The following is a 54,832-nucleotide window of genomic DNA, read 5'->3' as shown; positions in this document are numbered from 1 at the left end:
CCGTCAAGAACATCCGCAACGGCGAGCGGGATGTCGTGCTCGTCGGCGGCGCAGAGCGGATGACCAACCTCGGGACCGCGGGCGCGACGGAGGCGCTCGCCATCGCGGCCGACGACCTCTGGGAGGTCAAGGCGGGGATGACGTTCCCCGGCGCCTACGCGCTGATGGCGAACGCGTACTTCAGCGAGTACGGGGGCGAGCGCGAGGACCTCGCCGCCATCGCGGTGAAGAACCACGAGAACGCCGTCCCGAACGAGAAGGCACAGTACCAGCGCGAGATCACGACCGAGGACGTCATCGAGGCGCCGATGGTCGCCGAACCGCTCGGACTGTACGACTCCTGCCCCATCTCCGACGGCGCGAGCGCGCTCGTGCTCACCTCGGAGGCGTACGCCGAGGAGCACGACCTCGACGCGTCCGTCGCCGTGACGGGGACCGGACAGGGTGGCGACCTGGTGGCGCTGCACGACCGCGACTACCTCGCGCGTTCGCCCGCAGCCGACGAGGCGGCCGCCGAGGCGTACGCGGACGCCGGCATCGTCGCCGACGACGTGGACGTCGCGGAGGTCCACGACTGCTTCACCATCGCGGAGGTGCTCGCGATGGAGTCGCTCGGCCTGTTCGAGGTCGGCGAGGGCATCTCGGCGGCCCGCGAGGGGAGGACGACCCGCGAGGGCGAGCTGCCGGTGAACCTCTCCGGTGGTCTGAAGGCGAAGGGACACCCGGTCGGCGCGACCGGTGCGTCCCAGCTCGCGGAGATGGCCTCGCTGCTCCGGGGCGACCACCCCAACAGCGAGTACGTGGAGGGAGCGACGACCGGCGTGACCCACAACGCGGGTGGGACGGTCGCGAGTGCCGTGGTTCACGTGCTGGAGGTGGCACGATGAGCGACGACGAGACCTACGACGCGGGATACGACGACTGGCTCGACGCGGTCGAGGACGGCGAGGCGTACTACCTCGAGGGGCCGGACGGCGACGGCTGGCTGCCCCCGCGACGTGTCGACCCCGCGACGGGCTCGCGCGAGCTGACCGAGAAGCGGCTGCCGGAGACGGGCGAGGTGGAGACGTTCACCGTCGTCCACGTGCCGACGCCCGCTTTCGAGCAGGACGCGCCGTTCGCGACGGCCATCGCGCGGTTCGGGCCGGCGCGCATCACCGGCATCGTCGAGGCCGACCCCGGCGACGTCGAGGTCGGGATGACCGTCGCTGTGGGTGTGATGGAGACGGAGACGACCGGCGACCGCGCCGTCGTCTTCAGACCGCAGTAGCGGCGTTCAGTTCTCCGAGCCGGTGTCCTCGACGTCGATCTCGACGGCGTCGGTGTCGTGTTCGGCCTCGACGGCGACGTTCGGGTCCGGTTCGTGTCCCGCCGCGCGCTCGCGTTCGAGGCTCTGCCGGCGCTCCTCGGCGAACACCTCGCCGCTGATCTCGGGGAGGTCGTCCTCGATGGCCTCGACGAACTTGTCCGGATGCTCGTCGTGGGGGAGCAGTCGCGCGTAGTCGACGACGACCAGCTTCGCGCCGGTCGCGTCGGCCAGCCGGCGTCCCTCCGAGAGCGGCGTGGTGTCGGTCTCGCGGCCCCAGACGAGCGTCACCGGGATGTCGAGGTCGGCGAGCGTGGACTCGAGGTCCGTGTCGGGGTCGAGGTAGCCGCTGATGAACGACGCCGGCGCGAAGCGGGCACCGGGCTGGTGGGTGGTCTGCCACTGGTAGGACTGCTTCGAGCGACTGTAGCCCGTCATGTCGTAGTAGCCGTGGTCGGCGCTGAAGTTCTCCAGCGAGGGGTTGGAGGCGATGCCGTTGAAGATGGCCTCGCCGAGCAGCGGCGACCGGACGGCGCGCTTGAGCAGTGGCCGCTTGCCGCCGGGCATCGAGGAGTCGGTCGGGCAGACGAGCACGAGCCGAGAGACGTCGGTCCGGCCGGCCGCGGTGGCGGCGTACGCACCCGACAGCGAGGAGGCGATGATCTCGGGGCTGTCGGTGACGTCCTCGACGAAGTCGGTCACGAAGTCCTCGTACAGCTCGCCGGTGTAGTCGATGGGCGGCCGGTCGGAGCGGCCGAATCCGGGAAGGTCGACGGCGACGACGTGGTAGGCCTTCGAGAGCGGCTCGAAGATCTCGTGCCACTCCTGGCTGGAGCCCGCGGCGTTGACGCCGTGGACGAACAGCAGGTCGGGGGCGTCCGGGTCACCGGCCTCGGTGTACGCCACGTCCATCCCCCGCCAGCGGTAGGTCCGCTGCTCGCCCTCGAGTGCGGGTTCCAGTGGCTCGGCACGGCGCGACAGTAGCTCGTTGGTCGCTGCCACGGCACCGACGGCGATGCCTGCCGACGCGAGTGCCCTCTTGAGGTTCATACGTGAACTTCGGCGCGCTGTAACTTAATCTTGCCGACAGTTGGAATTTTCCACCCGTTCCGCCGGAAGTCGGAGGGTCTTACCCCCTGGGGTGCGAACGGCGGGCCATGACGACGGTACTCGCCGCCGACGGGCTCTGCAAGACGTACGGGGAGACGACGGCGCTGGACGGCGTCTCGCTGTCGGTCGACGCCGGCGAGGTGTTCGCGCTCATCGGACCGAACGGCGCCGGGAAGACGACGCTCGTCCGGTCGCTGACCGGCACCGTCGACCCCGACGAGGGGGCGGTGGAGCTGCTCGGGTCCTCCCCCCGGGACGCTGACGAGTCGCGCCTCGGTGTGCTCCCGCAGTCGTTCTCGCCGCCGGGCCGGCTCACCGCGCGCGAGGTCGTCGCCTACTACGCCGGGCTCTACGACGACGCCCGCGACGTCGACGAGGTCGTGGCCGAGGTCGGCGTCACCGACGCCGCCGACACATGGTACGAGAACTGCTCGGGCGGCCAGCAGCGCCGGACCTGTCTGGGAGCGACGCTCGTCAACGACCCCGACGTACTGTTCCTCGACGAGCCGACGACGGGCATCGACCCGGCCGGCCGGCGCACGCTCTGGGACCGCATCGAGGAGCTCGCCGCTGGCGGGACGACGGTGTTCCTGACGACCCACGACATGAGCGAGGCCGAGCGCCTCGCCGACCGGGTGGGCCTGCTCGCCGACGGGGACCTCGTCGCGGTCGGCACACCGGGCGAGCTCGTCCGCGAGCACGGCGGCGACCGGCGGCTCACCGTCACGGTCGACGGCGACGTCCGTGCAGCAGCCGACGCGCTCGGCCGGGAGACGCGCGTGGACGGCGACCGCGTCGTCGCCGAGGGCGTCGAACCCGACGAGATCGGCGGCGTCGTCGACGCGCTCGACCGTGCCAGCGTCGACTACACGGCACTGGCGTGGGCGGAGCCGTCGCTGGAGGACGTCTATCTGGCGCTCGCGGGGGAGCGGTACGCGCCGAGAAGCGGGGAGCCGGTGCCGGCGTCGGAGCCGGCGACGGACGACTGAACGAGCGTCTGCCGGCGATGGCGCGGCGGAAGACGGGGCGCCCTCAGCCCTCGACGCCGCCGAAGGAGAGCCCGTCCTCGATGTACCGCTGTGCGAGCAGGTAGACGAGCATGATCGGCAGCGCGAAGGTGAGCGCGAACGCCGAGAACTTCGGCCACGGCGTCGAGTACTCGCTGACGAGCAGGTAGAGCCCGACCGGCAGCGTGTACTGGTCCGTCGTCAGCACCGTCTGGGCGACGACGAACTCCGTCCAGCCAGCGAGGAAGGTGAAGATGAACACCGTCGCGAGCCCCGCCTTCGACAGCGGGAGGATGACCTCCCAGACGACCCGGAGCGTCGACGCGCCGTCGACGTAGGCTGCCTCCTCGTAGGACTTCGGGATACCGTCCATGTAGGTCTTCAGCAGCCACGTGTTGAACGGCACGGCGGTCGCGGCGTAGTAGCACGCCAGCGCGAACTTGTCCGCGGTCAGCCCGTACTGCACGAACAGCGCGTACAGCGCGATGAGGCTCGCGATGCCGATGCCGCCACCGACCTGCGTGAACAGCACGTAGCCGTACAGCAGCTTCCCGCGCCCGATGAACTCGCGACGCGACAGCGCGTAGGCGCCGGGGACGATCATGCACATCGAGAGGATGACCGTCGGGACGGCCACGGTGACGCTGTTCCAGAGGTACTTCTGGAAGCGGCTGGGGTACTCGACGCCGTGGGCGCTGGCGTCGAGCACGACGAGCTCCGGCGTCTGTAGGAACACCTCCGAACCGGTTCCCGGGATGGCGAGCGTGATGCGGTAGCTCGGCAGGATGAGGTCGCCGACGACCCAGACGAACGTCTGGAACGTCGGGTCCGTCGGGAGCAGGTCGATCCCCGTGGTGGCGAAGAACGACCCGCTCCCGCCCGAGAGTGCGAGCTTCAGCACCCAGTAGATGGGGAACAGCAGCAGCGAGACGACCAGCAGCGCCCCGAGCGTCGAGACGGCGGTCCAGGCGACGTCGCGCGGCCGTACGTCGCCCGTCCGGAGGCCGACGAGGGTGTACCGCAGTTCCTCGGCGGCGCGCTTCGGTGCCGTCGCGACGGTCTTCACGTCGCCGCCGACGCTCCGGGCGACCGAACGGAGGAGGCTCATCGCTCGTCCACCCCCTCGGCCAGCTTGCCCTTCTTCACGTTCAGCCACATGAACGCGCCGATGAACAGGAGTGTCAACATCATGATGGACGCCGCACGCCCGTACGCCGGCGGCGTCTGGCCGAACGCCTCGGTGTAGCCGTAGTGGATGAGCAGCGAGTTCGCCGACCCCGGGCCACCGTCGTTGAAGATGAAGGGGATGAGGAACTGCTGGAACGAGGCCGCCGAGGTGAGGATGCCACCGAACAGCACCGGCCGCCTGATTGCGGGCAGCGTGACGTGCCGGAACCGGTGGAAGTAGCCCGCACCGTCGACCCGCGCGGCGTCGTGCAGCTCCTCGGGCACGTCCTGCAGCGCGCTGACGGTGATGATGACGATGAACGGGTACGCCAGCCACACCTCGGTGACGTTGTAGGTGAAGAAGGCGAGCCAGCGCTCGGTCATCCAGTTCGCCTTCTCGAGGCCGAGCTCGAGCAGTATCTTGTTCGAGAGGCTGTACCGGGCGTTGTCGAAGATCTTCGACCAGACCGTGATGGAGAACACGGCGGGCAGGCCCATCGGCAGGATGACGAGCGAGCGCAGGAACCGCTGGCCGCGCACGCGCTCGCCGGTGAGCACGAGCGCGACGGCGATGCCGAACGCGAGCTTGAGCACGACGCTCGTCGCCACGAACAGCCAGGTCACGCCCATCGAGTTCCAGAAGCTCGGGTCAGCGAGGATGGAGACGTAGTTCTCCAGCCCGATGAACTGCTCGTTCCCGCTGTGGATGCTCGCCGGCGGTGCGTTCGTCGCCTTCGTGAACGACAGGTACAGCAGGTACAGCACCGGGTAGAACATGAACGCCGAGAACAGGAACAGCCCCGGCAGCACCAGGAACAGCCCGACGTTGTCGCGAACCCAGGGGGTAACGCTGGACTCGCGTGCGCGCTGTGCGAGGTCGGTGGCGGTGGACATCGCGTATCAGCTGTTCCAGTTGTCGCGGACCTCGTCCGCGGCGGTCGCGAGCGCGCCCTCGGGCTCGGCCTGGCCGTTGTAGACCCGCGTGATGGCGTCGCCGACCGGTCCCCAGACGCCCTGCATCTTCGGGTTCGTGGGCATCGCGTAGCCCTGCTGGACGGCCGCGGCGTAGCCGCCGACGGTGTCCGGCAGGTCGTCGCTGTCGGCCAGCTCCCGGTGGACCGGGATGTACGAGTGCTCCTCGGCGAGGGTCCGGAGCACGTCGGTGTTCGTGGTGTACCACTCTGCGAACTCGCGGCTGGCGGTCGCGTTCGCGTCGGAGCCGTTGCCCATCTTCTTCGAGAAGAACAGGAGCTTCACGCCAGTGTACGGCGAGGGTTCGCTCCCGTCGGCGGTGGGCAGCGGTGCGACGCCCGTGTCGATGCCGGCGTCGGCCGCGCTGCCGAGGAACCACGGGCCGTTGATCGCGAACGGCGCGCGGCCCTGCTTGAACACGTCGGCCTGTGCGCCGTAGTCCGGCGAGTCCGGCATGTACGGCGCGAAGTTGTCCATGTAGTACTGGAGGCCCTCGACGGTCTCGCTGTTCTCCAGCCCGAGCTCGTCGTTGCCGTCGTCGTAGTAGAACCCGCCGAACGCGTGGACCCACGCGCTGACGAAGTAGGGGTCGACGGGGTAGCTGAGCCCGTAGGTCCCCTCGCTGGGAGCGTGGTGCTCGTCCATGATGGCCTGCATCTCGGAGACGGTCTCCGGCGGCTCGTCGACCAGCTCGGTGTTGTAGACGAGCCCGACGGTCTCGGCGGCGTAGGGCAGGCCGACGGTCGCGCCGTCGAACTGCGCCGCCTGCGCGGCGACGTCGGTGAAGTACTCGGAGAGGTCGAGCCGGACCGAGTCGCTCTCGTCTACGACCCAGCCGTTCTGGTAGTACTTCCCGGCCCAGTCGTGGGCGTGGTCGAACGAGTGCGGCCCCTGGCCCGCCGGGATGGCGGTCTCGGTCCGCGTGCCGAGCTCGGCGACCTCGTCGGCGCTGACGGACTGGTCGTACTCGTCGTTGAACCGGCTCACCTGGTCCTGCAGGCTCCGGCGCTCCGCCTCGCGGCGGGCGTGCCAGAGCGTCGCAGAGCCCCCCGAGTTCTCGGGTTCGAGCATCGGCAGGCCCTCCTGCTCGTTCGAGCCGTCGTCGTTCTCGCCGTCCGAGGTGGCCGTCTCGGTCGACTGGTCCGGCTCCGTCGTGTTCGATTCGCTCGATTCCTGGACGCCGAGACACCCCGCAACGCTCCCGAGCGCCGCTGTGGCCGCCATCTTCGCAAGCAGCTTCCTCCTGTGCTGACTCATGCCTGAATCTATGATGAAATATGTGTTCGTGTATTTAGTTCTTCGGGTGTGACTGTGTATCACCCGAGCGTTCGGTCCCCTCGCGGCCGCTGTCGACCACCGAGACGGTCCGCTGGCGTGCCGCGAATCCGCGGTCAGGCAGCGGTGCGTCCCACGAGCCGTCGGTCGCGGCGACGACGGTCACCGGGTTCCGGCCGTCGGAGAGCGACAGCGACACCGAGAACGAACCGTCGCCCGGCTCGACGCGCCGGGTCCCGTCCGGCGTTCGAACGAGGACCACCTCCGCGTCGGTCGTCCCCGATATCGTCACCTCGCCGGCGTCGACGACGCTGTCCGGCCACGACACCGAGAGCGGCGGGGGGTCGGGTGGCCCACCGTCCGCCCGCTCAGCGTCGCCCGTGCCGTCCGCCCCGTCGACGTACCGGTCCGCGACGAAGGCCGGCGTCTCCACGGGCGCTCCGGCGTCGAGCGAGTGCGCGAGCCGGACGTACTGCGCCATGCTCCACGCCAGCGGCGTCGCGCTCGCCGTGCCCTCGCCGAACTCCCAGCCGTACTCGGTCGGCTCGGGCCGGTCCCACACCTGCTCGGGGATCATCCGCCCGTCGTTGGCGAAGTCGGCCATCGCGCGAAGCAGCGCGTCGGGCGCGAGCGGCCCTGACTCCGTCCCGGCGAGCAGCTCGTACTCCGCGCGCTCGCCCGTCAGGAGCGGCCAGAGTCGGCCCTTCCCCTCGTGGGTGAGCGACCATGGAGCCCCCGCCCCGGCGTTGCTCTCGGGGCCGAGTTCGCCGTAGCCGTCACCGTTGTAGCGGTACCAGGCCGGGCCGTTGGGGGTGTCGACGCGGATGATATCGTCGACCACGGCGAGCGAGTTCTCCACCACCGGGTCGTCGGGCGGTGTCACGCCGAGCCGGACGAGCTCGAGGAAGCCGGCGTCGACGACCCCGCGTTCGTCGAACGTCGCGCCGCCGTTGGCGAGCGAGCGGACCGCGCCGTCGTCCGGGTCGGCGTCGTCGGTCACGCGCAGGAAGTACGGCGTCGGGCCCAGCTCGTCGGTGCCGGTCGTGGTGGCACACCAGTCGGTCACCGAGCGGGCCCAGTGGTCCGCGACGCCGAGGTAGACCAGCGCGTCCTCGTCCTGACCGGTCGCCTGTGCGAGCCGCGCGGCCGAGACCAGCCCCGCGACCGCGGCCGCGATGGTGCTCGGGGAGTAGCCGTCCTCCTCCTCCCAGCGCTCCTGCTCGGTGCGCGGGCCGCCGTGGACGAGGTACTCCGCCAGCGCGCGGATCTCGTCGTAGCCGTAGCTCGCCTCGTCGAAGCCGTAGCCGTGCCGGGCGTCGAGCTGCGCGGCCATCACGAGCGGGAAGGCGATCTCGTCCAGCTGCTCGCCGCCCCAGCGTGTGCGCCCGTCGAGGAACGTGTTCTGGGGGAGGAACCCCTCGCCGTCGTGCTGGTAGTCGAAGACGTACTCCAGGTGGTCGACCGCGCTGTCGACGTCGCCCATGGCGTCGAACGCGGTGAACACCTGGTAGAGGTCGCGCGCCCAGACGAAGTTGTAGCCGTGGTCGCTGGACTCGCGGGCGCTCACCGCCGAGCCCCAGGGGACCGACGGGCTGGCGATGCCCGCGCCGGTGAACGTCTTGTCCTCGACGGCCTTCAGCACCATCGCGGCGGAGCGGTACTGGTCCGCCAGCTCGCCGTGGTCGGCGACGGACGCCGGCAGGTCGACCGGTGCGAGGTACTCCCGCCACGAGCCGACGTAGCCGGCGTGGGCCGTCTCGAACCCGTCTTCGAGTGCGTCACGTGCGGTCCCGAGTGCCGCGTCGGCGTCGCCGTCCGTGGCGAACCCCAGCGCGACGGTCCGCGAGGCCGACTCGGCTCCGGATGCGAGCCGACCGACGAGCGTGAGCACGCCCTCGGCCGCGGTCGCGTTCGGCGGGAGCGCTCCCGTCTCGCGGAAGTCCTGCATCCCCGGCGCAGCCGATTCGGCGACCGCGGTCGCGTCGAACCCGCGGTCGGCGGCGAGGGCGAGCGCGACGACGACCGGTTCCCCGTCCGCATCCAGCGTGACGATGCCGTCCGCGCCGGTGTCGGTCGCGGTCAGGTCGGCACCTTCCTCCGTCCGCGCTCGCCGGGCACCCGCGGTGTGCTCGGCGCGACCCGACGGTGTCGGCGTGGCGACGACGTAGCAGTCGAGCGGCGCGTCGGCCTCGAAGGAAACGTCGAGCAGCAGTGCGTCGCGGGCCGGGTCGGCGACGTGCTCGACGGTGAGCGTCCAGTCGTACGCCTCGCCGGTCTCCGTCACGGTCTGGCGGAACGTCAGGGCGTCGGACGCTGTCGGTTCGACGGTCCGGTCGAGCGAGTCCATCTCGCCGGGCGGCGAGTGGGTGCGTGCGACGTAGCCCCCGCCGTCCGTGACGACGAAGCTCACGTGCCGCGCGTCGAGCGTGTCGATGCGCGGGAACCGGGGCTCGGTCAGCGCACCGTCGGTCAGCGTGAACCAGACCCGCGACGGGTCAGCAGCGTGGTGGTCCGCGACCGTGCCGACGCCCTGCTTCGCACCGGTCGTCCAGTGCGGCTGCCCCGGCTGGCGGTCCGTCTCCCCGTCGCCGCGGTCCTCGCCGCCGTCGGTCCGGGTCCGGCGTTCGTCCATCGGTGCCTCGGTCGTCAGCGCCCCGTCGTCTTCATCGGTTCGGCCCCCGCAGCCGGCGAGCCCGGCGACACAGCCCGTCCCGAGCGCCGAGAGCAGTGACCGCCGGTCGCGTCCGTCGTCTGTCCGTCGACTCATGCTGTGTGACCCAACCCCACGCTCGAAAAAGATTACGAAATAGTCAATCACAGATTCACAGATTTGGGAAAGAGTTATGTGTTGGCACGCACCCACACAGTGTAATGGCCAGTCTTCGCATCGACAACCTGCGAAAGGAGTACGACAAGGGCTCCATCGTCGCAGTCGACGGGCTCTCGCTCGACATCGCGGACGGCGAGTTCGTCACGGTCGTCGGCCCCTCGGGCTGCGGGAAGACGACGACGCTCCGGATGATCGCCGGGCTCGAACACGCCACCGCCGGCAGCATCCACATCGGCGACGACGACGTGACCGACCAGTCCGCCCGGGACCGCGACGTGGCGATGGTGTTCCAGAACTACGCGCTCTACCCGCACAAGACCGTCGCCCAGAACATGGGGTTCGGGCTCCGGATGAGCACCGACCTCTCGACGGCGGAGCGCCGGGAGAAGGTCCAGTGGGCCGCCGAGATGATGGACATCGAGGAGCTCCTGGAGAAGAAGCCGGGCGAGCTCTCCGGCGGGCAGAAACAGCGGGTCGCGCTCGGCCGGGCGATCGTCCGCGAGCCCGCAGTCTTCCTGTTCGACGAGCCGCTGTCGAACCTCGACGCCAAGCTCCGGACGACGATGCGCACCGAGATACAGCGGCTCCAGAACGAGCTCGACATCACCGCCGTCTACGTCACCCACGACCAGGAGGAGGCGATGACGATGGGCGACCGCATGGTCATCCTGCGCGACGGCCGCCTCCAGCAGGCGGGTGCCCCCAAGCACGTCTACGAGAACCCGGCGAACGAGTTCGTCGGCGGCTTCGTCGGCTCGCCGAGCATGAACTTCGTCGAGGTCACCCGTCGCTCGACCGACGGCACGACGACGCTCGCCAGCGACGGCTTCGCCTACCCGCTGTCCGGGCGGATGGCCGACGAGCTGCCCGACGACGACGAGTTCGTCCTCGGCGTCCGTCCGGAGGACGTGACGCCCGCGACCGGGAGTACGGCCGCGAGCCTCACCGCGACGGTCGAGGTCGTCGAGCCCGTCGGCAGCGACAACTACATCTACCTCGACGTGGCCGACCAGTTCATCGCGCGGGTCGACTCGACGGTCGAACCGGGCCCCGGGGAGTCGATGGCCGTCGCCTTCGACGAGTCGTCGCTCCACCTCTTCGACACCGAAACGGGTGAGGCGGTCGCCGTCGGGGGACGCCGCGCCGAAGCACACACCGTCTAGAACCACCTCGATCACCGCTTCTGCAGTCGGTTTCCTGTCGCGGAGTCCGTCTCCCCGGCCTCAGTCGTCCTCACCGACGGCGGTCGGTACCGGCCGAACGTCCTCGCGTGCGGCGGCCGCGAGCCGGATGGCGTGCGGCCAGCCCAGCGGCGTCGCGCTGTCGGGCGTGCCGTCGTCGAACACCTGCTCCGGCAGGTAGCCCCCGGCCGTACAGAGACTCCCGCCGGGCGTCAGCTCCGCGAGCAACGCTGTCGACGTGGACAGGAACCGCTCCCCGCCCGCACGGTCCGCTGCGTCGAACAGCGCCGCGAGTTCGGCCGCCGCGTGGGCGCCCCACGCCGTCGCGACGGTCCAGACCTTCGGGTCGTCCTGTTCGCGGGCCCGCCAGTCGTCGCCCTCGTAGCGGACGAGGCCGTAGACCTCGTCGGTCCGCCGGCTGAGCCCCGCGAGGGTGTTGTCGGTGTGGCTGGCGAGCCGGTCGAGCCGGTCGTCGGTGACGACGCCGATGTCGGCGGCCGCCCGGTGGGCCTCGACCAGCGCGAACGAACTGGAGTCGAAGCGCGCGTCGAGTTCGCCGTCGACCAGTCGCAGGCCGTACGCCTCCCGCTCGTGGCTCCAGAGCGCGTCGAGCCCGTCGAACACATCGCGGGTCCGTCGTTCGGCGCGGTTGGCGAGGTCGCCGACTGGTGCACGGGCCACCGACGCGTACGCCTGGAGGTACGTCGCTGCGGTGTGGGTGAACCGGCCGGTCATGTCCTCCCAGGCGTTCTGGCAGGCGACCGGGAGCCCGTCGTCGCCCAGCCAGTCGTCGAGCGACGCCACACCGGCTGCGAGGGCGTCGTCGAGCGCGTCGATGGCGGGTGCGTCGGCCGTCGCGAGGCTCTCGTCGGCCAGCTGTCGGCGGTAGGCCGCGAGGAACGCGACGACGCTGGCGGTCTGGTCGGCCTGGTAGTCGTCGCCGCCACCCTCGATGGGTGCGTTGGCCCAGCCGGGAGCGAGCGAGCCGTCCGACGGCCAGACGCGGTGCGGCCAGCTCCCGTCCTCGAGCTGCGTGTCGAGGTAGAAGCGCGCGCTTCGGTGGTGATCCGCGTCGAGTCCGAGGTCGAGCCCATCGTCGGCCTCGAGCAGGTAGCGGGCGATCTCTGCGTCGTCGCGGAACCAGGTGTAGCCGTAGCCGCCGGAGTTGGCGTAGTTCGGGTCGAAGTCGGGGCCGGCGACCCGGCCGCCGCCCGGCGCGGTGAGCAGCCGGAGCGCCCGCAGGTCGGCGGCGACGGTCTCCGGGTGCCCCGTCGTCGGCGCCGCGAGCTGGTCGCGAGCGATGCTGGCGAGCCCGTCGGCGTCGTGTTCGGTCGCGAGCGCGGTCACCCGGTCGATGGCCGTCTCGCGCTCGATCTCGCCGTCGGTGAGCAGGCTCGCGACGGTCGCCTCGCCGTCGACCAGCGGGACGACGACGAGGACGTTCCCGCCGAGCTGTCCGGACTCGTACGGCTCGTCGTCGCCGACCTCGGGGACGGCCGGTGCGTGCTCGGCGAGCAGCTCGTCGAAGTCCGCCGGTCGGCGCCCCTCGACGCGGTCGAAACCGGTGTCGGCGGCGAGGAAGTCGTGCTCGGTGCGGTGGTACGCCTCGACGACGTCCCGGCCGCGGTGGACGAGCTGGCCGACCTGCGTCTCTCGGCCGTCGGGGACGAACGAGGCGTAGCAGACGAGCGCATCTGCGGGGCCCTCGGCGTCCACGTGGGTGACGTGGCCGGTGCCCACCGTCAGGTCGTGCCGGTGGAGGCGGACATCGCCGTCGTCGAACGTCGTCTCGACCAGCGCGGTGTGTTCGTCGTAGCGCTGTTCACTGGCGTCGAAGGCATCGAGCCAGCGGGTCTCGCCGTCGACACGGAGGCCGAACCGCGCCCTGGCGAGGCCGCCCAGCGTCGAGAGCGGCGCGGAGAAGTCGGCGAGCCGACCGTCGCGGCCGACGTAGACGAGTCGGCCGTCGATGCCGGAGAACCGGCCGTCCGTGGTCCGGCGTTCGCCGGGGAACCTGGTCGGGCGGTCCCGGCTCCGCCTGTAGTCGAGTATCGAGGCACGCAGATTCATTGCTTCGTCGTTGCCGCCCCGAATCATAAAACTTGTTGTAATAGTATTTCATAGATTCAGAGCGGTGCGGGTGACCGGACCCGTGCCAAGCCACCACCACTGTTGACACCGGCACCGCAGACACATCCACCGCAGACACATCCACCGTAGACACATCCACCGCAGACACCACCACTGCCGACTCCCGCATCGCCGGCTCCAACGCTGCCCGGACCCAGACGCCGACACGTACGTACCGCGACCGCGGTTCTCGAAAGCGGTAAGGGCCGGAGTGCCGTGGTGTCGAGACACACCCGGGAGACACCATGGAGGACACCTCACTGACCGACCGGCTGGAGCGACTCGGCCTCTCCGAGAAGGAGATCGACACGTACCTCGCCATCCTCGACCACGGCGAGGCGAAGGCGAGCACCATCGCGGACGACGCGGGCGTCTCGAAGCGCTACGTCTACAGCGTCAGCGAGAAGCTGGCCGACCGGGGGTTCGTCGAGGTGAACGACCACGCGGTCCCGACGCTCATCCAGGCCCACCCGCCCGAGGAGGTCGTCCAGCGTCTCACGGCCGAGCTCGAGTCGCTCGGGCCGGACCTCTCCGCCCGCTGGAACCGCGTCACCGAGCAGGAGCGCGAGTTCGAGATCCTGAAGGCGCGCGCGACGGTCATCAAGCGCCTCCGGCAGTTCCTCGCGACGGCAGAGGACGAGGTGACGCTCTCCATCCCCGCGAAGCTGCTCCCGGAGATCGAGGACGAGCTCCGCGAGACGGTCGAGCGCGACGTGCTCGTCTTCCTCATGCTCACCGGCGAGGAGTCCGCCAGCGTCGACCTGGACCGCGAGACGCCGGTCGCCAGCGTGGTCCGTGTCTGGGCGGAGCGCGCTCCGGTGCTGTTCACCGTGGACACCCGGCTCGGGCTGTTCGCCCCCTACGAGCTCCTCGCACGGTCGAACACGGGCACGCAGGCGGTCACCATCGCACAGGAGCAGCTCGTCCCGATCCTCGTCGGCTCGTTCTTCGGGAACTACTGGCCGATGGCCGAAGAGGCCGTCGTCGCCTCCCCGCCGCCGCTCCCGCAGACGTTCCAGAGCTTCCGGCACGCCGTCTTCGCGGCGACGCGTCACCGCAACCAGGACGTGGAGGTCGTCGCGACCGTCGAGGCCCGGCCGGTCCACGACGGCGAGTTCCGCAGCATGACGGGGCGCGTCGTCGAGGTCCGGCAGTCACTCGTCGACCCGGTCCGCAGCACCTTCGCCGTCGAGAACGCGCTCGTCCTCGACGTCGACGGCGAGCAAGTCTCGGTCGGTGGTCCCGGCGCGTTCATCGAGGAGTACGAGGCCCGCTCGGTGACCCTCGACCCGCTGGAGTAGCGCGGCCGAACCCTCCTCCAGACCGGACCGAAACCGGTGGGCCTTAGCGCCCCCGGGACCGACCTCCGTCCATGACGATGGCGAGACGCGTCCGGTCCGAGTTCGTCGCGGCCTGGCACTCGTTCCTGCGCCGGCGGGTCGCGGTCTTCTTCACGTTCTTCTTCCCGGTCCTGCTGGTCGGCATCTTCGGTGCGCTGGTCCAGACCAACCCCACCGGCGGCGGCCTGTTCGCCGAGGACCCTGCCTACTACGTCCCGGGGTACCTCGCGGTCGTGGTGCTCCAGACGCCGCTCTCTCGGATGGGGTCGGAGGTCGCCCGCCACCGCGAGGGCAGCCGGTTCGAGAAGCTGGCGACGACGCCGCTCTCGCGTGCCGAGTGGCTGCTCGCGCACACGCTCGTCAACACGGTCATCATCGCCATCGCGGGCTTCGCCCTGCTCGCGCTGACGGTCGTCCTGACGGGGGCGAGCATCACCTTCTCGCCGCTGCTCCTGCTGTACGTCCCCATCGGCGTGGTCTGCTTCTGCGGCGTCGGTGCGCTCCTCGGTGCCTTCGCGGACTCGCATGACGGCGCCATCACGGCGGCGAACGCCATCGGTCTCCCGCTGCTGTTCCTCTCCGAGACCTTCGTGCCGCCGTCGATGCTCCCCGAGTGGTTCCATCCCCTCGTCGCGCTCTCGCCGCTGACGTACTTCGCACAGGGGCTGCGGCAGGCGATCTGGGCCGGTGCGGAGTCGGGCACCGTCATCCTGGGGCTGAATGCCGTCGAGTCGCTGGCGGTGCTCGCGGTGCTCGCGGTCGGCTTCTTCGCGCTCGGCGCCCGGGCGATCCCGGTGACCGACTGAGATTCAGAGGAAGTCGGAGAGCGTCTTCTCGCTCGACTCGCGCTTCTCGACGGCGAACTCCGACAGCTCGACGAACTCGAGGCCGTCGTCCCGCAGCGTGCGCGTCACCCGGTCGCTGGCCGAGGGTGCGACGAGGATTCCTCTGACATCGGGATTCGACCCCCTGTACAGCTCCATATACCGCTTCAGCTGGTCGACGTTGTTCAGCGTCGCCTGCCGGCGCTTGACCTCGACGACCACGGGCCGCCCCTCGGCGTCCTTCCCGAAGAAGTCGATGTAGCCGTAGACGCTCTCGCGCTCGTGTTCGACCACGCGGAAGCCCTCCTCGATGGCCATCTCGGGGTTGCGCTCGATGTACTCGTGCATCTCGGCCTCGGTCCCGCGCTCCTGGTAGGTGGCAGGGTCGTCGGCGTCGAACCGGGTCAGCAGGTACGGCTCGTGGAGGTACACCCGCAGGTACTCGTTCGGGTTCGAGCGCCGCGCGTACAGCAGCGGCGCGCCCTCGTCCTCCTCGACATTGATGGTCGCCCCGGCGGGCATCCAGTTCACTGGCTGGTGGCCCGACGGCCGGTGGACCAGCAGCGTCCCGTCGGGCTTGGCGACGACGAGCCGGTCGCCGGGTCCGAGGTAGCCGCCGCTGCGCCCGTCGTACTCCACCTCGCACTCCGCGAGACAGGTGACCATCGCACCGTCGCGCTGGCCCTCGCGGACGACCCGCTCGATGGTCGCCGCGTCCGGGGCGTCGTATCGTTCTGTCAGCACTGCCAACCGGTACCGAGACGGTCGCCAAAAGTCGGTCGGTTGTACGTCGATGCCCGGGACTGCTCGCGGGACGGCTCAGAACACGCCGAACACGGGGTCGAAGAACGGCTCGACGAGCGGCGCGATGCCGGCGACGTCGAAGACGACGAGCAGGTAGTAGAGCGCGATGGGGAGCATGATGGCGCCCGACAGGCGGTTGATTGCGCTGCTCCGTCGGGCGAGCCATCGGGTCGCGCGCTCGCCGCTGGACTGCGAGAGGATGCCGAAGAGGAGCAGGGGCAGTCCCATGCCGAAGCCGAAGGAGAGGAACCCCACGAAACCGGCGGCTGGCGTGGCGAACAGCCCCGATGCTCGCGCGAAGAAGAGCGCGAGGAGGCCCGGGTTGCACGGGAGCACGATGGCCCCGAAGAAGAACCCGTAGGCGAACGCGGTGACGACCGGGTGGCGGGACTGCGGCGGCTCCGTCGTGGGCAGCCAGCTGGCGACGTCGCGGTCGAGCAGGAGCGCGACGCTGACGACGGCGAGGACGGCGAAGGCGACGGGGGAGACGACCTCGACGACGAGCGTGAGCGAGACCTCGAGGAGGAACGAGAACACGACGCCGACGGCGGCCATGAACGCGACGACGCCGAGGACCACGAGGCCGGCGAGCGCGGCGCTCGGGATGGAGCCGTCCCCCTCGTCCTGCGCGGAGAGGTACGCGAGGAAACCCGGATAGAGTGGCAGCGCACAGGCCGCGGTGAGGGGCGTCGCGACCCCGATGAGGAACACCTCGACGAACCGCGCTAGCATCCGTCGACCTGCTCGCGGAGGAACGAGGTGGACTTGTGGCCGTCCTTCAGACGGCGGGTACAACCGTCGGCACAGCGCAGGAGCATCGGGACCTGCGGCGGATTGAGCATCGACGTGCCGAACTGGCTCGCCAGCGAGTCGGTGACCTGCCCCGGCGAGACGGCGTACCGCCAGTGGTACCCGTTCGATTCGGCGTGACGGCGGACCTGTTCGGCGTCCTCACCGGGGTCGGTGTCGAGAGCGACGCTGACCACGTCGTCGCCGACCGCCTCGTGGAACTCGATCAGCTCGTCCTGCTGGCGCTTGCAGTTCGAGCACCAGACGGCGAACGTCTCGACGAGGACGGGCTTCTCGAACGAGTCGATGGTGAACGTCTCGCCCGTGAGCACGTCCGTCAGCTCCGTGGTCCGCCACGCGCCGTCCTCGGTCGTGCAGTCGTCGCTGCCACCGCCCCCGAGACCGAGGCTGCTCGTACAGCCCGCGAGGGCGGCGGTGGCACCGAGACCGGCGAGACGGAGGGCGTCGCGGCGGGAGAACTCGCTCATGCTGAGTACTGACGAAGGACGTGACATAACGACACGTCTCTCGTGCGTGCGCCACGCACACCCGCCGCCGGGAGGGGGAGCAGCTCAGACGAGCAGGCTCACGAGCCGCATCTCCGCGCTGTAGATGTGGTTCAGCATGACGTAGGTGACGACGCCGAGCGTGAGCGAGAGGATCCACGACCCCGCGGCGATGCGGCCGATGCGCTTGTGTGCGGTGTTCCGGAGCTCGGCGGGCGAGTGCGTGAGCCCAAGCAGCAGCGCGTACAGCACGACCGGCACCGACACCACCGAGAGGACGATGTGGATGGCGAGCATGACGAGGTACGCGCCGTAGACGAGGTCGGGTGCACCGACGATCGCCTTCTCGCCGCCCCCGCCGACCTTCGTGAGGTAGAGCACGAGGAAGACGAGGATGAGGCTGAACGAGGTCAGCATCGCTGCCCGGTGCTTCTCGACCTCGCCGTTGCGGATCCAGTACCAGCCGAGCGCGAGCGATACCGTCGCGACCGTGTTGACGACCGCGATGGCGTGGGAGAGCAGGTCCGTCGTCGCCCGCCCGATCTCCGGATAGATGGGGAACAGCCCGGCGAACGTGCCGAGGACGAGGGCGTAGCCGAGCGCCGAGAGGACGACCGTCGTCGTCAGCACGTTGTCCCGGACCCTGCCGCGTACGTCTGAGGTGGCCATTGTCGGGGGTTAGGAGTGGGGTTTCATCGTCCTTGCGCTTCCAGTGGAGGACAGAACTGCCACCCTCATTGATTTACAACAGATTCAGTTGAAGAACGGGCGCTGGAGGCGGCCTGAGTTCCGTTAAAGTAAAACGCGGTCGTGGGGAACGTGGATGTATGAGTACCGACCAGTCGCAGCGGTCGATTCGGTGTCTCGTGGCCAAGGTCGGGCTGGACGGCCACGACCGCGGCGCACACGTCATCGCACGGGCGTTCCGCGACGCCGGCTTCGAGGTCATCTACTCCGGACTGCACAAGGCTCCCGACGAGATCGTCCAGGCGGCGGTCCAGGAGGACGTGAACGTGCTGGGCATCTCCATCCTCTCCGGTGCCCACAACACGCTCGTCCCGAAGATCGTCGACGGCCTGAAGGAGTACGACGCGTTCGACGACACGCTCATCCTCGTCGGCGGGGTCATCCCGGACGACGACAAGGAGGAACTGAAGGAGCTGGGCGTCGCCGAGGTGTTCGGCCCAGGCACGCCGATGGAGGAGACGGTCGAGTACGTCCGCGAGCACGCGCCGGAACGATGAGCGAGTCGGCGGGACTGCTCGAGGACCTCCTCGCCGGCAAGCACCGTGCCCTCGCCCGGGTCATCACGAAGATCGAGAACCGCGACCCGGGCTACCGCGAGCTCGTCTCCAGCCTCTACGAGCACACCGGCAACGCCGAGGTCATCGGCATCACGGGCAGCCCCGGCGCGGGCAAGTCCACGCTCGTCGACAAGCTCGCGGAGCACTACCGCGAGCAGGGCGAGACCGTCGGCGTCGTCGCCATCGACCCCTCGTCGCCGTACACCGGCGGCGCGGTGCTCGGCGACCGCATCCGGATGGCGTCGAACGTCGGCGACATGGACGTCTTCTTCCGGTCGATGTCCGCCCGCGGGAACCTCGGCGGCCTCTCGACAGCGACGGCTGACGCCGTGAAGGCGATGGACGCCTTCGGCAAGGACAAGATAATCATCGAGACCGTCGGCGCGGGCCAGAACGAGATCGACATCGTCGGCGCGGCCGACACCGTCTGCGTGCTCGTCCCGCCCGGCGCGGGCGACAACGTCCAGATGCTCAAGGCCGGCATCCTCGAGATCGCCGACATCTTCGTCGTCAACAAGGCCGACATGGACGGCGCGGACCGCACGGTCCAGGAGCTGACCGAGATGGTCCACCTCGGCCAGGGCTCGACGACGGTCGACGCGGGACACCACGGCTTCGACGAGGTCGAGATGGACCTCGACATGCCCGCGGACACCGACCCGTGGAAGCCGCCCATCGTCGAGACGGTCGCCATCGAGGGCGAAGGCGTCACCGACCTCGTGGAGACGTTCGCCGAGCACCGACAGTTCCTCGAGGAGTCCGGCGAACTCACCCGTCGTCGCCGCCAGCGCGTCGCCGAGGAGATCCGGACGCTCCTGCGCGACGACGCGGCCGGGCTGGTCGAGACCGAACTCGACGACCACGGCGGCGTCGGGGCGTTCGTCGACGACGTGATGGCCGGCGAGACCGACCCGTACACCATCGCCGACGACGTGATGACGCCGGTCCGCGACTGCATCGAGGAGCAGTAGCGCTCGTCGGCCGTTCTCACCTCGCTGGACGAACCGTGACGCCTATGCGTGGCTCCTCCCTAGCCGCGCGTATGGACCGCCGGACACTCCTCGCGTCGGTCGGCACCGCCACCGCAGTCGGGCTCTCGGGCTGTCTCGCACTCTCCTCGACGAGCCGGACGAACTGCGGCGACGCCTGCGATATCGGTATGTCGGCGAGCGCCTTCCGCCCGGGCGAGCTGGAGGTCGCCGTCGGCGACACCGTCGTCTGGAAGAACACCTCCAGCAAGGCCCACACCGTCACCGCCTACGATGACGCCATCCCCGCGGACGCGGCGTACTTCGCCTCGGGCGGCTTCGACGGCGAGCAGGCCGCTCGCGACGCCTGGTTCAACAGCCGCGGAGGTGCCATCCCCGTCGGCGAGACGTTCGAACACACGTTCGAGGTCCCCGGCGAACACAACTACGTCTGCATCCCTCACGAGCGCGGCGGCATGACCGGAAAAATCGTCGTGACGGAGTAACCCGTCGAACGTCTACTCTTCGTCGTCTTCGTCGGCTGCGACGTCGACGTCCTCCTCGTCCACGTCGACGGCAGCTTCCTCCTCCGCGGCGACCTCCTCGGGACGGGCCTCGAGGGTCGCCTTCTTGATCTCGACGCGGCGGAGCGGGTAGATGGTCTTCGCCTCGCCGTAGATGGCCGAGGAAAGACGGCCCTCGACGACGGAGTCGATGAGCTCCTCGAAGGTGCGCTCTGCGGCGGCCTCCTCGACGATGTCGACCATCGTCTCGCGGATAGCGCGCTCCTGGCTGTGGTCGGCCTTCTTCGTGGTGAACGCGACGGGCTGGATCTGGACGCGGTAGTCGTCCGTCGTCAGCACGGTCACGTACGCGTCGATCTTCGACGCGCCGCGGCGGACCAGGCTGCGCAGGTAGTCACGCGTGAGCTCGTGCTTCACGAACTCGGTGTACGCGGCGTCGGAGCCGACGTCGGTGATCTTGAAGGTCAGCTTGGTGTTGTTCTCGCTGGCGTTGTCGGTCAGGTCGCCCAGCGTGGTCTCGATGGTGCGGTCGAGCACCTTCTCCGGTTCGTCTGCGGGTGTGCTACCGAGCTCGGCCCGGTCGAACTGCTCCGGGGCGTGCACGGTGTACCACCGCTTCTCTTGCTTCTTGCGGGAAACGGATCGTTCGCTCATGGTTTGGATTTGCTGTGTCGTTCGGCGTGCTGTACCACTCTGTCCGCGACGTCGACGTTCACGACGTAGTCGTCCACGGTCGAGTGGAGGCCGCCGGTCGTGTCGCGCTCGATGCGCGTGACCACCGTGTCTCCCTCGACCGTCGTCTGCATCTCGTCGGTGTTGTCCGGCCGGAGCGCCGCAGCGATCAGCTGCGGGTTCGCGTGTGCCGTCCGGACCGTCGCTCGTCTCATAGTGCCTCCCTGAACGCGTGGATGAACTCCTTGGTCTCGCACTCGTAGGTCGCATAGCCCGTCGTGGCGGTGCCGTCGTAGCTCCCGCCGGTCCGCGTGACCGTCCGGGCCATCGCGCCGGCGACGCCGCCGTCGACCGTCTCGTCGTCGACCGCGGCCGCGGCGGCCTCGTCGTCGGCGAGCGCCAGCGCGACCGGCTCCGGCGACCGGAAGTCCCGGAGCAGTCGCGCAACCACCGGCGCCGGCGCGTCGTCGTCGACGCGAGCGACGAACAGGCCGTCGTATCGGCCCGTCGTCGCCGTCGCCAGTGCCTCGTGGGCCCGCCTGGCGGTCTCGCGCCACGTCCCGACGGCCGGGCCGGCCACGTCGTGTCCGAGCGCCAGTGCGATACCGGTCCCCGGCTCGCTCGCGGCCGTACACGAGAGCACATCGGCGAGCCCGCCGACCGACGCGGTCGCCGAATCCGGCGTCGCGTACGGTCGCAGGCCGCGCTCGACGGCGGTGCCGGCGCGGTCGGTCGCGTCCGTAGCGGTGACGGTCTCGACCGCCGCCAGCGACGCGAACCGTCGTCGTGCCGACTCGTCGGCCTCCGACCCGAGGTCGGACGCCGCGTCCGTGAGCGCCGACGTCGCGTCGACGCCCGCCGAGAACGGCCCGTGCAGCCACGTCGAGTGGGCCACGTCGGCCGGGTCCTCGGTCGGCAGGACGGCGCCGGGACGGCGGACCACGCGGCCCGTCGTCTCCGCCGCATCGAGCAGCCGTTCGGTCGCGCCGGCGCCGGGCGCCGCACCCGCCGCGAGCGCGCCGGCCAGTGCCAGCACGGCGTCGGGTGCGCCACCGAGGTCGTTCGCCAGCCGCCAGGCCGCCACGCTCGCCGGCTCGTCGGACGGATCGAGGTGGCTCGCGTCCGCGTCGGAGTCCCCCACGACGAGGGTCCGTCCGTCGCGGTCGTCGACCGCCCCGGCGCGCTCGGTGCGCTCGGCGACGGTCCGTCCGACGCTCACCTGGAACGGGGTCCCATCGTCCGCCAGTGCCCGTGCGACCAGTCCCGCCGCTGCGAGACTGTCGCCGTCGGCACGGGGGACGAGGTGGACGAACGGGGCGCTCGCGAGGTCGGCGGCGATCTCGCTCGCCGACCCGGTGTCCCCGTCCGTGGTGCGACCCGTGTGAGACATTCAGTTACTCGAGGAGTTCCGTGGCCACGTCGTAGGAGTACGTGAAGTCCTCGTCGAGCTCGTCGCCACGGTAGTACGACACCAGGCGACGGACCTTCGACTCGGTGTTCTGCAGGGCGCGCTTGTTCTGGTGGTCGAGCGGGTGCTCCTCCATGTGCTCGCGGAGACGCACTGCACGCTCCATCAGGTTGGTCAGGTCCTCGGGCAGGTCCGAGCCAGCGTCGTGCTCGTCGAGGATCTCGGTGACCTTCTTGCCCGTGGCCAGCTTCACGTCCGGGATCGGCGTGCCCGTGACGCCTTCGTCACGCAGCTTCATGCCGATCTGGGACGGCTCGTAGCCCTGCTCTGCCAGTTCGACGACGCGGGATTCGATCTCCTCGGCGTCGACGTCGCTCCACTCCGGCGGTTCGTCTGTCACGGGTTTGTCCGAACCGGACTGCCCGCGACGGCGGGTGTGCATTCGTGCCATAGTCTGAGGATAGGAACAACAGACCGCGCGAGACGAATCCGGTCGCCGGCCTGTCGGCACTGGCGACCGGGAGCACCTCCGCAATCCCAAGCCATCGAAGTCGATGGCGAGTCAGATTTGCGGCCGTGCTGTTCCCGAGGGTGCGTTTCGGCGTCGCGAGTAAAAGGATTGCTACTCGCGTCCGCGTGCGAGCGCCCCACTCCCCGGCGGAGATTCGAGGGGTTTATCAATACCTGGTGGTCTACGTTGTAATGCCTTCGCGGGCTTGTAGATCAGCGGTAGATCACTCCCTTGGCATGGGAGAGGCCCCGGGTTCAAATCCCGGCAAGTCCATTCCTGCTGCTCACAACATCCCAGTGAGTTCTATCTGTTAAACCGCGATTCTCCGACTCCGTGAGCCGTCGCATCGTCAGGCACCGGTTGCTACCCGAACGCGGTACGTCTCGACCATTCCAGACCGGGTGAAAACCGGTCCGAGTGAGGAGACTCAGTTGCGTCAACTACCAGCAGGGGAAGAAGGGGCCGTCGTCGATCAGGAGCGGCCGATGGTACCCTGGCATCTGCTAGCTTTAAGCGCGAGAGAGTCGTACATAATTGATGGTGTAGAACATGACGTATCTGCTTGCGAAAGCACCCGTGGAGAGCTTCGAGGAGTGGAAATCGGCGTTCGATAGCTTCGACCCCTTCCGCACCGAGCACGGACAGCAAGGCTACCAGGTCTTCCAGAGTGCCGAGGAGCCGAACGAGGTCGTCGTCCTCTTCGAGTGGGACGACGACCCGCTCTCGTTCTTCCGGTCCGACGAGATGCGCGAGCGGATGGCACAGGCAGGTGTGAAGGGGCAACCGGACATGACGGCCCTGAACTTCGTCGAGCAGAAGTCGGCCTCCAGACCGTCCGCGTGAGCAACCCGCTCGCAGACCGAACACTCGGTTTCTGGCTGTGAACGTCGTCCGATGGAGCGATGCGTCTCGAGCACCGAAACGGAGTATCTGATGTGGCTTTCACCTGTATATTCGATTTGGCCTCCAGCCCTGGTCAGCGGGTGCTCGGACGCAGTAGCCACGCTCCGGCCCCTCATACTGTCGGTGACCCGGGGACGGGTGCAGTGCGTTCCGTTCTATGACACCGTCGCATAGGCGAAAAGTATACTCCGCCACGACACGCCATTCGATTCATGGGCGGTCAGACGGAGCGCATCGCACTCGACCTCCACGTACACAGCGAGGCATCCTACGACGGCCACGAACCGGTGGAGCTCGTCCTCGAGCACGCCGCCGACATCGGTCTCGACGGCGTCGTCATCACCGACCACGACCGCATCGAGGCGTCCCGCGAGGCCGCGCGGCTCGCCCCCGAGTTCGGTCTCGTCGGCATCCCCGGCGTGGAGGTCTCGACCGAGCACGGCCACCTCCTCGCCATCGGTGTCGAAGAACGGCCTCCGGCGGGGAAGCCATTCGCCGAGACGGTCGAACGCACCCGCGATCTCGGTGGTGCGGCGGTCGTGCCCCACCCGTTCCAGCGCACCCGCCACGGCGTCCGGAAGCGCAACGTCGTCGACTGCGACGCCATCGAGACGTACAACTCGATGCTGTTCACCGGCTACCAGAACCGGCGCGCGAGACGGTTCGCCCGGGCACGCGACTACGCCGAGGTCGGCGGCAGCGACGCACATCACCTGATGAACGTCGGTCGTGCCGTGACCATCATCGATCTCGACGACCCCGTCGACCGGGTCAGCGACGTCGCCGTCGCTCAGGTCGTGGACGCGCTCCGTGCTGGCCGGACCCGCGTCCACGGGATGCGGACGCCCGTCCACCGGAGCACCATCCAGTACGGCGTCGGTGCCAGCCGGAAGGTGACCTACCTTGTCACGTCACGGCTCCCGTACGTCCGGCCGCGTCCCCGTGCCGTCGCGGAGTTCATGGCGGACAACTGAGACAGTACCGCCCCCCGTTCCCGCGCGGTTTCGTTCGACTGCTTCACCGCCACCCCCGCCAGCGATTGCTGGGATTTATAACCGATAGCGAATAAATTTTAGACAACTACGATGAGAATATATACTGTCGTCGTGCTCCTGCTGACACAGGCCGTCCTCCCCGGCGCAGTCGCCGCAGCGGACGACGAACCGAGCCCTGATATCTCGTTGCCGAACGAGGCGCCTCTGGCCGAGGCGGGCCTGGACCAGCGTGTCCCGGTCGGCCGGACCGTCCTCCTCGACGGACGTGGGTCCCGCGACCCCGACGGAACCATCACCGCCTTCGAGTGGACGGTCACCAGCCCCGACGGGTCGGAGGAGACACCGGACTGCTCGACGTGCGCGCGAACCTCGTTCTCGCCGAATCAGACCGGCACGTACGAGATCAGCCTCACCGTCACCGACGACGACGGAGCGAGCACCTCGGACTCGCTGTTCGTCGAGGTGACGGCCGGAAGCGGCCCCACGGTGTCGCTCTCGGGGCCAGCGACAACCACGCCTGGAGTCGCGACCGAGTTCGTCGCCGAGGCTCGAGCAGGAAGCACCGAACTCGACCGCATCGAGTGGCGCGTCGACGGTACGGTCGTTGCGACCCGGGCCCTCGACGGCGCAGCTTCGAATGCGACACTGGAAGGGTCCTTCCCCAGCACCGGTGTCTCCACCGTCTCGGCACGCGTCTTCGACGCCTCGAACCGAACCGCCTCTGACACACGTCCCATCTCGGTCACCGGCGGCGGCGGCCCACCGGGAAACGGATCCACGCCGAACCGGAGCGTCCCGGTCCTCCCAGGCCCCGGTAACCCCGGCGGTCCTGGGAACCCCGGTGGACCCGGTGGGCCCGGAAACGGCGGGGGCGGCGGAAACGCCTCTATGCTCGCGGACCAGTACGAGCCAGTCGTCCGCGGCCCACAGGTCGTGACCGGCTCGCGACCGCTCGGTGCATCCTACCACCTCGGCAGTCCACCACCAGCTGCAGCACTGCAGCGTGTCGTCTGGTTCCGCGGCTCCGGCCGGTTCGACTCGGGTGACTCGACCAGTCTCGACTGGGCACCCGGCGACCACCGCTTGTTCGCCATCGTCGACTACGCCGACGGGTCGAGCGACGTGGTGACATTCTCGAACGGGCGGACCCGCGTCGCCGCTGACCCACAGCCCTCGCTCGCCCTCCCCGAACTACACACCGACGGACGCATCAGCGGGAGCTTCACCGCCGGCGACGAGTACGGCAACCTCGTCGACGTCGTCGTGGAGATCGACGGAGAGACCGTCTACGAGCGCCACGCAAGCCGCGCCGGGAGCCGACCCACGCTCGGTAGCCGCGTCGAGTCAGAGTTCGCGCTCGCCGACATCGAACCGAACTCCACCCACGAGGTCGTCGTCCGTGCTACAGACGGTCGCGGACAGACTGCGACGCTACGGCGCGACGCCGTGTCGTCCGGTGAGATCGAGGTCGTGAGAGCTGGCTTCGTGAACACCCCCGTCGACTCGTACCACGAACAACTGGACCCCGAGCGGTACACGGCGCATCACGTGATCGAGGTGCGGTTGAATGGAAACCCAGCAAACAGTGTAAATATCCAGCATCGAAATAATACTCCAGGTTTGATTCGAGTGTCAGAATCCGAGTGGACTAGAGAAATCACAGATAATGGTCAGATCCTCAGGGTCCATTCCTACTGGGCTGCGAATACTCCTGACCGATATGAAATAGATGCAATGTTAACTGATGGTCAAGGGAATCGAAATCACTATATATCGAATTTTGTCGTCTCTCCGAGCGATCCTGAATTGGTGCTAACAACTATAACTGCGGGTACGGAACCGCGAGTAGGAGACTGGGGTTTTGTAGTCGATGGAACCCGATCTTTCGACCCTGATGGAACACAATTATTGTTCTCTTGGACTGGAAATGTGAGGCCAGTAGCGGGAGATGAAAGAGTTGGCTGGTTGCGTTCCCGACAGAATAACGATTTAGAAGTTCAAGACAATAATCAGGGACGTAGTGCCCAAAGATGTTGTTTCCTCCAATTCTTTGCACCGCAGATCGAATCTGTGGAACAGATGGATGAGGGTCCCTTCAACGCCACGGACACGGTCAGTTTCGAGGTACGTTCGGACGACTGGGCCTTCACGAAGACATTGGACAGCTACGGTGTGGAACTGTCGTACGGTTCGGAGTCGAGGTACGTTAGCATAGTAGAGGACGAACGGGTCTCACAGGGGTATGATACCGGGGCCAGTGGCTCGGAACAGCGTCAGGAGTTTCAGCGTGCCAGTATCGAGGTGCAGGCAGCCGCCCTATCAGAAGACACCCCACAGCCGACTGTGGCCATATATAACGAGGAGCATCCGGACCGGATTCGGTACAACGTTACCCTCCCGACAGTTCAGGTGAATAATCAGACGACGACCGAACAGTTCCGGGAGAACGTCAGTATCGAGAGCATAGCCTACGTGGTATCCAGGGAGAACGGAACCAGGCAGGCCGTCGCTTCGGACCGTGATGAACTGCAGGTGTATCTCCGGAACGGGTACGAGATCGTCGAGCAGAGCTCCCAGACGACGGGTGTGGTACTCGAGCGGAGAACCGAGCACGGGGAGAAAGAATCTGCACGGATCTCGTTCGGGTCTGCGCAAGATCGAGCGACGTATCTCAGGAATAATCCTAACGCACGGGCTGCTGGTTCACGAGTTCAGACGGGTATGCAGACGCGTACTGAATTCGTGTGGCGAGATCAGCGGTCGGGCAGTGGGACGTTCACCGGAGAGACCAGACAACGAACAATTCCTGCGCAAACACGCACCCTCCAGGAGTATCAGACACAGGTTCGTCGCACTCGAACAGTCACCGAAACGGTACGAAAGCCATATGAACGAACGATCGAGAGAACCGTCGAACGGACGGTCACCCGGTGCAATCGTATCATCGGGTGTTACGAGGCCACTGTCACCGAGACCGTCACTGAGACAGTCACGGAGCACCGCGAGGTCACGAGAACGAGGGAGGAGGTATGGTGGGAACGGTCGACCTACTGGAGTACGCATCCACACTCGGCTGGCGACTCGGCAACCGGCCGCACGAGGCAGGTTGTCGTACGGGAGTCTCGGCAGGTAGAGCAGTACCAGTTCGCCATCCAGACTCACGAGCAGGTCACCCGAGAGACCTTCTTCGCGATTCGGAGCCAGTCCGAAACCGTCGCGGAGTGGGAGCGGTACCGAACCGTCGAGAACCAGATGGACGCCCGGAAGCTCGCCAGGCAGGAGGGAATCAGAATTGGTGAGGTGAATCAGCAACAGTCGTGGGTGGTCGCAACTGACGGTGCGACGACCGAGGTTGTCTCGGAGTACGAAGATCCGTCCAACGTGGTGGAGACGATTGCCATTGTTACCGGTGAGGTGAAAGAAAGAAGATTTAATCCGGTATCTGGCGGTACTGAAATAGTCATGGTTGGAATGTTTCGTGAGGAAGTGGATAGAGAAGGACTAGTCCCCCGAGCTGCAATCCTGGGTGCTGGTGGTAATCGTTCAGATTGCGTGCCGAGGTGTGGCTGGCAATGAGAATCTCTCTCTGCTGCTCTTTATTATTTATAGCACTACTGTTCAGTGGTGTAGTCGTTGCGGAAGACCTTGGTGCAAGCCCACAAAGCAATGCAGATAATCACACAGTCACACTCAGCTATGAAAACATATCATATATAGCTACATACTACGAGGAGAATAAGACATTAAGAGTGGTCGCAACAAATACTGGCAGCCCTCCAAAGATAACAAGCCTAAATATCGATATGGGTATAGCCAATATTGAGAGTTCGTTTCCGGAAGTAAGTATTGGTGAAACGGTAGTAAGGGAGTATAACGTCTCCAGATATATATCAGCAAGGAGGACAATGCATACAATTAGTATTGGGACATTCGGCGACCACAGAGAGATACAATTCGAGTTATCTGTAAACTCTTCCTCTACCAATGGAGTTCCACTTCCTGAAATTCAGAACGTCGAAGTTACCCATACAACAATTGACGGAGAAGAGACCACCGCCGTTCGGATCACCGTTAGAAATGAAGCCCGCATCCAGTACACCCCGAGAATTCGAGTAACGACACTCGAAACAAACTCGAACTCACAAACCGCCCGAGTCCCCCTCAACGAGAGTCGGCGCACCATCCTCGTCCCCCTCAACGAAGAACCAGAGATGATCGTCGCAGGCGAGGTCCGTCTCTACACCGGCTGGGTACACAACGAGTCCAGGATCGCAGATCAGGTCGAGTTCGAGGGGACGGTAGACGGTGGAACCGAGGTCTGGGACCGCGAGTTCGAACCGATCCAGATCGACTACGCGAACCGGGACGTCGACGAGTACCAGTACGAGAACGCGACGGTCGCGGCGAAGAACGAGGAGATCTGGCGCGAGCGGTTGAAGCCGGTCGCGGCGGTCGCGGGCGTGATGCTGGTCGGGATTCTGCTCGTCGTCTCTCTCCTCTCACGGCGGCGGTAGTCAGAGCTGTTGGCGAACGAGCCGTGCGATCTCGTCGACGTCGTACTCGTCCTCGGACTTGTCGAAGACGGGCTGGCCGTCGACGCTGACGGTGAAGACGCCGTGGTCGCCGGTCCGGAGGGTGACTGTATCGAGCTGTTCGCCGAAGCTCGACAGGAGGACGTGCTGGACGTCTTCGGCGCGGTTGAGGAAGCCACACGGGACGCAGTACTCGATTTCGACGTCGGTCATGAGCGGGGGTTCGGTGCGCTGGTGGAAAAGCGACGGGGTTGGGTACGGTCAGTCGGCGTTGTAGGTCTCCGCCAGCGCATCGAGTGCCTCGTGGTGTTCGGTGGTGTGGGGTGCGGTGAGCGGCGAGACGCTGACGTGGCCGTCGACGACGGCACGGCGGTCGGTTCCGTCGGGGTCGGGGACGTCGCCGGCGGCCATGCGCTCCCAGACGCGGTCGTGGAGGGAGGCGATGCCGTTGTCGACGGTCGCGTCCATGTCGTACATGTGGGAGGGCCGGGTGATCTCGATCTCGCCGGTGCAGTGCTCCGGGACGGGGGCGTTGAGGTTGAGGTAGTCAGCGTGGTCGAACACACCGGCTCCGAAGGCGTGCTTCACGAGGTAGGTGGTGGCACGGGTCGCCTCTCGGTACTTCGCTTTCGGTACATCGACGTCCGCCCACTCGCGGTCGTCGTCGGGGTCGAGAGGGACGTACAGGGAGGCAGCGATGGCGGGAACGCCGAAGAAGGCGGCTTCGACGGCGGCGCTGACGGTGCCGGAGCGGCCGAGGACGTAGTGGCCGAGGTTCGCGCCCTTGTTGCAACCGGAGACGACGAGGTCGGGGTTCGGGCAGAGTGCCTGGAGGCCGGCGACGACGCAGTCCGCCGGGGTGCCCTCGATGGCGTAGCCGAGTTCGTGTTCGGCGATGTCGACCCTGCTCGAGATAGCGCGGCCGACGGCGCTCTGGTCGGTGGCGGGTGCGACGGCGGTGACGTCGCCGAGCTCCGAGAGCGAGTCGTGGAGGGCTCTGAACCCGGGGCTCTCGATGCCGTCGTCGTTGGTGAGGAGGATGTCGAGGTCGTCGTCCATGCCCGGTGGCTCGGAGTGGGTGGGCAAAAGGCCACCGTTCGGGGAACTCCCGGGCCAGTATCTGTGGCGCTGACAGTGGGTCAGTCGGCGTTCGTCGGCCGCAATCCGCCGGTGTCGGGGGCTCGCTCTTCGGGCGAGAGGTAGCACTGTGGATCGGGTGCGAACGGGTCGTCGTGGACGGCGAGCGAGCGGAGCGGCGAACCACCCTTGCAGATGTCGGCGTACTGGCAGTCGGTACAGCGTCCCTGGAGCCTGTTCTCGCGGGAGCGAAGGGCGTTCACGAGCGGGTTCGAGTCGTCCTCCCAGATGTCACCGAAGGCACGGTCGCGGACGTTGCCGAGGCTGTAGGACTGCCAGAACTGGTTGAGGTGGACGTTGCCCTGGTAGTCGATGTCGGCGACGCGCTCGCCGGCGGGGTCGCCGCCGTTGGTCTCGAGGTATCGCCGGACCGTCCGGGCGTGGTCCTCGCCCATCTCGCGGCGGGCGTACTCTGTGATGTAGCCGGCGTCGGCGTAGTTCCCGACGAGCAAGGTCTCGATCTCGTGGCCGTCGTCGTGGTAGGCTCGCGTGAGGTCACAGACCTCGCGGACGGCCTCTCGGCGTGCTGCCGTCGAGAGGTCGGTGTCCGAGATGTCGGCGCCGCGGCCACCGTAGGCGAGGTGGTAGAAGCAGAAGCGGTCGAGCCCGGTGTCGGCGAGCAGGTCGACGATGTCGCGGAGGTCGTCGCGGTTGTGCTGGGTGATGGTGTACCGGAGGCCGGTCTTCAGTCCGGCGTCGAGGCAGTGCTCGATGCCGCGTACTGCGGCGTCGAACGCGCCGTCCTTCCCGCGGAAGTGGTCGTTCGTCTCGGCCATGCCGTCGACGGAGATGCCGGCGTAGGCGAGCCCGGCGTCGGCGAGTTCCTCGGCGCGTTCGTCGGTGATGAGCGTCCCGTTGGTCGAGAGGACGGGCCGGAGGCCCACGTGGGCGGCGTAGTCGACGAGTTCGACGAGGTCGGGTCTGACGAGTGGTTCTCCACCGGAGAACAGGACGACGGGCACGCCGTACTCCGCGAGGTCGTCAAGCAGGCGTTTCCCCTCACGGGTCGAGAACTCGCCGTCGGCCCCGCTGTCGCAGGCACTCGCGTAGCAGTGCTCGCAGTAGAGGTTGCAGCCACGGGTCGTGTTCCAGACGACGACGGGTCGACGCTGTTTCTCGTCGGAGATCTGTTCCTTGTCCGATTCGTCGGCTGCGTCGTACCGGAGGCCGTCGCCCTCGGCGTCGAGCCCACACAGTAGCTTCGAGACGGATATCATGATTCTGGTGTTCAGTCGTCGGCGGGGGTCGCGGCCTCGTCGAGCGTCGAGGGGGTGAACCGGTGCACCGCGTCCGCAGGACAGAGCCAGAGGTCGTCCGCGGTGAACGAGAACAGCGTCGCGGCCTGCTCGTAGGCGATGTCCCAGCTGTCGGCCGTGACGCTTCCGACGTGCTGCATGGGCCCGGTGCTGGTCTCCCGGACGAAGACCTCCCACTCCGTACCGTCGGTCGCGCGTGGTGCATCGCTGACGCGTCGTCTATCCTCCACTGGCATATCCGGCGGTTCGGGGGCCCCCCAAAAGGCAGTCTCGCAGATTTTCAGCGGGTGGGAATGGGGGTGAGGATGTTCGGGACCGGAAGGCGGGTCGGCGCTCTCAGGGGAGGTGGGCCGGCGCTCTCAGACCGGTTTCGGGATGCGGTCGACGACTGTCTCCTCGTCGACGACGAGGTTGTACGCCTCCTCGTCGTCGTTCCAGAGGGCGAGCACGCCGTCGAAGGCGAGGAGGTCGCCGTAGTCGGCGGCGGCGAGGTCGGCGTTGCCGGCGGTCTCGCGGACGAGGACGGCGTAGTTGTCCTCGCGTTCGGAGCCGTCACCGATCTTGAACAGCGGGTTCGCAGCGGGGTCGTCGGGCGAGAGGTCGTGCGAGAGTTTCACCGCGAGCAGGTCGATGCGGTTCGAGACGTGCCCGTCCATGTCGGCCATCTTCGCGTAGGCGTTCGGCGACGGCGTCACGTCGAGGAGGCGTTCGTCGTCGTGACGCAGGATGGTGTAGGAGAACTGCACGTCGACGTTGACGAACTCGCCGTCGGCCGGCTCGCGGTCGGCGTCCGTGTCCGCGTCTTCGCCCCGGGTCTCGTCGAGTCGGCGCTGGAAGGCGGGCACTGCGAGGTCGGGTCGCACGTCGAACGACCAGCCGCGGTCCGTCGGGGCCTCGGTCGGCCAGAGGCGGACGGTGGGAGCGTAGACGGTCGGACTGTCGTCGCTCCCGTCGTCGGCGACCGTACGCTCCAGGTCGCGGAGCCCGATGCTCGTGTTGCGGTCAGCTGGAGCGAGAGCGACGAGCGAGCCGTCGGTGGCGACGTGGTCGAGGTAGTGCCGGAGCACGGTCTCGGGGTCGTCGAGCTCGTTGAGGACGTTCGCGAACAGGACGAGGTCGTACTCGCCCGCGGGCTCGAACGTCTCGGCTGTGCTCTCGTGGACTGTCGTGTGGAAGTTCGGCCCTGTCTGTGCGAGCAGCGCCTCGAGCACCTCGGTGGCGGCGCTGGGCTCGACGGCGTGGTAGTCGACGAGCGCGTCGTCGGGCAGGTAGTCGTGGATGCCGAGTGCGGGACCACCGACGCCCGCCCCGACGTCGAGGATTCGGAGCTCGCGGGGCAACAGGCGTTTGGCGACGAGGTCGTTCAGGACGTACTGGACCGCGGCGTAGAAGTCCGGCAGGTGGTAGATGGCGTAGCCGAGCGCGACGTCCGCATCGTACTCGACCTGCCGTCGCTGGTAGTAGTCGTCCTTGAGGCGGCGGATGGTCCGCCGGAGTACGTCGCCGGAGTCACCGGTCGCCCACTCGTAGCCGTAGCGGTCCATGAGCAGCTCGTCGAGGGCGCCGGCGTAGGTCTCGGGGAGCGACTCGACCACGCCGACCCCCTCCTCGACCGGTCGTTCCGAAACCGGGACGAAGGTGCCGTCCTCGCGTTCGACGAGTCCGAGCTCGACGGCCTCCTCGCGGAGCACCTGTTCGACCACGGCGGGATGGGGCTGGCCGGTGACGTACTCGCAGATCTCGTCGGGGTCGATGGGCCGGACGTTCCGGAGGTACTTCGCGTTGGAGACGACGCCCTCCCTGTCGACCATCGTCAGGCACCCCCCGGGCCGTCCTCGCTGGCCCCGTCGCCGTCGTCGTCCGTCCCGTCCCGCAGTCGTTCGTACAGTCGCTCGAACGCCTCGCGGTCCGCGCCGGCGATTCGGTCGGCGGCCGTGGCTAGCTCCTCGGCACCGTCGAACCGTGACTGGATGTCGGCGTAGACGTGCGCGTCACCGTCGGTCACCCGGTCGACGAGCGCCTGCAGATCGGCGGAGACGGGCGTGTGGAACCTGTCGTCGACTGTTTCGGCGGTCAGGCCGAACGCGAGGACGGCAGCGTGGGCGCTCGCCTGGATGGTCTCCATCGCCTCGTCGTGTTCGTCGGCCGTCGTGTCGAAGACCTCGTTGCCGGCGTCGGCGAGGGCGGCCTTGAGCCAGTCGACCGCCGGACCAGGTTCGTCGGTGACGACGGCGATCCGCCCCGGCGCGCTCGACGGCGCGAACAGCGGGTGGAGGCTCAGCCGTTCGCGGTCGGGTGCGTGCTCCCGCATCGCCGCGAGTGGGGTCGCCATCTCACCGGTCACGTCGACGACCGCGCATTCGGCGCGGCCGGCCTGTGCGGCGATGGCTTCGGCGACGGCCGGCATCGGAACGGCGAGACAGACCACGTCGTAGGTATCCGTACCGTCGAGCTCGGCCGTCGTGCCGTCGACGGCCGCCGCAGCCTGGCGTGCGGCCGCCGGGTCGGTGTCGGCGAAGGCGACTGGGCCATCGAGTACGTCGGCTAGCCAGCGGCCCATGGAGCCGGCCCCGACGACGAGTGTTCGCATCGCTACGGGGTAGCGAACCGGCGTTCAAAAGGGGTTCGGTCGGCCTCAGAAGAAGCCCGCGTAGTAGAACAGGCCGATGGTCAGCACGACGAGCAGACCGATGGTTATCATCAGCCAGTTGAACGCGCCCTCGGGGCTCATGGCGGAGAGATTCATAATCCAGAGTTCCCCGAGCGACATTTTAAAGCTGTTTATCCGGATTCGTAGGCGTCAGTCGACGACGAGGTCGACCGGGTAGTCGACGAGGTTCTCGTAGCCGTCCTCGGTGACAACGACGATGTCCTCGATCCGGACGCCGCCGACGTCCGGGTCGTAGAGGCCGGGCTCGATGGTGATGATGTGTCCCGCCTGCAGCTCCTCGCCGTCGCGGGAGACCGCGGGGCCCTCGTGGACGTCCAGCCCGACGCCGTGGCCGGTCGAGTGGATGAATCCGGTCTCGGTGCCGGGGTCCGTGAAGATGGTCGGATAGCCGGCGTCCTGGTAGACGTCGACGACCGCCTGGTTCACGGCGTCACCCGTCGCCCCCGCCTCGACCACCTCGAGCGCCGCCTTCCGGGCCTCGTCGGTGACCTCGTACCACTCTCGCTGTGTGTCCGATGGCTCGCCCTTCAGGAACGTCCGGGTCATGTCGGAGTGGTACTTCGTCGCCTTGTCCTTCGGGAAGATGTCGACGATGACGAACTCGTTCGCTCGAATGGGGCCGCTGCCGCGGTCGTGGGGGTCTGCGGCGTCCGCGCCGCAGGCGACGATGGTCTCGTCGAGCGCGCAGTCGTGCCGGAGCAGGCTGATCTCGATCTCCTGCTTCACGAACTCGCAGGTGAGCACCTCGCCGTCGGGTCGGTTGAGGACGCCGTCCTCGTCGACGGTCGCCTCGGCGATGAGCTCCTCGGCCCGGGCCATCGCGGCCTCGTTCGCGCGCTGTGCCGTCCGGACGTTGTCGACCTCCTCCTCGGTCTTCACCGCACGGATGTCGCCGACGACTCCCTCGTCGTCCGGCACGACGGCGATCTCCTGATTCCGGAGGCCGTCCGCGGTCCCGACCGGGAAGTCCCGACCGACGGCAACGGATTCGCAGCCGAGGTCCGCGAGGAACTCCGCCTGCACGAGCTCCGTCGCCCTCTCGGGGCTGTGCTCGCGTCGCTTCTCCTGCAGGCCGTAGTCGGTGAGTCGTTCGACCCGGTCGAGACGGCCGTCCTTCTTCGCGCGACCGTACTCCAGCGAGGAGACGAGTGCCGCCGTCTCGTCGGGTGTGTAGACCGCGAAGAACGGGTCCGGCGCCCCGAAACCGGTCAGGTAGTAGCAGTCGGAGTTCGACTCGTCGTCGTAGAACGCGTAGCCGTCGAGGCCCTCCTCGTCGAGGAACTCGTCCAGTGCGGAGAGATCCGGGTCCATACCGCGACTCTCCCGCGCGGCCAGTAAAAACGGTCCGGTTGGGGAACCGACGACCGGCTCCACCGGGGCCGCCTCCCTATCCGAGCACCGCCACGTCGACCCGGTGCGGTCCATCCCGCATCGACAGGTCGACCGACTCGACCAGATGTTCCCTGACGGCCTCGCGCCACTCCTCGACGGCTTCGACGTGGCGTTCGTGGTGTGCATCGACGTCGTACTCGCCTTCCGGCTCCGTATCCACCGCTCGCGGGTACGCCGGGACCGAGTCCTCGACCAGCCGGTCCGGCGGGATATGGACGGCCCCGGTCTCCGCGTCGGTCCCGTCGGTGTCGCCTCCGGGCCCGACACGGTGGATTCTGGCGCGCATCCGGCCGGTGAACGGTGGCGTTACCCGGAGCACCGTCTCCGAGCCCTGCTCGCTCGCCTCCAGCGCCGCGACCACGTCGCCGGCGTGGATCGCCAGCGACCGGATCACCGTCGGGTCGGCCTCGTCGCTCACGTCTCCACACTGGCCGGCGGCGGACTTGAGTACGTCGCCGACGGGAATCTCACCGCTGTCGGTACGCTCATGGCGCGACCGCCCCACGACCGGGTATGGACGTCTCGATCTCGCCCTCGACGGTCCACGGACCCGCCAGGGCACCGCCCTCGAAGAGCTACACGCACCGGGCAATCCTCGCCGCGGGCTACGCCGGTGGCGCCGTCGTGACGGACCCGCTGCTCAGCGCCGACACACGGGCGACGGCCCGGGCCGTTGCGGCCTTCGGCGGGTCGGTCGCGGTCGCCGCCGACGAGAGCCGGCTCGATGTCGACGGATTCGACGGGGAACCCGGCGTCCCCGACGACGTCATCGACTGCGCCAACAGCGGCACCACGATGCGGCTCGTCACGGCCGCCGCGGGGCTGGTCGACGGGACGACGGTCCTGACCGGCGACGAGTCGCTCCGCTCCCGTCCACAGGGACCGCTCCTCGACGCCCTCTCTGCGCTCGGCGCACGCGCCGAGAGCACCCGCGGCAACGGACAGGCGCCACTGGTCGTCACTGGACCCATCACCGGAGGCACCGTCTCCATCCCTGGCGACGTGTCGTCGCAGTACGTCACGGCCCTGCTCATGGCCGGTGCGAACACCGACGAGGGGATCCGGGTCGAGCTGGAGACCGAGCTGAAGTCCGCCCCGTACGTCGACATCACGCTCGACGTGCTGGACGCCTTCGGGGTCGACGCCGAGCGAACCGAGACCGGGTTCCTGGTCGACGGTGGCCAGCGGTACGACGCCGGCGAGGCGTACGCCGTGCCGGGCGATTTCTCCTCGCTCTCGTACCTGCTCGCGGCTGGGGCTGTCGCGGCACCGGATGGACTCACCATCGACGGGGCAGTGCCGAGCGCGCAGGGTGACACCGCCATCGTCGACATCGTCGACCGCATGGGCGGGACGGTCGACTGGGACCGCGAGGCCGGGAGCATCGAGGTGTCGCAGTCGTCGCTGTCCGGCATCACGGTCGATGTGGCCGACACACCCGACCTCCTGCCGACCATCGCCACGCTCGGCGCCGTCGCCGACGGCGAGACCCGCATCGAGAACGTGGAGCACGTCCGCTACAAGGAGACGGACCGCGTGAGTGCGATGGCCGAGGAGCTGACGAAGCTCGGCGCGAGCGTCACCGAGTACGAGGACGAGCTGGTCGTCCACGGCGACGAGAGCGAGCTGGTCGGGGCACGCGTCGACGGCCGGAAGGACCACCGCATCGTGATGGCCCTGTCGGTCGCCGGACTCGTCGCCGACGGCGAGACGACGGTCGAGGGGGGCGAGCACGTCGACGTCTCGTTCCCGGACTTCTTCGACGTGCTCGAAGCGCTCGGCGCGACCGTGGCACGCTGACCTGTAGGACCGGATACTCTTTTTACGAGCAGGTGTTCGTCGAGGTATGCTTCGGACGGATGTCGCCGCGTCGCTCCGTGACGGGTTCGAGGACGACGGCTACCTCTCTCCCGACTACGATGGCTACTGCTTCGCCAACCTGCCGGGGTCGGTCGCGTCGGTGCTGGATGCCGACGCCGGCCGCTCGCTCCCGGCGGACACCTTCGACAGCATCGATACAGACGGCATCGAGACGGTGCTCGTCGTGCTCGTCGACGGCTTCGGCTGGACGCAGTGGCGTCGCGAGCGCGGGCACCACGCCTTCCTCGACCGGCTCAGCGACGCGGCGCGGGTGACGCCGCTCACCTCCGTCTACCCGAGCGAGACCGCCGCGGCCATCACGACGTTCCACACGGGTGCGCTGCCCGCCGAGCACGGCGTCGTCGGCTGGAACGTCCACGACCCGGCGTTCGGAGAGACGTTCGAGGCGCTCCCGTTCCTGACCAAGGACGGCGCAGCACCCACTGGACTCGACGAGGACGAGGTGTTCGACGCCGACGCGATCTACCCGGCGCTGGCCGAGCAGGGCGTCGAAGCACACCACGTCGTTCCCTTCGACGAGACGTACGAGGGGGCGACGGCGCACACCTACGGTGCGCTGGACGAGCTGCCAGCGCGGCTCCGGGCCGCGCTCGACGCCGCCGACGGTCGCTCGTACTGCTTCTGCTACGTCCCACACGTCGACCACGAAGGACATCGAACGGGGACGCGCTCGGACGCCTACCGCGACACCGTCGCAGAGGTGTTCGACGTGCTGGAGCGGTCGCTCGCCGGGCTCGACGACGCGACGCGCGAGGAGACGCTCTTGCTGGTGACGGCCGACCACGGGCACGTCGACACGGATCCCGAACGCAACGTGAACCTCGACGCGGATGCGGAGCTGGTCGACGCGCTGGAGCGCGACGGGGAGGGCGAGCCCATCCGCTTCGCGGGCAGCCCGCGCAACGTCCAGCTTCACTTGCAACGGGGGCGTGTTGACGCCACGGCCGACAGACTGTCCGCGTCGCTCGACGCGCGCGTCCTCCCCCAGCACGAGGTGCTGGAGCAGGAGCTGTTCGGCGACGTGGAGCCGTCGGAGACGTTCCTGCGTCGGATGGGTGACGTGACGCTGACTCACCGCGAACTGGGGGCGTGGTGGGGCGACCACGAGGCCGAGGAGCTGTCGCTCGTCGGGATGCACGGGGGGCTGCATCCAGAGGAGATGCTGACGGCGGTCGCGGCGGTTCGACTGTCCGAGTTCTCCTGACGCCGTTCTCGTGACCCCGGGCAGGTCCTGGGGGCTGACAGGCGACGCTCGCTTCTTCCCTGCGCGGTGCGTCGCACGACCGCTGGACGCGCAGGGGTGCCGGTCAGGTCACGTCCGGTCTGGTCCCGGTATCCTACTTCAACGGTCAGTTCTGGCGCGGTCTAGAACACCTAAATCCCCACGTCACCGAGACGGGGACATGAACGGCAATCGCTTCGGTCGTCTGTTCCAGATGACCACGTTCGGGGAGAGCCACGGGGAGGCCATGGGCGTGACAGTCTCGGGCTGCCCCGCCGGTCTCGAACTCGAGGAGTCCGACGTACAGGCGGAGCTGGACCGACGCAAGCCGGGTCAGTCCCACATCACCACGAGCCGCGGCGAGCCGGACGCCGTCTCCATCAAGTCCGGCGTGCAGGACGGCTACACCACCGGGACGCCCATCGGGATGGTCATCGAGAACAAGGACGCGCGGTCGGGCAAGTACGAGCCGTTCATCACGGCCCCGCGCCCGAGCCACGGCGACTTCACCTACTCCGCGAAGTTCGGCACCCGGAACTGGGGCGGTGGCGGCCGCTCGTCGGCCCGCGAGACGGTGAACTGGGTCGCGGCCGGTGCCGTCGCGAAGAAGATCCTCGCGACCGAGGACGTCGAGGTCCGGGCGCACGTCAACCAGATCGGCGACATCGAGGCCCCGGAGGTGTCGTGGGAGGAGCTGGGCGAACACACCGAGGAGAACGAGGTGCGCTGTGCACACCCAGAAACGGCCGCGGAGATGCGGGACCTGATCGACGAGTACCAGGAGGCGGGCGACTCCATCGGCGGCAGCGTCTACTTCGAGACGCGCGGCGTTCCGCGCGGGCTCGGTGCGCCGCGGTTCGACGGCGTGCCGTCGCGGCTCGGCCAGGCGTTCATGTCCATCCCGGCGACGACCGCCTTCGAGTTCGGACTCGGGAAGGAGGCCCGCGAGGTCGCCGGCATCGACCGCAACGAGGACTGGGAGTTCGACGAGGACGGCGACCCCGTCCCGGTCGGCAACGACCACGGGGGGCTGCAGGGCGGCATCACGACCGGCGAGCCAATCTACGGCGAGATAACGTGGCACGCTCCGACGTCGATTCCGAAGGAGCAGACCACGGTCGACTGGGAGACCGGCGAGGAGAAGCAGGTGCAGGTCATCGGGCGGCACGACCCCGTGCTGCCACCGCGTGCGGTGCCCGTCGTCGAGGCGATGCTCGCCTGCACCATCCTCGACTTCATGCTCCTCGGTGGTCGCATCAACCCGGACCGGCTGGACGGCCAGCCCGGGGAGTACGACACGGACTACCACCCGAGCCAGCCCGAGTAGCGGCCCGAGGCCGGAGGAGAGTGGCTCAGTCGAGGAGGCCCATATCCTTCGCGACGAGGTCGTTCAGCTGGTCGAGCACGTCTGGATCGACCTGTGCGCCCGGCTCGCCGTCGTGGAGCTGGTCGTTGTGCCGGGCGACCGCGTCCTCGACCTCCGCGAAGGGAACGGCGGTCCGGGTGTCACAGTCCTCGCAGACGACCGGGATGTCCGGGAGCTCGTCGTCGTCGTTCGTCATGTCCGAATCGACGCTGTTCCGGATTAAAATTCGTGCGGTTCGACGGTCCGCTCGGGCCGTCGACGGCGGTGCCGTCGGTCTGTCACGATTAATCCATGCTAATGTATAGCAAAGGCTTTAGTCCAACTCCATCCAATCCCCTAATACACTGGCCTTACAGGGGGCCGTGATTACTGAGCATGACTGATGACGAACTTATCTGGCGGATCGCAGGCGGTTCCGGAGACGGAATCGACTCGACGAGCCAGAACTTCGCGAAGGCCCTGATGCGGTCGGGGCTCGACATCTTCACACACCGCCACTACCCATCTCGAATCCGTGGCGGCCACACGTACGTGGAGATTCGGGCCGCAGGGCACGAGGTACAGTCCCGCGGTGACGGCTACAACTTCCTGCTCGCGCTGGGCGACTCGTTCGCCCGGAACCCGAAGGAGGAGGCCGTCTACGGCGACGAGGAGATCAAACCGCTCTCGGAGAACCTCGACGAACTCCGCGAGGGCGGGGTCATCGTCTACGACTCCGGGCTGCTGGAGGAGGACGACGTGGCCGAGCTGAACCTCGAGGAGCGTGCCGAGGAGAACGACTGGCACGTCTTCCCCATCGACCTCCGCGGGATGGCCAAGGAGCACGGCCGCGAGGTCATGCGGAACACGGCCGGCGTCGGCGTCACCGCCGCGCTGCTGGAGATGGACCTCGACCACATCGAGGACCTGATGACCGACGCGATGTCCGGCGACGTCCTCGAGGCCAACCTCTCCATCCTTCGCGAGGCCTACGAGATGGCCAACGAGGAGTACGAGTTCGAGCACGACGTGCGTGCCCCCACCGGCGAGCACGACGAGGAACAGGTGCTCGTCTCCGGCTCGAACGCCATCGCCTACGGCGCCATCGACGAGGGCTGCCGGTTCATCGCCGGCTACCCGATGACGCCGTGGACCGACGTGTTCACCATCATGTCCCAGAACCTGCCGCACATGGGCGGTATCTCCGAGCAGGTCGAGGACGAGATCGCGGCGGCCGCACTCGCCGTCGGTGCGAGTCACGCCGGCGCGAAGGCGATGTCCGGCTCGTCGGGCGGCGGCTTCGCACTGATGTCCGAGCCGCTCGGCCTCGCCGAGATGACCGAGACGCCGCTCGTGCTCGTCGAGTCCATGCGGGCCGGTCCGTCGACCGGGATGCCGACGAAGCCCGAGCAGGCCGACCTCGAGCACGTCCTCTACACCTCCCAGGGTGACTCCCAGCGCGTCGTCTTCGCGCCGGGCAACATCGAGGAGGCGTACGACCAGACCCGGATGGCGTTCCACATCGCCTACGAGTACCAGATTCCGACCATCGTCATCTACGACCAGAAGCTCTCCGGCGAGAACAAGAACGTCGACGAGAGCTTCTTCGACCGCGAGCCGAACCCGTCGCTCGGCTCGACGCTCACGGAGGCGGAGCTGGAGGACGCCGCCCACGAGGCCGCGGGCAAGTTCATGCGCTTCCAGAGCGACCCCGAGGAGACCGAGAACGGCGTCAGCCCGCGCTCCCTGCCGGGACAGAAGGGCGGCCGCTACCTCGCGTCGGGGAACGAGCACTGGCCGTCGGGCCACATCGCCGAGGACCCGGACAACCGCGTCCTCCAGATGGACCGCCGGACGCGCAAGATAGAGTCCATCCGCACGGAGCTCGACGAGGAGCACGACTCCCAGCAGACGTACTTCGGCGACGACGCTGCGGACCTCGGTATCATCACCTGGGGCTCCCAGCAGGGCACCGTCGAGGAGGCCGTCGAGCGCCTCAACGACGGCGGTCACTCCGTCAAGGGCATCGGCGTCTCCGACATGATGCCGTTCCCCGAGGACGAGATGACCGAGTTCCTGGAGAGCGTCGACGAGGCGCTCGTCGTCGAGATGAACGCGTCGGCGCAGTTCCGCGGCCTGCTCCAGAAGGAGCTCGGTCGGTTCGGGCCGAAGCTCACCTCGATGCTCAAGTACAACGGGAACCCGTTCGAGCCCGGCGAAATCGTCGAGGGCTTCGAGATCCGCCTCGGTGGCGACTCCCAGGAACCGACAGCACAGGTGCGGTTCGAACCAGCAGCAGGTGATTAGACCATGAGTGCATTCAACGCGATCGGAGAAGAGCGAGAGATCGACCGGGACGAGTTCACCCCCGGCAACGAGCCCCAGCCGACCTGGTGTCCGGGCTGTGGTGACTTCGGCGTCCTGAAGGCGCTGAAGCAGGCACTGCCCGAGGTCGGCCGGAACCCGGAGGAGGTCCTGACCGTCACCGGCATCGGCTGTTCCGGCAAACTGAACAGCTACCTCGACAGCTACGGCTTCCACACAATCCACGGCCGTTCGCTGCCCGTCGCCCGGGCCGCGAAGCTGGCCAACCCGGAGCTGGAGGTCGTCGCCGCCGGCGGCGACGGTGACGGCTACGGCATCGGCGGGAACCACTTCATGCACACCGCCCGGGAGAACCACGACATGACCTACATCGTGTTCAACAACGAGGTCTTCGGCCTGACGAAGGGCCAGACCTCGCCCACCTCCCCGAAGGGCCACAAGTCGAAGACGCAGCCGTCGGGCAGCGCCAAGACGCCGCTCCGCCCGCTGTCGATGTCGCTGAACGCCGGCGCCGGCTACGTCGCCCGCACGGCCGCCGTCAACCCGAACCAGGCCAAGGAGATCATCAAGGAGGCCATCGAGTACGACGGCTTCGCGCACATCGACTTCCTCACCCAGTGTCCGACCTGGAACAAGGACGCCAAGCAGTACGTCCCGTACATCGACATCCAGGACTCCGACGACTACGAGCACGACATCAACGACCGGGAGGAGGCCGCCCGGATGATGTTCGAGACGGAGAACAAGCTCTACGAGGGCGAGGTGCTCACCGGTCGCTACTACGTCGACGACGAGAGCCCGTCCTACCAGCAGGAGAAGCAGGCCATCGGCGAGATGCCGGAGGAGCCGCTCGTCGAGCGGTACTTCGACGACGACTACGAGTGGGAGCGGAGCTACGACCTGCTCGAGCGCCACAAGTAGTCCAGTCGCCCGGTTCTCGCCGTCTCTGCGTGGCGACTTTGCGAACCATCCGTCCGGTTTTCGGATTCATAACTTATTTTTCCGCCGACGCAAACTCTACTGTATGAGCACCGAATCGACGGCCGACCGTATCCTCTCTGTGCTGGAGGAAGACGCGCAGGCCTCCTACGCCGAGATCGCCGAACGAGCCGAGGTGTCGAAGCCGACCGTCCGGAAGTACATCAGCCAGCTCGAGGAGGACGGCGTCATCGTCGGCTACTCCGCAGACGTGGACCCGAAGAAGCTCTCCAGCCAGACGATCGCGTTGGTCGGCATCGACGTCGCCTCGGAGCGCTACGTCGAGGCGACGCGGGCGCTGAAGGCGCTCGATGCGGTGGAGTCGCTGTACACCTCCAGCGGTGACCACATGCTGATGGCGGAGGTGCGCGCGGCCGACGGCGACGCACTCGGCGACATCATCCACGACGAGGTCCTCTCCATCGATGGCGTCACCGCCGCGCACCCCTCGTTCCTGCAGGAACGCCTGAAGTAGCGCCCGACGAAGCGCTCCCGGTCTGAGGCCGTCGGTGCCGCCACCCGGTTCCTTTTGCACTCGGATTCCCTACACGTACGCATGCCTGTCTACTCGCGTCGCACCGTCGTCGACGCCCCGTTCGGGACGGTCTGGGACTTCCACTCCGACGTCTCGGGGCTGGAGGCACTCACCCCGGGGTTCGCGAACCTCCGCGTCGAGTCGGTCCGCGGGCCGGACGGCGAACCCGACCCCGACGTGCTGGAGACCGGCTCGGAGATCTGCATGTCGATGCGGCCGTTCGGCGTCGGGCCGACCCAGCGCTGGACCTCCGTCATCACGGACAGACAGGAGGACGCCGGGGCGGCGCTGTTCCGGGACGAGATGCGCGACGGCCCGTTCCCCCACTGGGAGCACACGCACAGCTTCTACGCGGCTGGCGACCGCACCGTCGTCGACGACCGCGTCGAGTACCGGCTCCCGCCCGCCGGGCTCGGCGACCTCGTCGGCCCGTTCGGCTGGGTCGGCTTCGAGCCGATGTTCCGGTACCGCCACCGGCGCACGAAGGAGCTCCTGGAGAGCTGAGAGACCCACCCAGCTCACCGCCTCGGGTAGCTTTAACCGCCTCCCGAACGTCTTCTGATACAGTATGACACACGTCGTAGTCGTCGGCGGCGGAGCCGCTGGCCTGTCCGCCGCACTGTTCACCGCGAAGAACGGGCTCGAGACCACCGTCTACGACACGGACGGCACGTGGCTGCACAAGGCGCACCTGTTCAACTACCTCGGCATCGAGTCGAAGGACGGCACCGAGTTCGTCGAGGACGCCCGCGAGCAGGTCGACGAGTTCGGCGTCGAGCGCCACCAGGGCGTCGAGGTGACGGACGTCGCGGACACGGGCGAGGGCTTCACCGTGACGACAGAGGACGGCGAGGTCGACGCGGACTACGTCGTCCTCGCGACCGGCGCGAAGCGGGACCTCGCCGAGGACCTTGGCTGTGCGTTCACCGACGAGGACGTGGTCGACGTGGACGTGACGATGGAGACCAGCGTCGGCGACTGCTACGCCACGGGCGCGATGGTCCGCGCCGAGGAGTGGCAGGCCATCATCTCCGCGGGCGACGGCGCGGCCGCCGCGCTGAACATCCTCTCGAAGGAGAAGGGCGAGCACTTCCACGACTTCGACACGCCCGCCGACGCGGAGTAGGCCGGCCGGGGACCGCTGTCCAGCCCGGGCTCCCGCGTCGCCGCTACCGGAATCTCCTTGACCTGGCTCTCCGGATGGCCTGACGTGTCGGCCACAGTCCGCGAGTACGTCGGCTCCCGCCCGGTCGTCGGGCTCGCCGTCGCCGTCGCCGCCGTCAGCACGAGCGCGCCGCTCGTCGAGCTGTCGGCCGCTCCGAGTTCGGTGAAGGCGTTCTACCGCGTGCTGTTCATGACCTGTCTGGTCGCGCCCGTCGCGCTTCGGCGGTCGCCCGGCGACTTCCGGCGCATCACCTCGCGGGACCTGCGGCTGGCGGTCGTCGCGGGCGTGGCCCTCGCCGCGCACTTCGCACTGTGGTTCGCGAGCATCGACCTGACGACCATCGCCGCGAGCGCGACGCTCGTCCAGACCCAGCCGCTGTTCGTCGCCGTCGGCGCGTGGCTGTTCCTGCGGGACAGGGTCACCCGCCGGACGGTCGCGGGCATCGTCGTCGCCGTCTTCGGGGCGGCGCTCATCGGACTCGACGCGGGCGAGAGCACGACCGCGACGGACCCGCTGCTCGGGAACGTGCTCGCCGTCGTCGCCGCCGCGATGGCCGCAAGCTACGTGCTCGCCGGGCGGTCGCTCCGGCAGCGTATCCGGCTGTTCCCGTACGTCACCGTCGTCTACGGGGCCTGTACCGTGGTGCTGTTCCTGACCGTTCTCGTCGAGGGGCACGCCCTGCTCGACTACCCGCCGCGGGAGTACGCGCTGTTCCTCGCGATGGCCGTCGGGCCGGGCATCTTCGGGCACACCGTCATCAACTGGCTGCTCGACCGGGTGGAGTCGGCCGTCGTCAGCGTCTCGTTGCTGGGCGAACCCCTCGGTGCGGCCCTCCTCGCGCTGGCGCTGTTCGGCGAGGTACCGGGCGTCCTCACCGTCGTCGGCGGGGTCGTCGCACTCGTCGGCATCGGCGTCACGGTGTGGACGCGGGAGCGCGACGAGGATGGCCAGGGGTGAGACGGGTGTCGGGGACGCGGGGAGACGATTGTCGGGGGGTGCAGGGAGGACGGCTCGACCATGTGGCGCTCGGGACCCGCCGTCATCCCCACACACACCACTGTTGCACGTGATGCAAGTGAATCCCCGCTCTCGGGACGTCAGTCCACGTAGCTGGGCCGTTCCTCGTACTCGATGGGGTCGCGTTCGCCCAGCCGCTGGAACGCCTGCAGCCGGAACGCGCAGGCGTCGCAGGTGCCACAGGCCGGCTCGTCCGCCCGATAGCACGACCAGGTGAGCTCGTACGGCACGCCGAGTTCGAGGCCGCGCTCGGCGATGTCGGTCTTCGACCACTCGACGAACGGGGCCTCGATGGTGATGTCGGTCTCGGGCTTCGTGCCCACGTCGACGACGGTCTGGAAGGCGTCGAAGAACGCCGGTCGGCAGTCGGGATAGCCCGAGAAGTCCTCGCTGTGGGCCCCGATGAAGATGGCGTCGCAGTCGCGGGCCTCGGCGTAGGAGACGGCCATCGAGAGCAGGTTCGCGTTCCGGAACGGGACGTACGACGAGGGGACCGCGTCGGCGTCGAGGTCGGCGTCCTCGACCGCCATCCCGTCGTCGGTCAGCGAGGAGCCGCCGATGGCCTGGAGGTGACCGGTCTCGACGTGGAGGAAGTCCACGACCGCGTCGAGCTCCGTCGAGAGCGACTCGGCGCACTCGAACTCTCGATGCTGGGTGTTCTGACCGTAGCTCGTGTGCAACAGACACAGCTCGTAGCCCCGGTCGGCCGCGAGGGAGGCCGCGGTCGCGGAGTCCATCCCGCCCGAGGCGAGTATCACGGCGCGCCGCTGGCCGGTCTGCTCGTCGCCGGCGGTCGATTCGTCGGTGTCCTGTGCGTCGCTCGAGTCGTTGCTGTCGTCGGTCATGTGTTCGGTGAAGGGGGTCACGTCTCGGGGGCGTCGTTCCAGAGGTCCACGTGCAGCCGCGGCGTGTATCGGTAGCCGTGTTCCATCGCCAGTTCGGCGACGCGACCGCGAGTCTCGGCCAGCCGGTCGCGCGTCGCGCCCTCGGGCATAAGCAGCACGTCCTCGTCGTGGATTGGGACCCAGGCGTGGTCGCGGAGCCGGGCGAGCAGGGCCTCGACCTCGCGGACGTCGGCCCCGTCCGAGACGACGAACTTCAGCTGGTGGTCGTAGTCGGCGACGAGTCGCGAGAGGACCTCGAGGTCGAGACGGTCGCGTTCGTGGCGTTCGGCCCACTCGCCCTCGCCGGCGGGGTCGCGCCCCGGCGTCGGCGTGCTGTTCGACAGTTTCGGGGAGATGGAGGCGAGGTCGATGGGCACGTCGCGGTGGATGGTGCCGTTGGTCTCGACGGTGGTGTGGTAGCCACGTGCGTCGAGCTCGCAGAGCAGGTCGACGACCGCCTCGTGGAGCAGGGGCTCGCCGCCCGTCACGACGACGTGGTCCGCCCGGTCGTACTCGCCGACCGCCTCGAGTACCTCCTCCACGTCCATCCAGGCGTGCGTGGGTTCCCACGAGGTGTGATAGGAGTCACAGAACCAGCATCGCAGGTTGCAGCCGCTGGTGCGGACGAACACGCTCGGGACGCCCGCGAGGCCGCCCTCGCCCTGGAGCGAGTAGAACAGCTCGTTGACGGGGAGGTCGCCGTCGCCGTCGTCCGGCCGTGTCACGTCGCTGCTGACGGGCATCTCAGAAGCCGCCACCGCACAGCTCCGACGTCTCGGCGACCTGCACCGCCACGTCGCTCACGGTGTCGGGGAGGTGTTCTTCGAGTTCGGCCTCGAAGTACGCGCTCATCACCTCGGCCGTCGGGGGGTGGTCGAGGACGACGACACCGTCGCCGTCGCCGGTCGACTCGAACGCCTCGACGAGCGGGTCGCCCGCCTCCAGCAGGAACCGGTGGTCGAACGTCTCGAGCACGTCGGTCACGTCACCCTTGTCGACGACCCAGCCCTCGTCGGTGAGCGTCCCGGTCAGGCGGACGGTGACCTCGTAGTTGTGCCCGTGCGGTCGCGAACACTTCCCGTCGTGGTGCAGGAGACGGTGGCCGGCACTGAGACGGATGGGCCGGTCGCGCCCGACGTACAGTGTGCGCTCGGTGTCGTCGAGCGCGACGCCGTCTCGGTCGCGTTCGAGGGCTACTCCAGTCATACACGAGTATTCTCAGAGGAATACTTGAATGTGCCGAACGGGCTGCTGCCGCGTGGAATTGACCACCGATGGCGCGAGGAACCCGCCGCCCCGCCGCTCACTCCATCTGGTCCTGGATGCGGTTCTTCGCCTCCGATCGTTCCTTGCAGGAGAAGGAGGGAACGGTCTCGGAGAAGTCGACCGCGAGCTCGTCGAGCGTGCGGCGATAGACGTTGGTCCGTCGACCCTCCTCGGAGAGCTGTCGGCCCTCGCACTCGAGCAGCCCGGCCTCCACGAGCTCCTCGATGCGGCGGTAACAGGTCGCTATCGGGATGCCCATCTCGTCGCTGAGCTCCTGTGCGGACGCGGGCGACTGCGCCGCACACAGGATCTCCGCGCTGTACTTGTTGCCCAGTGCCTCCAGCAGGTCCTGCTCGTCGACCCCGGTGCCTTGTTCAGCCCATCGTCCAGTAGACATCTGCAACAGTATAGACCGATTATCAAGATTGAATCTTGTGGTAGTGAGTCGTTAGGTCTCGCGTCACCGGCAGGATTACGGTTGCACCCACCAACACGGAGCCATGGTGGGGTTTCCGGACCACGGACGTCCGCTCGCGTGGTGGAAGATGTCACGCCCACCACAGCTTCTCCTGATCCTGGTCGTCTACGCACTCGGTGTGGTAGTGGGGACCAGTCGCGGCGGCGCGTTCGAGCCACTGCGGACGCTGGTCGGGGCGCTCGCGCTCGTCCCGCTCGCCGCCAGCGTCCACTACGTGAACGAGTACGCCGACGTGGAGACGGACGCGCTCACCGAGCGGACGCGGTTCTCCGGCGGGAGCGGCGCACTCGTCGAGACGGGACTCCCCGCCGAGACAGCGCTACGGGCGGCGCTGACCGCACTCGCAGTCGGGACCGTGACGACGTGGTACGCCGCCACCGTCGGGGCAGTGACCACGGCCGGCCTCGTGCTGCTCGCCGTGGTCGTGGCGGCCGGCTGGGCCTACTCCGTCGGCCCACGACTCGTCGCCCGCGGACTCGGCGAGGTCACGAACGCCCTGCTCGGCGGGCTTTTCCTCCCGCTCTACGGTGTCGCGGTCGCCCGGGGCCCGCTCGATGCGGTCGCGGTGCTCGCGTTCGCCCCGTTCGCCGTCTACGTGTTCGCGAACCTCCTCGCGACGCAGTGGCCCGACCGACGGGCCGACGCACGGACCGGTAAGCGGACGTTACCGACGCGCTGGTCGCGCACTCGGCTCCGTCGCGCACACTGGCTGACCACGGGGACGTCCTTCGGACTGTTCGCGCTGCTGCCGGTCGTCGGTATCCTGCCCCCGCTCGTGGGGTGGAGCTGTCTCCTGCTGGCACCGGCCGGACTGGTCGCGAGTCACCGCTACACCCGTGTCAGGTCACCGTTTCCGAGCGTCGCCACGATGGTCGGACTGGCGGTCGTCCAGCTGCTCGCGTGGACGCTGCCGGTCGTCGCCGGCGGGGGTCAACGTTTTTACCCACCGGTGGTATTAGGCGTATAGTACCATGTCTGCGGACCTGCCCGACGAACTCCTCGACGTCGAGGTCGAGGCGGACGCCGAGGACCTCGATCCCGACGCGACGACCGAGCGCCCCGACGACGCCCCCAGCGAGCAGGAGGACGAGGAGACGGAGCGATTCGTCGTCTTCCACATCGGCGAGAAACCGTTCGCCGTCAGTGTCGACGCCGTCAAGAGCATCGTCAAGGTCTCCGAGCGGACCCGCGTCCCACGGACCTCGCCCGCCATCGACGGCATCATGGACCTCCGCGGCGAGATCACCGCGGTCATCGAACCCCGGGTCCACTTCCGGGTCGACACGGACCCCGCACCGTTCGAGCGCCAGCGTATCATCGTCTTCGACCGTACCGCAGACAAGCAGGGTGTCGGTATCCGGGTCGACGGCGTCGACGGCGTCGAGGTGTTCCCACTCCGACAGATAGTCCCGGGCGACCACGCGGACTCCGCTGACGCGTCGCACCCGCTCGTGAACGCTGTCATCCGTCGGATGGACGATGGGGACGTGACCGAACGTATCGGTCTGCTGGACATCAAAGGGCTCATCACGGCGTCAGGGCAGGACGCCACGGCGTAGTTCCGACGACTAAACGTCCGATTACTGGCCGTTCGTGTGTCCCTACCTAATGTTCTCGACTCTGATAACCGGGCAACAGCATTTATATCCGCGCTACGTCTAACGTGGCTTGGTGTACTAACTGAATGTCGACAGGGGTGCTCATCGTGGACGACTCTCATTTTATGCGGAACCTCCTCCGGCAGATATTGGAGGACGAGTATGACATCGTCGGAGAGGCGTCCAACGGGGCAGAGGCGGTCAAACTGTACAAAGAGGAAAATCCGGACATCGTGATGATGGACATCGTGATGCCGAAATGCAACGGTATCAAGGCCACAGCGGCCATCAAGAAGCTGGACCCGAGCTCACGGGTCATCATGTGTACGTCCGTCGGCCAGCGCGAGAAGATGAAGCTCGCGGTCAAGGCCGGTGCGGACGGCTACGTCACGAAGCCGTTCGAGGAACCGAGCGTGCGGAAGGCGCTCAAAGACGTCGTACCTGCATGACGAGCGTGCTCGTTGTCGACGATTCGCAGTTCATGCGGACTGTCATCGGCAACATCCTCGCCGACAACGGGTACGAGGTCGAAAGCGCCAGCGACGGAAAACAGGCAGTGAAGGCGGTCGAAGAGCACCAGCCCGACATCGTCACGATGGACGTGCAGATGCCAGGGATGAACGGGATCGAGGCGGTCGGCGAGATCATGTCGACGAACCCGACGCCGATTCTGATGCTCAGCGCCCACACCGACAGCGGTGCGGACGCGACGCTCGACGCACTGGCGGAGGGTGCCGTCGACTTCCTCACGAAACCGAGCGGCGAGGTGTCACCGGACATCGCCAGCCTCTCGGACCGACTCGTCGAGAAGTGCGAGGCAGTCGAGCGCGCCGACATCTCGTCGGTCGCGGCGGCCAAGCGGACCGCGGTCGCCGGCGCCGGCGGTTCGGTCGCGGCCGACCCCGAGTCGACACGGCAGTACGTCGACCACCCGACGGTCGTCATCGGCGCGTCGACGGGCGGCCCGAAGCTCGTCGAGCGCATCGTGCGGGACCTCCCGCTCGCGCTCGACGCGAAGATACTTGTCGTCCAGCACATGCCCGAGTCGTTCACGGAGCGCCTCGCGGCTCGACTCGACCGGTTCACCCCGTACGACGTCCGTGAGGCGAGCGACGGCGAGGCGGTCGACGGCGGTGACGTGATCATCGCCAGAGGTGGCTTCCACATGGAGGTCACCTCGAACGTCGCAGGCCGGCTGCGTATCGGACTCTCCGATGACGACCGTCGTCACGGCGTCCGACCGTCCATCGACGTGACGATGGAGACCGCTGCCGAGAAGGTCAAGGACCCGCTCTGTGGCGTCACGCTGACCGGGATGGGCAAGGATGGCGCCGCCGGCACCGAGGCCATCAAGGCCGCTGGCGGGACGACCATCGCCCAGGACGAGGAGACGAGCCCCGTGTTCGGCATCCCGAAGCAGGCGATAGAGACGGGCTGTGTCGACAAGGTGCTCCCGGCGGACGAGATCGCCGCGGGCATCTGCTCGACGTTCACCCAGGAGGGTCAGACGCATGGATGAGTACCAGAGAGACTTCGTTCAGGAGAGCGAAGAGAACATCACCGAGCTGAACAACGCGCTGCTGGAACTGGAGCGCGACCCCGCGGACGACGCGGCGATGGACCGCATCTTCCGGATGGCCCACACGCTGAAGGGCAACGCGGGTGCGATGGGCTTCGAGCGCGCCTCGAACCTCGCACACGCGATCGAGGACCTCCTCGAGGTCGTCCGGTCCGGCCAGATCGAGGTCACACCCGACCTGATGGACGAGATCTTCGCGGGTGTCGACGAACTCGAGACGATGGTCGACGAGGTCCGCGCATACGGCGAGATCCGGACCGACCCGAGCGGGACCATCGAGACCATCCGCGAGGTTCAGGAGGCCGCGACGGGCCTCCCAACCATCGGGGAGCCCGACGACCGGGCCATCGAGGAGGCGGTCGCGTCGGCCGACGACCTCGCAGACGAGGGCCACGATGTGTTCCACGTCCGCCTGGCCGTCGACGAGTCGGGGCCGGTCGCGCACGGGAGCGCCGTCGTGGATGCGCTCGCAGACGCGTTCGACCTCCTCGGGACCGTCCCCGACCGTGAGACCATCGCCGCCGGCGACTACGACGGCACCTTCGACGCCGTCTTCGGGAGCGCGGTCGGCGAGGCGGCCATCTCGGCGGCACTCGACCCGGTCGAGCCCGTCGCACAGGCCCGCATCAACGAGGTCACCGAGACCTACGACGCCTCCCGACTCGAGCCGGACGACGCCGGCGACGAGGAGTTCGACGACCTGTTCGAGGAGGACGACCCGGGGAGCGAGATCGACGCCGACGCCGCACAGGATATGAGCGTCGACGACCTCCTCTCCGAGTTCGACGAGTACGACGACCTCGACGCGATGGTCGAGGAGATGGACGACGTCTCCGGCTTCGACGACCTCGGCGACGCCGGCTCGTTCGACGACCTCGACCTCGGGGACGACCTCGAGCCCCGGGAGGAGCCGGCCACGGACCCCCTCGACGACGACTTCGGCGGGGACCTCGAGGACGACCTCGACGTCTCCTTCGACGACGACGAGGGGGAGGAGCCGGCCGCGGAGCCGGCCGAGCCCGTCGAAGACCCCGACGAGGAGGTCGACGACGCGGCCGCGACGTTCGCGGAGCTCAAGCAGGAGGTCGACCCGGTCGGCTTCGACGAGCTCCAGGACGAGCTCGACGAGCTCGAGTTCGACGAGTACGCGGACGAGGAGGAGGTCGGCTTCGACGAGCTCCTCGGCGAGGACTTCGAGGAGTCCGACGACGACTTCTTCGGTGGCGACACAGAGGCCGCCGTCGGGACCGACCAGGACGAGGTGTCCGTCGACGACCTCGTCAGCGACGACGACGTGGCCGGCTTCGAGGAGAGCCAGGCAGAGACGCCGGTCGAACCGGACGACCCGGTCGAGACCGGGGCGCCGAGCACCACCGACGAAGCGGTCGAGGCCGGGGGCGACGCGGCTGCGGAGGCGGATGCCGACGATATCGAAGCAGAAGTCGACGCGGCTGCGGAGGCGGATGCCGACGATATCGAAGCAGAAGTCGACGCGGCTGCGGAGGCGGATGCCGACGATATCGAAGCAGAAGTCGACGCGACTGCGGAGGCGGATGCCGACGATATCGAGGCCGAAGTCGACGCAGCGGCCGAAGCTGACGCCGACGATATCGAGGCCGAAGTCGACGCGGCAGTCGAGGCGGACACGGCCGACAGCTTCGGCGAGGACGCGTCCGCCGAACCCGGCGACGAGACCGCGACCGCCGGCTCCGGGTTCGAGGAGTCCGACGACGAGTTCGGCGCCGGCTCGTTCGACGAGGTCGAGACCGGGTTCGACGACGCGAGCGGGTTCGGCGACGACTTCGGTGGCAGCGAGTTCGAACTCGACGCCGCGGACCCCGATGCTCCCGCGAGCGTCGACGAGGAACCCGCCGGCTCGTTCGAGACGGACTCCTTCGAGGACGAGTTCGAGGACGGGCTCGACGACGAACCCGTCGCCGTCGACGACGACGGCTTCGACGAGGCTGCGACCGCCGACGCGGCGGACGACATCGTCGCCGGCACGTCCGCGGACGACGAGGACCTCGACCGCGTCGAGGTCCAGCAGTTCGAGCTCGACGAGCCCGAAGCCGAGGCCGAGACGACCACCGAGGTCGAGACCGGCGACTTCGGCGCCGATGCCGACGACGCCGCGTCGACGCAGCCGAGCACCAGCAGCTACGGTGACTTCGGCGACGTCGACGTCGACGGCGCCGACGGCTTCGACCCGGCACCGGAGCCGGAGAGCGGTTCCGACACGACCGACGAGACCGAGGCGACCGACGTGGACGTCTCCGCGCTCGACGTCGACGTGGATATACAGACGCTCGCGGACGAGGACGGCGACGCCGAGATGGACGACGAGATCCAGTCCATCCGCGTCGACGTCGAGCAGGTCGACCGCCTGCTCAACCTCGTCGAGGGGCTCGTCACCAGCCGCGTCCGGCTCCGTCGGACCGCCGAGGAGGGAGCCGACCCCGCCGAACTCGACGACGAGCTCGACGAGCTGGAGGACCTGACGGGCGAGCTCCAGGACACCGTCATGGACGTGCGCCTGGTGCCGGTCCAGATGGTCGCGAACCGGCTGCCGCGCATCGTGCGCGACATCTCCCGCGAGCAGGACAAGGACGTCGAGTTCGAGATGCACGGCGAGGGCGTCGAGGTCGACCGGTCCATCCTGGACCGCATCGGCGACCCCCTCGTCCACATCGTCAGGAACGCGGTCGACCACGGTATCGAGGACCCCGACGAGCGGGAGGCGGCCGACAAGCCCCGCACGGGACAGGTCTCCCTCGAGGTCGAGCGCGCACGCGACCAGGTCGTCATCGAGGTCGAGGACGACGGTCGCGGGCTCGACGCGGACCGACTCCGCGAGGCGGCCGTCGAAGCCGACGTCCTCACCGAGGAGGAGGCGGCCGAACGCTCCGACGAGGAGGCCTACGAGCTGATCTTCCACCCCGGCCTCTCGACGGCCTCGGAGGTGACCGACGTCTCCGGCCGTGGGGTCGGGATGGACGTCGTCAAGAGCACGGTCAACGACCTCGACGGCTCCGTCTCCGTCGAGAG

55 protein-coding genes and 1 tRNA gene (2 of these 56 only partly in view) are annotated in these 54,832 nt (G+C 68.0%); 29 read left to right on the top strand and 27 right to left on the bottom strand.

The window, feature by feature from the left end; genetic code table 11:
• Together ACSG06_RS16725 and ACSG06_RS16720 are read left to right on the top strand one after the other, a co-directional pair.
• Positions 1–887, top strand: partial view of a thiolase domain-containing protein gene (locus ACSG06_RS16725; protein WP_440991407.1) — the 3' portion only. Its footprint begins 280 nt before the window's first position; only the last 887 of its 1,167 coding nucleotides appear in the window; its start codon lies off the left edge, out of view; the stop codon is at positions 885–887.
• A complete protein-coding gene (locus ACSG06_RS16720) occupies positions 884–1,270 on the top strand; it encodes a Zn-ribbon domain-containing OB-fold protein (RefSeq protein WP_440991406.1) in 387 nt (128 codons plus the stop codon). Before ACSG06_RS16725 ends, ACSG06_RS16720 begins: the two co-directional genes overlap by 4 nt.
• Before the next feature lie 6 nt (positions 1,271–1,276).
• On the opposite strand, the gene ACSG06_RS16715 is transcribed toward ACSG06_RS16720, so the two are convergent.
• Complete coding sequence (locus ACSG06_RS16715) at positions 1,277–2,356, bottom strand: alpha/beta fold hydrolase (protein WP_440991405.1); 1,080 nt, start codon at positions 2,354–2,356, stop codon at positions 1,277–1,279.
• A 107-nt stretch (positions 2,357–2,463) separates the two neighbouring features.
• Between ACSG06_RS16715 and ACSG06_RS16710 the strand changes: the two genes are divergently transcribed.
• The gene (locus ACSG06_RS16710) at positions 2,464–3,405 is read left to right on the top strand and encodes an ABC transporter ATP-binding protein (RefSeq protein ID WP_440991404.1); all 942 of its coding nucleotides are present in this window, start codon (positions 2,464–2,466) and stop codon (positions 3,403–3,405) included.
• Between the two features lie 43 nt (positions 3,406–3,448).
• Here ACSG06_RS16710 and ACSG06_RS16705 read toward each other — a convergent pair whose 3' ends face one another.
• The 4 genes from ACSG06_RS16705 to ACSG06_RS16690 are packed head-to-tail and all read right to left on the bottom strand — an operon-like array spanning position 3,449 to position 9,604.
• On the bottom strand, positions 3,449–4,531 hold the full coding sequence (locus ACSG06_RS16705) for a sugar ABC transporter permease (RefSeq protein WP_440991403.1): 1,083 nt from the start codon (positions 4,529–4,531) through the stop codon (positions 3,449–3,451).
• Positions 4,528–5,484, bottom strand: coding sequence for a carbohydrate ABC transporter permease (locus tag ACSG06_RS16700; protein ID WP_440991402.1), 957 nt, complete (start codon positions 5,482–5,484; stop codon positions 4,528–4,530). Before ACSG06_RS16700 ends, ACSG06_RS16705 begins: the two co-directional genes overlap by 4 nt.
• A 6-nt stretch (positions 5,485–5,490) precedes the next feature.
• Positions 5,491–6,819, bottom strand: coding sequence for an extracellular solute-binding protein (locus ACSG06_RS16695; RefSeq protein WP_440991401.1), 1,329 nt, complete (start codon positions 6,817–6,819; stop codon positions 5,491–5,493).
• Positions 6,820–6,853: 34 nt separating this feature from the next.
• Positions 6,854–9,604: a glycoside hydrolase family 15 protein gene (locus tag ACSG06_RS16690; RefSeq protein ID WP_440991400.1), complete on the bottom strand. Its 2,751-nt coding sequence runs from the start codon at positions 9,602–9,604 to the stop codon at positions 6,854–6,856.
• Between the two features lie 104 nt (positions 9,605–9,708).
• Between ACSG06_RS16690 and ACSG06_RS16685 the strand changes: the two genes are divergently transcribed.
• Positions 9,709–10,830: an ABC transporter ATP-binding protein gene (locus tag ACSG06_RS16685; RefSeq protein WP_440991399.1), complete on the top strand. Its 1,122-nt coding sequence runs from the start codon at positions 9,709–9,711 to the stop codon at positions 10,828–10,830.
• A 60-nt stretch (positions 10,831–10,890) separates the two neighbouring features.
• On the opposite strand, the gene ACSG06_RS16680 is transcribed toward ACSG06_RS16685, so the two are convergent.
• Complete coding sequence (locus tag ACSG06_RS16680; protein WP_440991398.1) at positions 10,891–12,918, bottom strand: DUF7997 domain-containing protein; 2,028 nt, start codon at positions 12,916–12,918, stop codon at positions 10,891–10,893.
• A gap of 305 nt (positions 12,919–13,223) precedes the next feature.
• Here ACSG06_RS16680 and ACSG06_RS16675 point away from each other — a divergent pair, with 305 nt between their 5' ends.
• Positions 13,224–14,279, top strand: coding sequence for a TrmB family transcriptional regulator (locus tag ACSG06_RS16675; RefSeq protein WP_440991397.1), 1,056 nt, complete (start codon positions 13,224–13,226; stop codon positions 14,277–14,279).
• 71 nt (positions 14,280–14,350) lie between these two features.
• Positions 14,351–15,124: an ABC transporter permease gene (locus ACSG06_RS16670; protein ID WP_440991396.1), complete on the top strand. Its 774-nt coding sequence runs from the start codon at positions 14,351–14,353 to the stop codon at positions 15,122–15,124.
• 3 nt (positions 15,125–15,127) lie between these two features.
• Here ACSG06_RS16670 and nucS read toward each other — a convergent pair whose 3' ends face one another.
• Entirely contained in the window at positions 15,128–15,886 is a 759-nt protein-coding gene (nucS, locus tag ACSG06_RS16665) for an endonuclease NucS (protein WP_440991395.1), read from the bottom strand.
• On the opposite strand from nucS, the gene ACSG06_RS22045 reads away from it, so the two are divergent.
• The gene (locus tag ACSG06_RS22045) at positions 15,846–16,043 is read left to right on the top strand and encodes a hypothetical protein (RefSeq protein ID WP_502306430.1); all 198 of its coding nucleotides are present in this window, start codon (positions 15,846–15,848) and stop codon (positions 16,041–16,043) included. The two genes, nucS and ACSG06_RS22045, sit on opposite strands and share 41 nt — an antisense overlap.
• On the opposite strand, the gene ACSG06_RS16660 is transcribed toward ACSG06_RS22045, so the two are convergent.
• From ACSG06_RS16660 to ACSG06_RS16650, 3 genes are all read right to left on the bottom strand, one after another.
• Positions 15,962–16,678 (bottom strand): cytochrome c biogenesis protein CcdA, encoded by a 717-nt coding sequence (locus ACSG06_RS16660; RefSeq protein WP_440991394.1) that lies wholly within the window; start codon positions 16,676–16,678, stop codon positions 15,962–15,964. The genes ACSG06_RS22045 and ACSG06_RS16660 overlap by 82 nt on opposite strands.
• On the bottom strand, positions 16,672–17,223 hold the full coding sequence (locus ACSG06_RS16655) for a TlpA family protein disulfide reductase (protein WP_440991393.1): 552 nt from the start codon (positions 17,221–17,223) through the stop codon (positions 16,672–16,674). Before ACSG06_RS16655 ends, ACSG06_RS16660 begins: the two co-directional genes overlap by 7 nt.
• A gap of 84 nt (positions 17,224–17,307) precedes the next feature.
• Positions 17,308–17,910 carry a DUF420 domain-containing protein gene (locus ACSG06_RS16650; protein ID WP_440991392.1) on the bottom strand — a complete coding sequence of 201 codons (603 nt, stop codon included), beginning with the start codon at positions 17,908–17,910 and terminating at the stop codon, positions 17,308–17,310.
• Positions 17,911–18,068: 158 nt separating this feature from the next.
• Here ACSG06_RS16650 and ACSG06_RS16645 point away from each other — a divergent pair, with 158 nt between their 5' ends.
• From ACSG06_RS16645 to ACSG06_RS16635, 3 genes are all read left to right on the top strand, one after another.
• Entirely contained in the window at positions 18,069–18,485 is a 417-nt protein-coding gene (locus ACSG06_RS16645) for a cobalamin B12-binding domain-containing protein (protein ID WP_440991391.1), read from the top strand.
• Entirely contained in the window at positions 18,482–19,516 is a 1,035-nt protein-coding gene (gene meaB, locus ACSG06_RS16640; protein WP_440991390.1) for a methylmalonyl Co-A mutase-associated GTPase MeaB, read from the top strand. The genes ACSG06_RS16645 and meaB overlap by 4 nt, the downstream gene beginning before the upstream one ends.
• 71 nt (positions 19,517–19,587) lie before the next feature.
• Positions 19,588–20,019: a plastocyanin/azurin family copper-binding protein gene (locus tag ACSG06_RS16635; protein WP_440991389.1), complete on the top strand. Its 432-nt coding sequence runs from the start codon at positions 19,588–19,590 to the stop codon at positions 20,017–20,019.
• A gap of 12 nt (positions 20,020–20,031) precedes the next feature.
• Here ACSG06_RS16635 and ACSG06_RS16630 read toward each other — a convergent pair whose 3' ends face one another.
• Genes ACSG06_RS16630 through ACSG06_RS16615 form a run of 4 tightly spaced genes read right to left on the bottom strand, consistent with a single transcriptional unit; the run spans position 20,032 to position 22,568 of the window.
• Positions 20,032–20,691, bottom strand: coding sequence for a 30S ribosomal protein S3ae (locus ACSG06_RS16630; protein WP_440991388.1), 660 nt, complete (start codon positions 20,689–20,691; stop codon positions 20,032–20,034).
• The gene (locus ACSG06_RS16625) at positions 20,688–20,924 is read right to left on the bottom strand and encodes a KEOPS complex subunit Pcc1 (RefSeq protein WP_440991387.1); all 237 of its coding nucleotides are present in this window, start codon (positions 20,922–20,924) and stop codon (positions 20,688–20,690) included. The genes ACSG06_RS16630 and ACSG06_RS16625 overlap by 4 nt, the downstream gene beginning before the upstream one ends.
• Positions 20,921–22,099 (bottom strand): exonuclease RecJ, encoded by a 1,179-nt coding sequence (locus tag ACSG06_RS16620; RefSeq protein ID WP_440991386.1) that lies wholly within the window; start codon positions 22,097–22,099, stop codon positions 20,921–20,923. The genes ACSG06_RS16625 and ACSG06_RS16620 overlap by 4 nt, the downstream gene beginning before the upstream one ends.
• A gap of 4 nt (positions 22,100–22,103) precedes the next feature.
• Positions 22,104–22,568, bottom strand: a complete 465-nt coding sequence (locus ACSG06_RS16615) for a 30S ribosomal protein S15 (RefSeq protein ID WP_440991385.1) — start codon at positions 22,566–22,568, stop codon at positions 22,104–22,106.
• Positions 22,569–22,829: 261 nt separating this feature from the next.
• On the opposite strand from ACSG06_RS16615, the gene ACSG06_RS16610 reads away from it, so the two are divergent.
• From ACSG06_RS16610 to ACSG06_RS16590, 5 genes are all read left to right on the top strand, one after another.
• Positions 22,830–22,901: transfer RNA gene (locus ACSG06_RS16610), tRNA-Ala, on the top strand.
• Between the two features lie 276 nt (positions 22,902–23,177).
• Positions 23,178–23,471, top strand: coding sequence for an antibiotic biosynthesis monooxygenase (locus tag ACSG06_RS16605; RefSeq protein ID WP_440991384.1), 294 nt, complete (start codon positions 23,178–23,180; stop codon positions 23,469–23,471).
• Positions 23,472–23,743: 272 nt separating this feature from the next.
• Entirely contained in the window at positions 23,744–24,505 is a 762-nt protein-coding gene (locus tag ACSG06_RS16600) for a CehA/McbA family metallohydrolase (protein WP_440991383.1), read from the top strand.
• A 132-nt stretch (positions 24,506–24,637) separates the two neighbouring features.
• A complete protein-coding gene (locus ACSG06_RS16595) occupies positions 24,638–28,102 on the top strand; it encodes a PKD domain-containing protein (protein ID WP_440991382.1) in 3,465 nt (1,154 codons plus the stop codon).
• The gene (locus ACSG06_RS16590) at positions 28,099–29,040 is read left to right on the top strand and encodes a hypothetical protein (protein WP_440991381.1); all 942 of its coding nucleotides are present in this window, start codon (positions 28,099–28,101) and stop codon (positions 29,038–29,040) included. The genes ACSG06_RS16595 and ACSG06_RS16590 overlap by 4 nt, the downstream gene beginning before the upstream one ends.
• Here ACSG06_RS16590 and ACSG06_RS16585 read toward each other — a convergent pair whose 3' ends face one another.
• The 8 genes from ACSG06_RS16585 to ACSG06_RS16550 all read right to left on the bottom strand — a co-directional run bounded on the left by ACSG06_RS16585 (position 29,041) and on the right by ACSG06_RS16550 (position 35,932).
• Positions 29,041–29,271 carry an Rdx family protein gene (locus ACSG06_RS16585; protein WP_440991380.1) on the bottom strand — a complete coding sequence of 77 codons (231 nt, stop codon included), beginning with the start codon at positions 29,269–29,271 and terminating at the stop codon, positions 29,041–29,043.
• 48 nt (positions 29,272–29,319) lie between these two features.
• On the bottom strand, positions 29,320–30,117 hold the full coding sequence (surE, locus tag ACSG06_RS16580) for a 5'/3'-nucleotidase SurE (protein WP_440991379.1): 798 nt from the start codon (positions 30,115–30,117) through the stop codon (positions 29,320–29,322).
• Between the two features lie 80 nt (positions 30,118–30,197).
• Entirely contained in the window at positions 30,198–31,412 is a 1,215-nt protein-coding gene (locus ACSG06_RS16575) for a TIGR04347 family pseudo-SAM/SPASM protein (RefSeq protein WP_440991378.1), read from the bottom strand.
• Between the two features lie 11 nt (positions 31,413–31,423).
• A complete protein-coding gene (locus ACSG06_RS16570; protein WP_440991377.1) occupies positions 31,424–31,687 on the bottom strand; it encodes an Htur_1727 family rSAM-partnered candidate RiPP in 264 nt (87 codons plus the stop codon).
• Positions 31,688–31,810: 123 nt separating this feature from the next.
• Positions 31,811–33,262, bottom strand: coding sequence for a small ribosomal subunit Rsm22 family protein (locus ACSG06_RS16565; protein ID WP_440991376.1), 1,452 nt, complete (start codon positions 33,260–33,262; stop codon positions 31,811–31,813).
• 2 nt (positions 33,263–33,264) lie between these two features.
• Positions 33,265–34,041 carry a prephenate dehydrogenase gene (locus tag ACSG06_RS16560; protein WP_440991375.1) on the bottom strand — a complete coding sequence of 259 codons (777 nt, stop codon included), beginning with the start codon at positions 34,039–34,041 and terminating at the stop codon, positions 33,265–33,267.
• A gap of 210 nt (positions 34,042–34,251) precedes the next feature.
• Positions 34,252–35,433 carry a M24 family metallopeptidase gene (locus ACSG06_RS16555; protein WP_440991374.1) on the bottom strand — a complete coding sequence of 394 codons (1,182 nt, stop codon included), beginning with the start codon at positions 35,431–35,433 and terminating at the stop codon, positions 34,252–34,254.
• A gap of 76 nt (positions 35,434–35,509) precedes the next feature.
• A complete protein-coding gene (locus ACSG06_RS16550) occupies positions 35,510–35,932 on the bottom strand; it encodes a DUF8009 family protein (protein WP_440991373.1) in 423 nt (140 codons plus the stop codon).
• Positions 35,933–36,027: 95 nt separating this feature from the next.
• On the opposite strand from ACSG06_RS16550, the gene aroA reads away from it, so the two are divergent.
• From aroA to aroC, 3 genes are all read left to right on the top strand, one after another.
• Positions 36,028–37,314 (top strand): 3-phosphoshikimate 1-carboxyvinyltransferase, encoded by a 1,287-nt coding sequence (gene aroA, locus ACSG06_RS16545; protein ID WP_440991372.1) that lies wholly within the window; start codon positions 36,028–36,030, stop codon positions 37,312–37,314.
• Positions 37,315–37,360: 46 nt separating this feature from the next.
• On the top strand, positions 37,361–38,599 hold the full coding sequence (locus ACSG06_RS16540) for an alkaline phosphatase family protein (protein ID WP_440991371.1): 1,239 nt from the start codon (positions 37,361–37,363) through the stop codon (positions 38,597–38,599).
• A gap of 199 nt (positions 38,600–38,798) precedes the next feature.
• Positions 38,799–39,944: a chorismate synthase gene (aroC, locus tag ACSG06_RS16535; protein WP_440991370.1), complete on the top strand. Its 1,146-nt coding sequence runs from the start codon at positions 38,799–38,801 to the stop codon at positions 39,942–39,944.
• 25 nt (positions 39,945–39,969) lie between these two features.
• On the opposite strand, the gene ACSG06_RS16530 is transcribed toward aroC, so the two are convergent.
• Positions 39,970–40,179 carry a DUF8149 family protein gene (locus ACSG06_RS16530; protein ID WP_440991369.1) on the bottom strand — a complete coding sequence of 70 codons (210 nt, stop codon included), beginning with the start codon at positions 40,177–40,179 and terminating at the stop codon, positions 39,970–39,972.
• Positions 40,180–40,358: 179 nt separating this feature from the next.
• Here ACSG06_RS16530 and ACSG06_RS16525 point away from each other — a divergent pair, with 179 nt between their 5' ends.
• From ACSG06_RS16525 to ACSG06_RS16500, 6 genes are all read left to right on the top strand, one after another.
• Entirely contained in the window at positions 40,359–42,269 is a 1,911-nt protein-coding gene (locus ACSG06_RS16525) for a 2-oxoacid:acceptor oxidoreductase subunit alpha (RefSeq protein WP_440991368.1), read from the top strand.
• A gap of 3 nt (positions 42,270–42,272) precedes the next feature.
• Positions 42,273–43,208, top strand: coding sequence for a thiamine pyrophosphate-dependent enzyme (locus tag ACSG06_RS16520; protein ID WP_440991367.1), 936 nt, complete (start codon positions 42,273–42,275; stop codon positions 43,206–43,208).
• A gap of 103 nt (positions 43,209–43,311) precedes the next feature.
• The gene (gene lrpA1, locus ACSG06_RS16515; protein ID WP_440991366.1) at positions 43,312–43,740 is read left to right on the top strand and encodes an HTH-type transcriptional regulator LrpA1; all 429 of its coding nucleotides are present in this window, start codon (positions 43,312–43,314) and stop codon (positions 43,738–43,740) included.
• Between the two features lie 81 nt (positions 43,741–43,821).
• Positions 43,822–44,304 carry an SRPBCC family protein gene (locus ACSG06_RS16510; protein ID WP_440991365.1) on the top strand — a complete coding sequence of 161 codons (483 nt, stop codon included), beginning with the start codon at positions 43,822–43,824 and terminating at the stop codon, positions 44,302–44,304.
• Between the two features lie 64 nt (positions 44,305–44,368).
• Positions 44,369–44,926 carry an FAD-dependent oxidoreductase gene (locus ACSG06_RS16505; RefSeq protein WP_440991364.1) on the top strand — a complete coding sequence of 186 codons (558 nt, stop codon included), beginning with the start codon at positions 44,369–44,371 and terminating at the stop codon, positions 44,924–44,926.
• A gap of 84 nt (positions 44,927–45,010) precedes the next feature.
• Positions 45,011–45,922, top strand: a complete 912-nt coding sequence (locus ACSG06_RS16500; protein ID WP_440991363.1) for a DMT family transporter — start codon at positions 45,011–45,013, stop codon at positions 45,920–45,922.
• 140 nt (positions 45,923–46,062) lie between these two features.
• Here the strand turns inward: ACSG06_RS16500 and queC are convergent, their stop codons facing one another.
• The 4 genes from queC to ACSG06_RS16480 all read right to left on the bottom strand — a co-directional run bounded on the left by queC (position 46,063) and on the right by ACSG06_RS16480 (position 48,529).
• Positions 46,063–46,827, bottom strand: coding sequence for a 7-cyano-7-deazaguanine synthase QueC (queC, locus tag ACSG06_RS16495; RefSeq protein WP_440991445.1), 765 nt, complete (start codon positions 46,825–46,827; stop codon positions 46,063–46,065).
• A 17-nt stretch (positions 46,828–46,844) separates the two neighbouring features.
• A complete protein-coding gene (locus ACSG06_RS16490) occupies positions 46,845–47,609 on the bottom strand; it encodes a 7-carboxy-7-deazaguanine synthase QueE (protein WP_440991362.1) in 765 nt (254 codons plus the stop codon).
• A 1-nt stretch (position 47,610) separates the two neighbouring features.
• Entirely contained in the window at positions 47,611–48,072 is a 462-nt protein-coding gene (locus tag ACSG06_RS16485; protein WP_440991361.1) for a 6-pyruvoyl trahydropterin synthase family protein, read from the bottom strand.
• Positions 48,073–48,169: 97 nt separating this feature from the next.
• On the bottom strand, positions 48,170–48,529 hold the full coding sequence (locus ACSG06_RS16480; protein WP_440991360.1) for an ArsR/SmtB family transcription factor: 360 nt from the start codon (positions 48,527–48,529) through the stop codon (positions 48,170–48,172).
• A gap of 148 nt (positions 48,530–48,677) precedes the next feature.
• On the opposite strand from ACSG06_RS16480, the gene ACSG06_RS16475 reads away from it, so the two are divergent.
• From ACSG06_RS16475 to ACSG06_RS16455, 5 genes are all read left to right on the top strand, one after another.
• Positions 48,678–49,577 carry a prenyltransferase gene (locus ACSG06_RS16475; RefSeq protein ID WP_440991359.1) on the top strand — a complete coding sequence of 300 codons (900 nt, stop codon included), beginning with the start codon at positions 48,678–48,680 and terminating at the stop codon, positions 49,575–49,577.
• 4 nt (positions 49,578–49,581) lie between these two features.
• Positions 49,582–50,169: a chemotaxis protein CheW gene (locus tag ACSG06_RS16470; protein WP_440991358.1), complete on the top strand. Its 588-nt coding sequence runs from the start codon at positions 49,582–49,584 to the stop codon at positions 50,167–50,169.
• A gap of 125 nt (positions 50,170–50,294) precedes the next feature.
• Positions 50,295–50,657: a chemotaxis protein CheY gene (gene cheY, locus ACSG06_RS16465; protein ID WP_089733104.1), complete on the top strand. Its 363-nt coding sequence runs from the start codon at positions 50,295–50,297 to the stop codon at positions 50,655–50,657.
• Positions 50,654–51,727 (top strand): chemotaxis-specific protein-glutamate methyltransferase CheB, encoded by a 1,074-nt coding sequence (gene cheB, locus ACSG06_RS16460; RefSeq protein WP_440991357.1) that lies wholly within the window; start codon positions 50,654–50,656, stop codon positions 51,725–51,727. The genes cheY and cheB overlap by 4 nt, the downstream gene beginning before the upstream one ends.
• A protein-coding gene (locus ACSG06_RS16455) for a chemotaxis protein CheA (protein ID WP_440991356.1) crosses the window boundary here: on the top strand, positions 51,720–54,832 show its 5' portion. Its footprint extends 433 nt past the window's final position; only the first 3,113 of its 3,546 coding nucleotides appear in the window; the start codon lies at positions 51,720–51,722; its stop codon lies beyond the right edge, outside the window. Before cheB ends, ACSG06_RS16455 begins: the two co-directional genes overlap by 8 nt.

It is taken from the genome of Haloarchaeobius baliensis, from assembly GCF_052060055.1.
Classification (GTDB): Archaea; Halobacteriota; Halobacteria; order Halobacteriales; family Natrialbaceae; genus Haloarchaeobius; species Haloarchaeobius baliensis.
This window is presented reverse-complemented; position numbering and strand designations above follow the sequence as displayed.

Excerpts from the sequence above, each read along its gene's own strand:
- ACSG06_RS16720 (WP_440991406.1), top strand. The coding sequence starts at position 884 with ATGAGCGACGACGAGACCTACGACGCGGGATACGACGACTGGCTCGAC.
- ACSG06_RS16715 (WP_440991405.1), bottom strand. The coding sequence starts at position 2,356 with ATGAACCTCAAGAGGGCACTCGCGTCGGCAGGCATCGCCGTCGGTGCC.
- ACSG06_RS16710 (WP_440991404.1), top strand. The coding sequence starts at position 2,464 with ATGACGACGGTACTCGCCGCCGACGGGCTCTGCAAGACGTACGGGGAG.
- ACSG06_RS16705 (WP_440991403.1), bottom strand. The coding sequence starts at position 4,531 with ATGAGCCTCCTCCGTTCGGTCGCCCGGAGCGTCGGCGGCGACGTGAAG.
- ACSG06_RS16700 (WP_440991402.1), bottom strand. The coding sequence starts at position 5,484 with ATGTCCACCGCCACCGACCTCGCACAGCGCGCACGCGAGTCCAGCGTT.
- ACSG06_RS16695 (WP_440991401.1), bottom strand. The coding sequence starts at position 6,819 with ATGAGTCAGCACAGGAGGAAGCTGCTTGCGAAGATGGCGGCCACAGCG.
- ACSG06_RS16690 (WP_440991400.1), bottom strand. The coding sequence starts at position 9,604 with ATGAGTCGACGGACAGACGACGGACGCGACCGGCGGTCACTGCTCTCG.
- ACSG06_RS16685 (WP_440991399.1), top strand. The coding sequence starts at position 9,709 with ATGGCCAGTCTTCGCATCGACAACCTGCGAAAGGAGTACGACAAGGGC.
- ACSG06_RS16680 (WP_440991398.1), bottom strand. The coding sequence starts at position 12,918 with ATGAATCTGCGTGCCTCGATACTCGACTACAGGCGGAGCCGGGACCGC.
- ACSG06_RS16675 (WP_440991397.1), top strand. The coding sequence starts at position 13,224 with ATGGAGGACACCTCACTGACCGACCGGCTGGAGCGACTCGGCCTCTCC.
- ACSG06_RS16670 (WP_440991396.1), top strand. The coding sequence starts at position 14,351 with ATGACGATGGCGAGACGCGTCCGGTCCGAGTTCGTCGCGGCCTGGCAC.
- ACSG06_RS22045 (WP_502306430.1), top strand. The coding sequence starts at position 15,846 with ATGGTCGCCGCGTCCGGGGCGTCGTATCGTTCTGTCAGCACTGCCAAC.
- ACSG06_RS16660 (WP_440991394.1), bottom strand. The coding sequence starts at position 16,678 with ATGCTAGCGCGGTTCGTCGAGGTGTTCCTCATCGGGGTCGCGACGCCC.
- ACSG06_RS16655 (WP_440991393.1), bottom strand. The coding sequence starts at position 17,223 with ATGAGCGAGTTCTCCCGCCGCGACGCCCTCCGTCTCGCCGGTCTCGGT.
- ACSG06_RS16650 (WP_440991392.1), bottom strand. The coding sequence starts at position 17,910 with ATGGCCACCTCAGACGTACGCGGCAGGGTCCGGGACAACGTGCTGACG.
- ACSG06_RS16645 (WP_440991391.1), top strand. The coding sequence starts at position 18,069 with ATGAGTACCGACCAGTCGCAGCGGTCGATTCGGTGTCTCGTGGCCAAG.
- meaB (WP_440991390.1), top strand. The coding sequence starts at position 18,482 with ATGAGCGAGTCGGCGGGACTGCTCGAGGACCTCCTCGCCGGCAAGCAC.
- ACSG06_RS16635 (WP_440991389.1), top strand. The coding sequence starts at position 19,588 with ATGGACCGCCGGACACTCCTCGCGTCGGTCGGCACCGCCACCGCAGTC.
- ACSG06_RS16630 (WP_440991388.1), bottom strand. The coding sequence starts at position 20,691 with ATGAGCGAACGATCCGTTTCCCGCAAGAAGCAAGAGAAGCGGTGGTAC.
- ACSG06_RS16625 (WP_440991387.1), bottom strand. The coding sequence starts at position 20,924 with ATGAGACGAGCGACGGTCCGGACGGCACACGCGAACCCGCAGCTGATC.
- ACSG06_RS16620 (WP_440991386.1), bottom strand. The coding sequence starts at position 22,099 with ATGTCTCACACGGGTCGCACCACGGACGGGGACACCGGGTCGGCGAGC.
- ACSG06_RS16615 (WP_440991385.1), bottom strand. The coding sequence starts at position 22,568 with ATGGCACGAATGCACACCCGCCGTCGCGGGCAGTCCGGTTCGGACAAA.
- ACSG06_RS16605 (WP_440991384.1), top strand. The coding sequence starts at position 23,178 with ATGACGTATCTGCTTGCGAAAGCACCCGTGGAGAGCTTCGAGGAGTGG.
- ACSG06_RS16600 (WP_440991383.1), top strand. The coding sequence starts at position 23,744 with ATGGGCGGTCAGACGGAGCGCATCGCACTCGACCTCCACGTACACAGC.
- ACSG06_RS16590 (WP_440991381.1), top strand. The coding sequence starts at position 28,099 with ATGAGAATCTCTCTCTGCTGCTCTTTATTATTTATAGCACTACTGTTC.
- ACSG06_RS16585 (WP_440991380.1), bottom strand. The coding sequence starts at position 29,271 with ATGACCGACGTCGAAATCGAGTACTGCGTCCCGTGTGGCTTCCTCAAC.
- surE (WP_440991379.1), bottom strand. The coding sequence starts at position 30,117 with ATGGACGACGACCTCGACATCCTCCTCACCAACGACGACGGCATCGAG.
- ACSG06_RS16575 (WP_440991378.1), bottom strand. The coding sequence starts at position 31,412 with ATGATATCCGTCTCGAAGCTACTGTGTGGGCTCGACGCCGAGGGCGAC.
- ACSG06_RS16570 (WP_440991377.1), bottom strand. The coding sequence starts at position 31,687 with ATGCCAGTGGAGGATAGACGACGCGTCAGCGATGCACCACGCGCGACC.
- ACSG06_RS16565 (WP_440991376.1), bottom strand. The coding sequence starts at position 33,262 with ATGGTCGACAGGGAGGGCGTCGTCTCCAACGCGAAGTACCTCCGGAAC.
- ACSG06_RS16560 (WP_440991375.1), bottom strand. The coding sequence starts at position 34,041 with ATGCGAACACTCGTCGTCGGGGCCGGCTCCATGGGCCGCTGGCTAGCC.
- ACSG06_RS16555 (WP_440991374.1), bottom strand. The coding sequence starts at position 35,433 with ATGGACCCGGATCTCTCCGCACTGGACGAGTTCCTCGACGAGGAGGGC.
- aroA (WP_440991372.1), top strand. The coding sequence starts at position 36,028 with ATGGACGTCTCGATCTCGCCCTCGACGGTCCACGGACCCGCCAGGGCA.
- ACSG06_RS16540 (WP_440991371.1), top strand. The coding sequence starts at position 37,361 with ATGCTTCGGACGGATGTCGCCGCGTCGCTCCGTGACGGGTTCGAGGAC.
- aroC (WP_440991370.1), top strand. The coding sequence starts at position 38,799 with ATGAACGGCAATCGCTTCGGTCGTCTGTTCCAGATGACCACGTTCGGG.
- ACSG06_RS16530 (WP_440991369.1), bottom strand. The coding sequence starts at position 40,179 with ATGACGAACGACGACGACGAGCTCCCGGACATCCCGGTCGTCTGCGAG.
- ACSG06_RS16525 (WP_440991368.1), top strand. The coding sequence starts at position 40,359 with ATGACTGATGACGAACTTATCTGGCGGATCGCAGGCGGTTCCGGAGAC.
- ACSG06_RS16520 (WP_440991367.1), top strand. The coding sequence starts at position 42,273 with ATGAGTGCATTCAACGCGATCGGAGAAGAGCGAGAGATCGACCGGGAC.
- lrpA1 (WP_440991366.1), top strand. The coding sequence starts at position 43,312 with ATGAGCACCGAATCGACGGCCGACCGTATCCTCTCTGTGCTGGAGGAA.
- ACSG06_RS16510 (WP_440991365.1), top strand. The coding sequence starts at position 43,822 with ATGCCTGTCTACTCGCGTCGCACCGTCGTCGACGCCCCGTTCGGGACG.
- ACSG06_RS16505 (WP_440991364.1), top strand. The coding sequence starts at position 44,369 with ATGACACACGTCGTAGTCGTCGGCGGCGGAGCCGCTGGCCTGTCCGCC.
- queC (WP_440991445.1), bottom strand. The coding sequence starts at position 46,827 with ATGACCGACGACAGCAACGACTCGAGCGACGCACAGGACACCGACGAA.
- ACSG06_RS16490 (WP_440991362.1), bottom strand. The coding sequence starts at position 47,609 with ATGCCCGTCAGCAGCGACGTGACACGGCCGGACGACGGCGACGGCGAC.
- ACSG06_RS16485 (WP_440991361.1), bottom strand. The coding sequence starts at position 48,072 with ATGACTGGAGTAGCCCTCGAACGCGACCGAGACGGCGTCGCGCTCGAC.
- ACSG06_RS16480 (WP_440991360.1), bottom strand. The coding sequence starts at position 48,529 with ATGTCTACTGGACGATGGGCTGAACAAGGCACCGGGGTCGACGAGCAG.
- ACSG06_RS16475 (WP_440991359.1), top strand. The coding sequence starts at position 48,678 with ATGTCACGCCCACCACAGCTTCTCCTGATCCTGGTCGTCTACGCACTC.
- ACSG06_RS16470 (WP_440991358.1), top strand. The coding sequence starts at position 49,582 with ATGTCTGCGGACCTGCCCGACGAACTCCTCGACGTCGAGGTCGAGGCG.
- cheY (WP_089733104.1), top strand. The coding sequence starts at position 50,295 with ATGTCGACAGGGGTGCTCATCGTGGACGACTCTCATTTTATGCGGAAC.
- cheB (WP_440991357.1), top strand. The coding sequence starts at position 50,654 with ATGACGAGCGTGCTCGTTGTCGACGATTCGCAGTTCATGCGGACTGTC.